The sequence below is a fragment of the Pantoea sp. Morm genome (assembly GCF_016643525.1).
Lineage (GTDB): Bacteria > Pseudomonadota > Gammaproteobacteria > Enterobacterales > Enterobacteriaceae > Pantoea > Pantoea dispersa.
This window is the reverse complement of record NZ_VOQX01000006.1, coordinates 1-57,671: the sequence shown is the minus strand read 5'-3', so window position 1 is coordinate 57,671 and position 57,671 is coordinate 1. Positions and strand designations below refer to the sequence as shown.

Annotated in this window: 55 protein-coding genes and 7 tRNA genes (1 of these 62 running past the window's edge); 28 read left to right on the top strand and 34 right to left on the bottom strand. The window is 57.0% G+C overall.

The genetic code is table 11. From position 1 onward, the window contains the following. The 17 genes from tolB to sdhC all read right to left on the bottom strand — a co-directional run. Nucleotides 1–282 carry the 5' end (the start) of a Tol-Pal system beta propeller repeat protein TolB gene (tolB, locus tag FT726_RS03720; protein WP_021508528.1) on the bottom strand. Its footprint begins 1,014 nt before the window's first position, so the window shows 282 of its 1,296 coding nt (coding positions 1–282); it begins with the start codon at nt 280–282; the stop codon falls past the left edge of the window. A gap of 116 nt (nt 283–398) precedes the next feature. Next, complete coding sequence (tolA, locus tag FT726_RS03715; RefSeq protein WP_346302408.1) at nt 399–1,658, bottom strand: cell envelope integrity protein TolA; 1,260 nt, start codon at nt 1,656–1,658, stop codon at nt 399–401. Between the two features lie 25 nt (nt 1,659–1,683). Continuing rightward, nucleotides 1,684–2,112: a colicin uptake protein TolR gene (tolR, locus tag FT726_RS03710; protein ID WP_021508530.1), complete on the bottom strand. Its 429-nt coding sequence runs from the start codon at nt 2,110–2,112 to the stop codon at nt 1,684–1,686. A gap of 13 nt (nt 2,113–2,125) precedes the next feature. Continuing rightward, nucleotides 2,126–2,812 carry a Tol-Pal system protein TolQ gene (gene tolQ / locus FT726_RS03705; protein WP_346302407.1) on the bottom strand — a complete coding sequence of 229 codons (687 nt, stop codon included), beginning with the start codon at nt 2,810–2,812 and terminating at the stop codon, nt 2,126–2,128. Beyond that, nucleotides 2,809–3,231 carry a tol-pal system-associated acyl-CoA thioesterase gene (gene ybgC, locus FT726_RS03700; protein ID WP_168714917.1) on the bottom strand — a complete coding sequence of 141 codons (423 nt, stop codon included), beginning with the start codon at nt 3,229–3,231 and terminating at the stop codon, nt 2,809–2,811. Before ybgC ends, tolQ begins: the two co-directional genes overlap by 4 nt. A 177-nt stretch (nt 3,232–3,408) precedes the next feature. Continuing rightward, complete coding sequence (ybgE, locus tag FT726_RS03695) at nt 3,409–3,702, bottom strand: cyd operon protein YbgE (RefSeq protein ID WP_288422774.1); 294 nt, start codon at nt 3,700–3,702, stop codon at nt 3,409–3,411. Further along, nucleotides 3,702–3,815, bottom strand: a complete 114-nt coding sequence (gene cydX, locus FT726_RS03690; RefSeq protein ID WP_010615998.1) for a cytochrome bd-I oxidase subunit CydX — start codon at nt 3,813–3,815, stop codon at nt 3,702–3,704. The genes ybgE and cydX overlap by 1 nt, the downstream gene beginning before the upstream one ends. A 15-nt stretch (nt 3,816–3,830) precedes the next feature. Beyond that, entirely contained in the window at nt 3,831–4,970 is a 1,140-nt protein-coding gene (gene cydB / locus FT726_RS03685) for a cytochrome d ubiquinol oxidase subunit II (protein WP_021508533.1), read from the bottom strand. Nucleotides 4,971–4,981: 11 nt separating this feature from the next. Beyond that, nucleotides 4,982–6,553: a cytochrome ubiquinol oxidase subunit I gene (gene cydA, locus FT726_RS03680; protein ID WP_288422778.1), complete on the bottom strand. Its 1,572-nt coding sequence runs from the start codon at nt 6,551–6,553 to the stop codon at nt 4,982–4,984. A 676-nt stretch (nt 6,554–7,229) separates the two neighbouring features. Continuing rightward, nucleotides 7,230–8,105: a succinate--CoA ligase subunit alpha gene (gene sucD / locus FT726_RS03675; RefSeq protein ID WP_021508535.1), complete on the bottom strand. Its 876-nt coding sequence runs from the start codon at nt 8,103–8,105 to the stop codon at nt 7,230–7,232. Further along, nucleotides 8,105–9,271: an ADP-forming succinate--CoA ligase subunit beta gene (sucC, locus tag FT726_RS03670; protein ID WP_006118458.1), complete on the bottom strand. Its 1,167-nt coding sequence runs from the start codon at nt 9,269–9,271 to the stop codon at nt 8,105–8,107. The genes sucD and sucC overlap by 1 nt, the downstream gene beginning before the upstream one ends. A gap of 70 nt (nt 9,272–9,341) precedes the next feature. After that, complete coding sequence (gene odhB, locus FT726_RS03665; protein WP_021508536.1) at nt 9,342–10,556, bottom strand: 2-oxoglutarate dehydrogenase complex dihydrolipoyllysine-residue succinyltransferase; 1,215 nt, start codon at nt 10,554–10,556, stop codon at nt 9,342–9,344. 15 nt (nt 10,557–10,571) lie between these two features. After that, on the bottom strand, nt 10,572–13,379 hold the full coding sequence (gene sucA, locus FT726_RS03660; RefSeq protein ID WP_021508537.1) for a 2-oxoglutarate dehydrogenase E1 component: 2,808 nt from the start codon (nt 13,377–13,379) through the stop codon (nt 10,572–10,574). A gap of 206 nt (nt 13,380–13,585) precedes the next feature. Further along, nucleotides 13,586–14,302 carry a succinate dehydrogenase iron-sulfur subunit gene (locus FT726_RS03655; RefSeq protein ID WP_021508538.1) on the bottom strand — a complete coding sequence of 239 codons (717 nt, stop codon included), beginning with the start codon at nt 14,300–14,302 and terminating at the stop codon, nt 13,586–13,588. A gap of 14 nt (nt 14,303–14,316) precedes the next feature. Then, entirely contained in the window at nt 14,317–16,083 is a 1,767-nt protein-coding gene (sdhA, locus tag FT726_RS03650) for a succinate dehydrogenase flavoprotein subunit (RefSeq protein WP_346302406.1), read from the bottom strand. Next, nucleotides 16,084–16,431, bottom strand: a complete 348-nt coding sequence (sdhD, locus tag FT726_RS03645; RefSeq protein WP_021508540.1) for a succinate dehydrogenase membrane anchor subunit — start codon at nt 16,429–16,431, stop codon at nt 16,084–16,086. Then, nucleotides 16,425–16,814 (bottom strand): succinate dehydrogenase cytochrome b556 subunit, encoded by a 390-nt coding sequence (gene sdhC / locus FT726_RS03640; protein ID WP_021508541.1) that lies wholly within the window; start codon nt 16,812–16,814, stop codon nt 16,425–16,427. The genes sdhD and sdhC overlap by 7 nt, the downstream gene beginning before the upstream one ends. A 755-nt stretch (nt 16,815–17,569) precedes the next feature. Between sdhC and FT726_RS03635 the strand changes: the two genes are divergently transcribed. Next, a complete protein-coding gene (locus FT726_RS03635; protein WP_021508542.1) occupies nt 17,570–18,853 on the top strand; it encodes a citrate synthase in 1,284 nt (427 codons plus the stop codon). A gap of 350 nt (nt 18,854–19,203) precedes the next feature. Here FT726_RS03635 and nei read toward each other — a convergent pair whose 3' ends face one another. The 11 genes from nei to FT726_RS03580 form a co-directional block, all read right to left on the bottom strand. Beyond that, a complete protein-coding gene (gene nei / locus FT726_RS03630; RefSeq protein WP_282996276.1) occupies nt 19,204–19,992 on the bottom strand; it encodes an endonuclease VIII in 789 nt (262 codons plus the stop codon). Nucleotides 19,993–20,004: 12 nt separating this feature from the next. After that, nucleotides 20,005–20,652, bottom strand: coding sequence for a pyroglutamyl-peptidase I (pcp, locus tag FT726_RS03625; protein ID WP_288422786.1), 648 nt, complete (start codon nt 20,650–20,652; stop codon nt 20,005–20,007). 7 nt (nt 20,653–20,659) lie between these two features. After that, nucleotides 20,660–21,676, bottom strand: a complete 1,017-nt coding sequence (locus FT726_RS03620) for a DUF979 domain-containing protein (RefSeq protein ID WP_346302405.1) — start codon at nt 21,674–21,676, stop codon at nt 20,660–20,662. Further along, nucleotides 21,676–22,404 (bottom strand): DUF969 domain-containing protein, encoded by a 729-nt coding sequence (locus tag FT726_RS03615; RefSeq protein WP_021508546.1) that lies wholly within the window; start codon nt 22,402–22,404, stop codon nt 21,676–21,678. Before FT726_RS03615 ends, FT726_RS03620 begins: the two co-directional genes overlap by 1 nt. A gap of 57 nt (nt 22,405–22,461) precedes the next feature. Then, on the bottom strand, nt 22,462–23,199 hold the full coding sequence (gene pxpA / locus FT726_RS03610) for a 5-oxoprolinase subunit PxpA (RefSeq protein ID WP_058775285.1): 738 nt from the start codon (nt 23,197–23,199) through the stop codon (nt 22,462–22,464). Further along, nucleotides 23,183–24,121, bottom strand: a complete 939-nt coding sequence (gene pxpC, locus FT726_RS03605; protein ID WP_288422790.1) for a 5-oxoprolinase subunit PxpC — start codon at nt 24,119–24,121, stop codon at nt 23,183–23,185. The genes pxpA and pxpC overlap by 17 nt, the downstream gene beginning before the upstream one ends. Then, nucleotides 24,115–24,771: a 5-oxoprolinase subunit PxpB gene (pxpB, locus tag FT726_RS03600; protein ID WP_021508549.1), complete on the bottom strand. Its 657-nt coding sequence runs from the start codon at nt 24,769–24,771 to the stop codon at nt 24,115–24,117. The genes pxpC and pxpB overlap by 7 nt, the downstream gene beginning before the upstream one ends. Before the next feature lie 161 nt (nt 24,772–24,932). Beyond that, nucleotides 24,933–25,676 carry a type 2 GTP cyclohydrolase I gene (locus FT726_RS03595; RefSeq protein WP_282996274.1) on the bottom strand — a complete coding sequence of 248 codons (744 nt, stop codon included), beginning with the start codon at nt 25,674–25,676 and terminating at the stop codon, nt 24,933–24,935. Nucleotides 25,677–25,694: 18 nt separating this feature from the next. Continuing rightward, nucleotides 25,695–27,122: a deoxyribodipyrimidine photo-lyase gene (gene phrB / locus FT726_RS03590; protein ID WP_346302404.1), complete on the bottom strand. Its 1,428-nt coding sequence runs from the start codon at nt 27,120–27,122 to the stop codon at nt 25,695–25,697. Between the two features lie 12 nt (nt 27,123–27,134). Beyond that, the gene (locus FT726_RS03585) at nt 27,135–28,091 is read right to left on the bottom strand and encodes a 2-thiouracil desulfurase family protein (protein WP_288422796.1); all 957 of its coding nucleotides are present in this window, start codon (nt 28,089–28,091) and stop codon (nt 27,135–27,137) included. Nucleotides 28,092–28,242: 151 nt separating this feature from the next. Beyond that, nucleotides 28,243–28,443, bottom strand: coding sequence for a YbfA family protein (locus FT726_RS03580; RefSeq protein WP_288422798.1), 201 nt, complete (start codon nt 28,441–28,443; stop codon nt 28,243–28,245). 246 nt (nt 28,444–28,689) lie between these two features. Here FT726_RS03580 and kdpE point away from each other — a divergent pair, with 246 nt between their 5' ends. Next, the gene (gene kdpE, locus FT726_RS03575; RefSeq protein ID WP_021508554.1) at nt 28,690–29,364 is read left to right on the top strand and encodes a two-component system response regulator KdpE; all 675 of its coding nucleotides are present in this window, start codon (nt 28,690–28,692) and stop codon (nt 29,362–29,364) included. 42 nt (nt 29,365–29,406) lie between these two features. Here the strand turns inward: kdpE and pgm are convergent, their stop codons facing one another. Both pgm and seqA read right to left on the bottom strand, forming a co-directional pair. After that, nucleotides 29,407–31,047, bottom strand: a complete 1,641-nt coding sequence (pgm, locus tag FT726_RS03570; RefSeq protein WP_288422800.1) for a phosphoglucomutase (alpha-D-glucose-1,6-bisphosphate-dependent) — start codon at nt 31,045–31,047, stop codon at nt 29,407–29,409. Nucleotides 31,048–31,072: 25 nt separating this feature from the next. After that, on the bottom strand, nt 31,073–31,612 hold the full coding sequence (seqA, locus tag FT726_RS03565) for a replication initiation negative regulator SeqA (protein WP_010616121.1): 540 nt from the start codon (nt 31,610–31,612) through the stop codon (nt 31,073–31,075). Between the two features lie 248 nt (nt 31,613–31,860). Between seqA and ybfF the strand changes: the two genes are divergently transcribed. The 4 genes from ybfF to fur all read left to right on the top strand — a co-directional run bounded on the left by ybfF (nt 31,861) and on the right by fur (nt 34,540). Next, nucleotides 31,861–32,625 (top strand): esterase, encoded by a 765-nt coding sequence (ybfF, locus tag FT726_RS03560; protein WP_021508556.1) that lies wholly within the window; start codon nt 31,861–31,863, stop codon nt 32,623–32,625. 169 nt (nt 32,626–32,794) lie between these two features. Beyond that, on the top strand, nt 32,795–33,070 hold the full coding sequence (gene ybfE, locus FT726_RS03555) for a LexA regulated protein (RefSeq protein ID WP_010616122.1): 276 nt from the start codon (nt 32,795–32,797) through the stop codon (nt 33,068–33,070). Nucleotides 33,071–33,207: 137 nt separating this feature from the next. Next, nucleotides 33,208–33,738: a flavodoxin FldA gene (gene fldA, locus FT726_RS03550; RefSeq protein WP_021508557.1), complete on the top strand. Its 531-nt coding sequence runs from the start codon at nt 33,208–33,210 to the stop codon at nt 33,736–33,738. Between the two features lie 352 nt (nt 33,739–34,090). After that, on the top strand, nt 34,091–34,540 hold the full coding sequence (gene fur / locus FT726_RS03545; RefSeq protein WP_021508558.1) for a ferric iron uptake transcriptional regulator: 450 nt from the start codon (nt 34,091–34,093) through the stop codon (nt 34,538–34,540). Nucleotides 34,541–34,601: 61 nt separating this feature from the next. On the opposite strand, the gene FT726_RS03540 is transcribed toward fur, so the two are convergent. From FT726_RS03540 to nagE, 3 genes are all read right to left on the bottom strand, one after another. After that, nucleotides 34,602–34,997: a hypothetical protein gene (locus tag FT726_RS03540; RefSeq protein WP_021508559.1), complete on the bottom strand. Its 396-nt coding sequence runs from the start codon at nt 34,995–34,997 to the stop codon at nt 34,602–34,604. Nucleotides 34,998–35,233: 236 nt separating this feature from the next. Then, on the bottom strand, nt 35,234–36,901 hold the full coding sequence (gene glnS / locus FT726_RS03535; protein WP_346302403.1) for a glutamine--tRNA ligase: 1,668 nt from the start codon (nt 36,899–36,901) through the stop codon (nt 35,234–35,236). 151 nt (nt 36,902–37,052) lie between these two features. Beyond that, nucleotides 37,053–39,086, bottom strand: a complete 2,034-nt coding sequence (gene nagE, locus FT726_RS03530; protein WP_031279883.1) for an N-acetylglucosamine-specific PTS transporter subunit IIBC — start codon at nt 39,084–39,086, stop codon at nt 37,053–37,055. Nucleotides 39,087–39,429: 343 nt separating this feature from the next. Here nagE and nagB point away from each other — a divergent pair, with 343 nt between their 5' ends. The 12 genes from nagB (at nt 39,430) to FT726_RS03470 (ending at nt 46,347) form a co-directional block, all read left to right on the top strand. Next, nucleotides 39,430–40,230, top strand: a complete 801-nt coding sequence (gene nagB, locus FT726_RS03525; protein ID WP_031279884.1) for a glucosamine-6-phosphate deaminase — start codon at nt 39,430–39,432, stop codon at nt 40,228–40,230. Nucleotides 40,231–40,288: 58 nt separating this feature from the next. After that, nucleotides 40,289–41,437 carry an N-acetylglucosamine-6-phosphate deacetylase gene (gene nagA, locus FT726_RS03520; RefSeq protein ID WP_278427566.1) on the top strand — a complete coding sequence of 383 codons (1,149 nt, stop codon included), beginning with the start codon at nt 40,289–40,291 and terminating at the stop codon, nt 41,435–41,437. Nucleotides 41,438–41,444: 7 nt separating this feature from the next. Continuing rightward, a complete protein-coding gene (locus FT726_RS03515; RefSeq protein ID WP_058757890.1) occupies nt 41,445–42,665 on the top strand; it encodes an N-acetylglucosamine repressor in 1,221 nt (406 codons plus the stop codon). Between the two features lie 41 nt (nt 42,666–42,706). Continuing rightward, the gene (locus tag FT726_RS03510) at nt 42,707–43,459 is read left to right on the top strand and encodes an HAD-IIA family hydrolase (RefSeq protein WP_021508565.1); all 753 of its coding nucleotides are present in this window, start codon (nt 42,707–42,709) and stop codon (nt 43,457–43,459) included. A 339-nt stretch (nt 43,460–43,798) separates the two neighbouring features. After that, nucleotides 43,799–45,466, top strand: coding sequence for an asparagine synthase B (gene asnB, locus FT726_RS03505; protein WP_059012579.1), 1,668 nt, complete (start codon nt 43,799–43,801; stop codon nt 45,464–45,466). Nucleotides 45,467–45,682: 216 nt separating this feature from the next. Further along, nucleotides 45,683–45,759 (top strand) — tRNA-Met (locus FT726_RS03500). A 7-nt stretch (nt 45,760–45,766) separates the two neighbouring features. Further along, nucleotides 45,767–45,851, top strand: a tRNA-Leu gene (locus tag FT726_RS03495). A gap of 21 nt (nt 45,852–45,872) precedes the next feature. Next, nucleotides 45,873–45,947, top strand: a tRNA-Gln gene (locus FT726_RS03490). A gap of 34 nt (nt 45,948–45,981) precedes the next feature. Continuing rightward, a tRNA-Gln gene (locus tag FT726_RS03485) sits at nt 45,982–46,056 on the top strand. Between the two features lie 29 nt (nt 46,057–46,085). Beyond that, nucleotides 46,086–46,162 (top strand) — tRNA-Met (locus FT726_RS03480). Nucleotides 46,163–46,169: 7 nt separating this feature from the next. Beyond that, nucleotides 46,170–46,244, top strand: a tRNA-Gln gene (locus FT726_RS03475). Between the two features lie 28 nt (nt 46,245–46,272). Next, nucleotides 46,273–46,347, top strand: a tRNA-Gln gene (locus tag FT726_RS03470). 106 nt (nt 46,348–46,453) lie between these two features. On the opposite strand, the gene ubiF is transcribed toward FT726_RS03470, so the two are convergent. Further along, the gene (gene ubiF, locus FT726_RS03465) at nt 46,454–47,626 is read right to left on the bottom strand and encodes a 3-demethoxyubiquinol 3-hydroxylase (RefSeq protein ID WP_288422807.1); all 1,173 of its coding nucleotides are present in this window, start codon (nt 47,624–47,626) and stop codon (nt 46,454–46,456) included. 330 nt (nt 47,627–47,956) lie between these two features. Here ubiF and miaB point away from each other — a divergent pair, with 330 nt between their 5' ends. The 10 genes from miaB to FT726_RS03415 form a co-directional block, all read left to right on the top strand. Next, nucleotides 47,957–49,381 (top strand): tRNA (N6-isopentenyl adenosine(37)-C2)-methylthiotransferase MiaB, encoded by a 1,425-nt coding sequence (gene miaB, locus FT726_RS03460; RefSeq protein WP_021508568.1) that lies wholly within the window; start codon nt 47,957–47,959, stop codon nt 49,379–49,381. 205 nt (nt 49,382–49,586) lie between these two features. Next, nucleotides 49,587–50,660, top strand: coding sequence for a PhoH family protein (locus tag FT726_RS03455; RefSeq protein ID WP_058757893.1), 1,074 nt, complete (start codon nt 49,587–49,589; stop codon nt 50,658–50,660). After that, the gene (gene ybeY / locus FT726_RS03450; protein ID WP_010616134.1) at nt 50,657–51,130 is read left to right on the top strand and encodes an rRNA maturation RNase YbeY; all 474 of its coding nucleotides are present in this window, start codon (nt 50,657–50,659) and stop codon (nt 51,128–51,130) included. Before FT726_RS03455 ends, ybeY begins: the two co-directional genes overlap by 4 nt. Before the next feature lie 82 nt (nt 51,131–51,212). Next, on the top strand, nt 51,213–52,094 hold the full coding sequence (corC, locus tag FT726_RS03445; protein ID WP_021508571.1) for a CNNM family magnesium/cobalt transport protein CorC: 882 nt from the start codon (nt 51,213–51,215) through the stop codon (nt 52,092–52,094). A gap of 4 nt (nt 52,095–52,098) precedes the next feature. After that, nucleotides 52,099–53,625: an apolipoprotein N-acyltransferase gene (gene lnt, locus FT726_RS03440; protein WP_346302402.1), complete on the top strand. Its 1,527-nt coding sequence runs from the start codon at nt 52,099–52,101 to the stop codon at nt 53,623–53,625. A gap of 436 nt (nt 53,626–54,061) precedes the next feature. Next, on the top strand, nt 54,062–54,955 hold the full coding sequence (locus tag FT726_RS03435; protein ID WP_021508573.1) for a glutamate/aspartate ABC transporter substrate-binding protein: 894 nt from the start codon (nt 54,062–54,064) through the stop codon (nt 54,953–54,955). A 161-nt stretch (nt 54,956–55,116) separates the two neighbouring features. Continuing rightward, on the top strand, nt 55,117–55,857 hold the full coding sequence (locus tag FT726_RS03430; protein WP_021508574.1) for an amino acid ABC transporter permease: 741 nt from the start codon (nt 55,117–55,119) through the stop codon (nt 55,855–55,857). Further along, nucleotides 55,857–56,534: a glutamate/aspartate ABC transporter permease GltK gene (gene gltK / locus FT726_RS03425; protein WP_021508575.1), complete on the top strand. Its 678-nt coding sequence runs from the start codon at nt 55,857–55,859 to the stop codon at nt 56,532–56,534. Before FT726_RS03430 ends, gltK begins: the two co-directional genes overlap by 1 nt. Beyond that, entirely contained in the window at nt 56,535–57,260 is a 726-nt protein-coding gene (locus FT726_RS03420; protein ID WP_058757895.1) for an amino acid ABC transporter ATP-binding protein, read from the top strand. A 201-nt stretch (nt 57,261–57,461) separates the two neighbouring features. Then, nucleotides 57,462–57,671 (top strand): hypothetical protein (locus FT726_RS03415; RefSeq protein WP_346302401.1); only part of this gene is annotated, 210 nt, incomplete at its 3' end.

Genomic DNA, 57,671 nt, shown 5'->3' with positions numbered 1-57,671 from the left:
TGCGCTCCACGCGGCAGGCTGAACTTCCTGTGCGCTGGTCGGCTGCTGTGGCAGACGAGAACGATCCAGCGGGTTGAATTTACCGCTGTTACGTAAGTCTGCTGCGACGATGCCACCAATATCTTCGGGTGCAGCGCCCGGACCGGCCCACTGGAACGGCACCACACCAATTGGGCGTGCGGTATTCACGCCCTGCGTAATTTCAATGCGTACTTCCGCGTGCAGCATCGCTGCCCACAGCAGTACAAAAAAACCTAAGGTTACACGAAGTGCCTGCTTCATCTTATCTCCCTTATCTGAACCTGAGTTCATGATAATTCGCACAGTTCCTGAAAAAACACGAGTACTCATAGAGTACGGCAAGCTAACCTTAGTTCAACCTGCCGTACGTTACTGCATTATTCTGGTTTGAAACGCATCGGTGCGTTCTTAAACACTTCATATACGGCCTGCGAAGGCGGCTTCGGAATGCGTGCCTGCTTCGCTGCGGTAATCGCCGCCTGACACAGCGCCGGATCGCCGCCTTCAGCTTTCACGTCAATCAGCAAACCATCCGGTGCCAGTTTAATCCGCAGATCGCAGCTTTTACCGCGATACAGATCGGCATCGTAGAAGCGGCTCTGAATCGCACTGGTGATCTGACCCAGATACGCATTCACCTCAGCACCTGAGGCACCCGCCTTCTTCTGATTGCCCTGACCTGCCGCCGCGCCACCACCGGAAGCGGCGCCGCTTTTCGGCGCATTCTTACCGGAAGAGAGACCGCCTAACAGATCATCCACATCGCTCTCGTTCTTCGCCGCTTCGGCAGCCGCTTTCTTCTTCGCATCAGCCGCAGCTTTAGCTTTCGCCGCCGCATCCGCTTTGGCTTTGGCTGCTGCCTCAGCTTTCGCTTTGGCTTCGGCGGCAGCTTTCTCTTTCGCGGCTTCCGCAGCTTTCTCTTTGGCTTCCTGTGCAGCTTTGGCTTTTGCATCTGCCGCGGCCTGAGCTTTGGCTTCTGCCTCCGCTTTGGCTTTCGCTTCAGCTGCGGCTTTCGCCTGCTGCGCGGCTTTCTCTTTCGCCGCTTCGGCTGCGGCGGCTTTGGCCTGCTCTTCCGCTTTCTTCTTCGCGTCGGCTGCGGCCTGCTTCGCCTGCTCCTCCGCTTTGGCTTTCGCGTCTGCTGCGGCCTTCGCCTGAGCATCGGCCTGCGCTTTGGCATCGGCTTTGGCTTTCGCTGCGGCCGCTTCTGCGGCTTTCTGCTGCTCCTGCGCCTGCTGCGCTGCTGCTTCAGCCGCCTTCTGCTGCTCTGCCTGCTGCTTCGCCTGCTCTTTGGCTTCCTGCTGCGCCTGCAGACGCTCTTTTTCCAGCTCTTTCAGCCGCTGCTGTTCAGCGGCCTGTTTCTGCTGCAACTCTTCCGCCTGCTGCTGTGCCTGCTTCTGGCGCTGCTGCTCGGCGCGCTGACTGTCACTCTGCTGATTCTGCTGACGGTTATACTGCTCAACCACCGCGCCAGGATCGACCATCACCGCGTCGATATCACTGCCGCCACCGCCGCCGCTGGCTTCGATATGTTCGTTAAACGAGCTCCAAATCAGCAGGGCGATCAGCACGATGTGCAGAATCACCGAAATGATTATCGCGCGTTTTAACTTCTCGTTCTGCTCGGTTGCCTTCGACACTCTCGGTTCCCAAAAACGGTTCGCGTTAAATCGGCTGCGTCATCAAACCGACGGATTTCACGCCAGCCTGATGCAACAGGTTCAGCGCCTTGATGATTTCGTCGTAAGGCACATCTTTCGCCCCACCAATCAGGAAGACCGTCTTCGGATTGGCTTCAATACGGCGCTGCGCTTCGCTCACCACCTGCTCCGGCGGCAGCTGCGTCATACGATCGTGATCCACCACCAGGCTGTACTGCCCTACCCCGGCCACTTCCACGATCACCGGCGGATTATCGTCGCTGGAAACGGTTTTCGAATCGGTTGCGTCCGGCAGGTCCACTTCCACGCTCTGCGTAATAATCGGCGCGGTTGCCATAAAGATGAGCAGCAACACCAGCAGCACGTCCAGCAGCGGAACAATGTTGATTTCCGACTTAAGATCGCGACGCCCGCGACCACGGGTTCTGGCCATCGTTAACCTCGACTTACTTGCTGTTGTCGGTAGAGAAAGCCTGACGATGCAGGATGGCCGTGAACTCTTCCATAAAGTTGTCGTAGCCCTGCTCCAGCTTGTTCACGCGCTGGTTCAGACGGTTATACGCCATAACGGCAGGAATGGCCGCGAACAGACCGATTGCGGTGGCGATCAGCGCTTCGGCGATACCGGGCGCAACCATTTGCAGCGTGGCCTGTTTCACCGCACCCAGTGCGATAAAGGCATGCATGATCCCCCACACCGTACCAAACAGACCGATATACGGGCTGATGGAACCGACGGTGCCAAGGAATGGGATATGATTTTCCAGCGCTTCCAGTTCACGGTTCATCGAGATGCGCATGGCGCGACCGGCCCCTTCGACCACCGCTTCCGGCGCATGGTTGTTGGCGCGGTGCAGGCGGGCAAACTCTTTGAAGCCAGAGTAGAAAATCTGTTCGGACCCGCTCAGCTCGTCACGGCGAGCCTGGCTCTCCTGATAGAGACGCGACAGCTCGATACCGGACCAGAACTTGTCCTCGAACGCCTCGGCCTCACGCCCCGCCGCGTTAAGAATGCGGGTGCGCTGAATGATGATTGCCCAGGAGGCAATAGAAAAGCCGATCAAAATCAACATGATAAGTTTGACCAGAAGGCTTGCCTTCAGGAACAAATCAAGAACGTTCATGTCAGTCACTGCTTGAACTCCGCGACAATAGACTTGGGAAGCGCAATCGGCTTCATTAGATGTGGGTTGATGCAGGCAATCAGGACGTCTGCTTCATTGAGCACTTTGCCTTCAGCATTCACGATACGCTGCGAGAACGTCATGGTTGCGCGCGTCATTGCTGTCACTTCGCTCTGGATCTCCAGAAGGTCGTCGAGACGTGCCGCGGCAATAAAGTCCACCGTCATGCGCCGTACCACAAAAGCCACCTGCTCTTCCAACAGGGCCTGTTGATTGAAATGGTGCTGGCGCAACATCTCGGTACGTGCTCGTTCATAAAAAGCAAGATAGCTGGCGTGGTAAACCACACCACCGGCGTCAGTGTCTTCGTAATAGACCCGAACCGGCCAGCGAAACAGCGTTGTACTCACTCTACATCCCGGTCTCATTTTAAACGTTGCTACTATACGCAAGTGAGATCGGCTTGGGAATGGTCCGCCAGAGCCAGGAGAAAATAATTATCAGACGTTAACAACTGGAAGGATTTTTGGGAGATTTCCTGACCAACCGCTGACAAAAACTCACGTCAGCAGCGGTAAAACAGCCCTTGCGGGCTGAGACAGAACTTAATGGTAGAACCAGTAAATTCCCAGCGCCAGCACGATCAGCACCGGCAGCGGGGCAAACAGTGCCTGCCAGCGGGCACGCTGTAGCCGGAAACCGGTGCCGTGAATCACGCCGCTGCACACCGCCCAGATTAACAATAATCCGTGCCAGATAGCGAGCTCACTGGTGCGTGCGGCAAAGCGCGCCGGCTGCCAGATGACGCATCCGGCCAGCCACAGCGCCAGAATCAGTGAAAGGGCCCGCAGCGGGCCCTTATCCATCAGACGATACAGCGTCTGTATCAGGCTGCGCATCAGAGCTTGTCGTCCTGCGCGCCGCCCTCTTCCACATGCTCGATCGCCAGTGCCGTGACCACGCCAAACGCACAGGCCAGCAAGGTGCCAAGAATCCAGGCAAAATACCACATGCTTAATCTCCTCAATCAGTACAGGGAGTGCGTATTGCGCTCAATGTGTTCTTTGGTGATGCGGCCATACATCTTGTAGTAACACCAGCTGGTGTAAGCCAGAATAATCGGCACAAAGATGATGGCTGCCACGGTCATGATCTGTAGCGTCAGCAGGCTGGAGGTCGCGTCCCACATGGTCAGGCTGGTGCCCGGCACGGTGCTGGATGGCATGATGAACGGGAACAGCGCAATGCCCGCCGTCATAATGACGCACGCCAGCGTTAGCGAAGAGAAGATAAACGCCCATGCGCCCTTCTCCATGCGCGAACACAAGATCGTCAGCAGCGGCAGCAGCGCGCCGAGCAGCGGGAACAACCACAGCACCGGCATCTGTTCAAAATTGACCAGCCAGGCACCAGCTTCACGCACCACGTCTTTACCCAGCGGGTTAGACGCCGCGTGATGATCGATTGCGCTTTTCAGCACATAGCCATCAATGCCGTACTTCACCCACACGCCGGCCAGTACAAAGCCCACCAGCATCACCAGCGCGCTGATTTGCGCCGCGGTGCGGGAACGCAGGTGTAGTTCGCCGCTGGTGCGCATCTGCAGGTAAGTCGCGCCCTGGGCCAGAATCATCGCGACGCTGATCACCCCAGCCAGCAGGCCAAACGGATTAAGCAGCTGGAAGAAATTACCGGTGTAGAACAGGCGCAGGTACTCATCAGCATGGAACGGCACGCCCTGCAGCAGGTTACCGAACGCCACGCCAATCACCAGCGGCGGCACAAAGCTGCCAATGAAGATGCCCCAGTCCCAGGCACCGCGCCAGCGCATATCTTCAATCTTCGACCGGTAATCAAAGCCGACCGGACGGAAGAACAGCGAGGCCAGCACCAGAATCATCGCCACGTAGAAACCGGAGAACGCGGCGGCATAGACCATTGGCCAGGCGGCGAACAGCGCCCCGCCGGCAGTGATCAGCCAGACCTGGTTACCGTCCCAGTGCGGCGCGATGCTGTTAATCATGATGCGACGCTCGGTATCGGTGCGGCCGAGGATGCGGGTCAGCATTCCCACGCCCATATCGAAGCCGTCGGTGACGGCAAAACCGATCAGCAGAATGCCAATCAGCAGCCACCAGACAAAACGCAACACTTCATAGTCAAACATGGTCGCTCTCCTTATCCGCGCGCCGGTTGAGTCACAGCCTGCACTGTTTCATGGTGATAGCGGCCGGTTTTCAGGCTGCTTGGACCAAGGCGGGCAAATTTGAACATCAGATACATCTCCGCCACCAGGAACACGGTATACAGGCCGCAGATCAGGATCATCGAGAACAGCAGATCGCCGACGGTCAGCGACGAGTTAGCCACTGCGGTTGGCAGCACCTCACCAATCGCCCACGGCTGACGGCCATATTCAGCGACAAACCAGCCAGCTTCGACGGCAATCCACGGCAGTGGAATACCGTACAGCGCCGCTTTCAGCAGCCAGCGATTCTTACCGATGCGGTTACGAATCACGCTCCAGAACGACAGCGCAATGATGCCCAGCAGCAGCACGCCACACAGCACCATGATGCGGAAGGCGAAATAGAGCGGTGCCACGCGCGGAATGGAATCCTGCGTTGCCTGCTGGATTTGCGCTTCCGTGGCGTTCGCCACGTCCGGGGTATAACGCTTGAGCAGCAGACCGTAGCCGAGATCCTGTTTATGCGTCTCAAACTCACTGCGCACCGCCGGATCTTTACTGCCGGCACGCAGCTCGTTCAGCAGCGCATTGGCTTTCATACCGTTACGGATGCGCACTTCATGCTGCGCCAGCAGATCTTTCAGGCCGGTGACCGGCGTATCGACAGAACGGGTGGCGATCAGGCCAAGCAGATACGGGATCTGGATGGCGTACTTGTTCTCTTGCGTCGCCTGATCCGGCACGCCAAACAGCGTAAAGGCCGCTGGCGCCGGCTGGGTTTCCCATTCAGCTTCGATAGCGGCCAGCTTGGTTTTCTGCACGTCGCCCATTTCATAGCCGGATTCGTCACCCAGCACGATGACCGATAGCACGGCAGCCATACCGAAGCTGGCAGCGATCGCAAAGGAGCGTTTAGCAAACGCGATGTCGCGCCCTTTCAGCAGATACCAGGCGCTGATGCCCAGAATGAACATCGCACCGGTGGTGTAACCCGCGGCCACGGTATGCACAAATTTCACCTGCGCCACCGGGTTCAGCACCAGCTCGGAGAAGCTCACCATCTCCATACGCATGGTTTCGAAATTGAATTCGGAGGCGATCGGGTTCTGCATCCAGCCGTTCGCCACCAGGATCCACAGCGCGGACATGTTCGAGCCAAGTGCCACCAGCCAGGTCACCGCCAGGTGCTGCACTTTACCGAGGCGATCCCAGCCGAAGAAGAACAGGCCGACAAAGGTGGATTCAAGGAAGAACGCCATCAGGCCTTCGATGGCCAGCGGCGCACCGAAGATATCGCCGACGTAGTGGGAGTAATAAGACCAGTTGGTACCGAACTGAAATTCCATGGTCAGGCCGGTGGCCACACCCAGCGCAAAGTTGATACCAAACAACTTGCCCCAGAATTTGGTCATATCTTTATAAATCTGTTTTCCCGACAGGACATAGACCGTTTCCATGATCGCCAGTAAAAACGCCATACCGAGCGTTAAGGGCACGAACAGGAAATGGTACATCGCCGTCAGGGCAAACTGTAAACGCGACAGCTCGACAATATCTAACATGATGACTCCTTGCTCCTCGCATGAACTCATCCTGCGAATAACAACCACAAACAGCGGGCAGTGCGATGCAGAATAAGGTCAGGAACGACTGATTATTGATTCCAGTTTTGTTACCGACAGCACAATGCGTACTGCGGCCCGAAGTGAGCGAGTAACAGTGGTGAAAATTCCCCGAAAAACCGATCGCTTCAGCCTGTTTCGAGCAGGAGTAAGATGAGGAGGCGACAGAATTGATATGACAACGCCTGGCACAAACTCCTGAAAAATGATGAAAAAGACTGAATTGATGCAGCGCAATTTATACCGGTTGGGTTGCTTTTAGCCAGCGGTAAAGTTTGCTATATATCGCCTTTTATTGATCTGGATTAAGACAATAATTTTCCAGATATGTAGTGTTAGAGTTGTTGTTAATTAGTTGTCATAAATCGATAGCGCAATTAAGAAAACAATTACCTTTCCCGTAATTATTTAACCTCTTTGCCAGCCAGACGCCTGGACGCTGACGGGAAAAAGCACGCCTCTTTGCCCTTCTTTACTCAACGACAAAGTAAGCATAGCCGCAGAATATGTTGCCGTTACGTTTTTACTGCAAATGTGTGAGGACGGCTAGTGGCCGTGCATTACAGCCATAAAAAAAGCCACCCGCAGGTGGCTTTTTTCTTTCAGCAGCAAAATGTTATTTCGCTGGCAGTACCGCTTTTACCGCGTCGCCGATATCGGCCAGGCTGCGAACGGTTTTCACACCGGCCGCTTCCAGCGCAGCAAATTTCTCATCGGCGGTGCCTTTACCACCGGCAATGATGGCGCCGGCGTGGCCCATACGCTTGCCTTTCGGCGCCGTTACGCCGGCGATGTAGCCGACGACAGGCTTGGTCACGTGCTCTTTGATGAACGCCGCGGCCTCTTCTTCAGCGCTGCCGCCGATCTCACCGATCATCACGATCGCTTCGGTCTGCGGATCGTCCTGGAACATTTTCAGGATGTCGATGAAGTTAGAGCCAGGGATCGGGTCACCGCCGATGCCCACACAGGTGGACTGGCCGTAGCCGATGTCAGTGGTCTGCTTAACCGCTTCATAGGTCAGCGTACCGGAACGCGACACGATACCGACGCGGCCTGGCTGGTGAATGTGGCCCGGCATGATACCGATCTTACATTCGCCAGGCGTGATCACACCCGGGCAGTTCGGGCCGATCATGCGCACGCCTGCTTCGTCCAGCTTCACTTTCACCGTCAGCATATCCAGCGTCGGGATACCTTCGGTGATGGTGATGATCAGTTTGATGCCCGCGTCGATCGCTTCCAGGATACCGTCTTTGCAGAACGGTGCCGGCACGTAGATTACGGTAGCGGTGGCGCCCGTGGCTTCTACCGCTTCGCGCACGGTGTTAAACACCGGCAGACCGAGATGGGTGGTGCCGCCTTTACCTGGCGTCACACCGCCAACCAGCTGCGTACCATAGGCCAGCGCCTGCTCAGAGTGGAACGTTCCCTGGCCACCGGTGAAACCCTGGCAAATGACTTTGGTGTTTTTGTCGATCAGAATGGACATTATTTACCCTCCGCAGCAGCGACAACACGCTGTGCTGCGTCTGTCAGGCTGGTTGCTGCAATGATGTTAAGACCGCTGTCCGCCAGTTTCTTCGCGCCCAGCTCGGCGTTGTTACCTTCCAGACGTACCACGACCGGTACGTTGACACCCACTTCAGCCACAGCACCGATGATGCCGTCTGCGATCAGGTCGCAGCGCACGATGCCGCCGAAGATGTTAACGAATACCGCTTTTACAGCATCGTCAGACAGGATGATTTTGAAGGCTTCGGTAACGCGCTCTTTGGTTGCGCCGCCGCCAACATCAAGGAAGTTTGCAGGCTGACCACCGTGGTGTTTCACGATGTCCATGGTGCCCATCGCCAGACCAGCGCCGTTGACCATACAGCCAATGTTGCCTTCCAGCGCTACGTAGTTCAGTTCCCACTGCGTCGCGTGGGCTTCACGGGGATCTTCCTGGCTTGGGTCGCGCATTTCACGCAGCTCTGGCTGACGGAACAGGGCATTGCCATCGGCACCCAGTTTGCCATCCAGACAGATCAGGTCGCCCTGTTTGGTGATTACCAGCGGGTTGATCTCAACCATCGCCAGGTCGCGCTCCAGGAACATGGTCGCCAGACCCATGAAGATTTTGGTGAACTGGCTGACCTGCTTGCCGGTCAGGCCCAGTTTGAATGCCAGCTCGCGGCCCTGGTATGGCTGCGGGCCGGTCAGCGGATCCAGCGCCATTTTATGGATCAGGTGCGGGGTTTCTTCCGCCACTTTCTCGATTTCCACGCCGCCTTCGGTTGACGCCATGAAGATCACGCGACGGGTAGCACGGTCAACCACCGCACCCAGATACAGCTCCTGATCGATGTCGGTCGCCGCTTCAACCAGGATCTGGTTTACCGGCTGGCCATTGGCGTCAGTCTGGTAGGTCACCAGACGTTTGCCCAGCCAGTTTTCAGCGAAAGCACGAATGTCTTCTTTACTGTTAACCACCTTCACACCGCCCGCTTTACCGCGGCCACCGGCATGAACCTGACATTTCACCACCCACGGACCTGCGCCAATTTTCGAGGCGGCTTCTTCGGCTTCACGTGGCGTGGTGCAGGCGTAGCCAGTCGGTGCTGGCATACCATACCGTGCAAACAGCTGCTTCGCCTGGTATTCGTGTAAGTTCATGATGTTCTATCCATTCAGATCTAAACAGGGTTAATTTGGGCGCGCCTCGTGCCAGCGCGCCCGGCGAAAATCAGACATCCAGCAGCAGACGCGCCGGATCTTCCAGCAGCTCTTTCACCGCGACCAGATAGCCGACAGATTCACGACCATCGATCAGACGGTGATCGTAGGAGAGCGCCAGATACATCATTGGCAGCACCACCACCTGACCATTTACCGCCATTGGGCGATCTTTGATGGCGTGCATCCCCAGAATCGCGCTCTGCGGCGGGTTGATGATCGGCGTAGACATCAGCGAACCGAACACACCACCGTTGGTGATGGTGAAGTTACCACCGGTCAGTTCTTCCACCGTCAGCTTGCCGTCACGGCCTTTCACCGCCAGCTCTTTAATTTTCTTCTCGATGTCGGCCATGCTCAGCGCATCAACATCTTTCAGCACTGGCGTCACCAGACCACGCGGCGTTGAGACCGCGATGCTGACATCGAAATAGTTGTGGTACACCACATCATCGCCGTCGATCGAGGCGTTGACTTCCGGGAAGCGTTTCAGCGCTTCGACCACCGCTTTGATGTAGAAGGACATAAAGCCCAGACGCACGCCGTGACGCTTCTCGAAGGCATCGCCGTACTGCTTGCGCAGATCCATGATCGGCTTCATGTTGACTTCGTTGAAGGTGGTCAGCATTGCGGTGCTGTTTTTCGCTTCCAGCAGACGCTCGGCCACGCGCTTGCGCAGACGGGTCATTGGCACGCGCTTCTCGCTGCGGTTGGCAACTGCCTGCGGAGCCGCATCGGCTGCCGGTGCCGCTTTCGCGCCGTCGGCTTTCTTCGCCAGATGTTTTTCCACATCTTCGCGCGTCAGACGGCCGCCAACACCGGTGCCTTTAATCTGGCTGGCGTCGAGGTTGTTTTCCGCAATCAGGCGGCGCACGGCCGGGCTGAGCGCGTCATTGCTCTCTTCTTCCAGAGATGCAGTCTGACGCTGTGCAGGCGTAGACTCCTTGCTTTCCACTTTCGCCGTGGTCTCTTTCCCGCCGCTGTTGCCTTCCTTCAGACGGCCCAGAATCTGGCGCGACGTTACGGTGGCGCCTTCGTCTTCCAGCACCGCTTCCAGCACACCGTCAGCGGCGGCAGGCACTTCCAGTACCACTTTGTCAGTTTCGATCTCGACCAGCACTTCGTCGCGGGTCACAGAGTCGCCGGGTTTTTTATGCCAGGTTGCTACCGTGGCGTCCGCTACGGATTCAGGCAAATCGGGAACGAGAATTTCTACGCTACTCATTTTCTTTCCTTTTAATTAACCAAGGTTCAGCGCGTCATTGACCAGGTCTTGCTGCTGTTGTTGATGTACGGACATATAGCCCACGGCCGGTGAAGCAGAAGCCGGACGGCCTGCGTAACGCAGTGACGCACCAAATGGAACCACTTCGCGGAAATGATGCTGACTGCAATACCATGCGCCCTGGTTCAGTGGCTCTTCCTGACACCAGACGAAATCCTGAACATGGGCGTAATTCTTCAGCGCTTCCTGCACCGCTTTGTGCGGGAACGGATAGAGCTGTTCGATACGCACGATGGCGACATCGGTCTGCTCGTTCTTACGACGCTGTTCCAGCAGATCGTAATAAACTTTACCGGAGCACAGCACCACGCGTTTCACCTGCTGCGGATCGAGGTCGTCGATCTCACCAATCGCCGGCTGGAAGCTACCGTTGGCCAGCTCATCAAGGCTGGATACCGCCAGCGGATGACGCAGCAGCGACTTCGGTGACATCACGATCAGCGGACGGCGCATACCGCGCAGCGCCTGACGACGCAGCATGTGGTAGACCTGCGCTGGCGTTGATGGCACGCAGACCTGCATGTTCTGCTCAGCACACAGCTGCAGATAGCGCTCGAGGCGCGCGGAGGAGTGCTCCGGACCCTGCCCTTCATAGCCGTGTGGCAGCAGCATCACCAGACCACACATGCGGCCCCATTTCTGCTCGCCGGAGCTGATGAACTGATCGATCACCACCTGAGCGCCGTTGGCGAAGTCACCAAACTGCGCTTCCCAGATGGTCAGCACGCGCGGCTCGGCGGTGGCGTAACCGTATTCGAACGCCAGTACCGCTTCTTCCGACAGCACCGAATCCCACACCTTGAACTGACCCTGACCGTTATGGATGTGGTGTAGCGGAGTGTAAGTCGAGCCGTTCTGCTGGTTGTGAATCACCGCGTGACGGTGGAAGAAGGTGCCGCGGCCGGAGTCTTCACCCGACAGGCGCACCGGAATGCCTTCATCGACCAGCGTGGCGTAAGCGAGGTTTTCCGCGCCGCCCCAGTCGAACAGCTTGTTGCCTTCCGCCATCTCTTTGCGATCGTTGTAAATTTTGGCAACGCGCGACTGCACTTCCACCGCTTCCGGAATGCTGCTGATGCGGCGCGCCAGCTCCTGCAGACGTTTCATGTCCACGGTTTCCGGGTAGCTCTCATCCCACTCGTGGTTGAGGTACGGAGACCAGGTGAACGAGTGCAGGCTCATCGGACGCCATTCCGGCACCACGCACTCGCCTTCATCCAGCGCATCGCGGTACAGGTTTACCAGCTCGGTGGCATCTTCCTGCGTGGCCACGCCTTCGCTTTCCAGCTGATCGGCGTAGATTTTGCGCGGCGTCGGATGCTTTTTGATTTTCTGATACATCAGCGGCTGGGTGGCGCTTGGCTCGTCGGCTTCGTTATGGCCGTGACGGCGGTAGCACACCAGGTCGATGAACACATCGCGTTTGAAGGTATTGCGATAATCCAGCGCCAGACGGGTAACAAACGCCACCGCCTCCGGATCGTCCGCGTTGACGTGGAAGATCGGTGCCAGCACCATTTTGCCGATGTCGGTGCAGTAAGGGGTAGAACGCGCATCTTTCGGATTCGAGGTGGTGAAGCCCACCTGGTTGTTAATCACGATGCGTACGGTGCCGCCCACTTCGTAACCGCGCGCCTGCGACATGTTCAGGGTTTCCTGCACCACGCCCTGGCCAATAACCGCGGCGTCACCGTGAATGGTGATCGGCAGTACTTTGTTGCTGCCCGGCTCCGCCAGACGATCCAGACGCGCACGCACCGAGCCCATGACGACCGGGCTTACAATTTCCAGATGCGACGGGTTGAACGCCAGCGCCAGGTGCACCAGGCCGCCTTCGGTTTCCACGTCTGACGAGAAGCCCATGTGGTACTTCACGTCACCGGTACCGAGGTGCTCTTTGTGCTTGCCGGAGAACTCGTCGAACAGATCCTGCGGTTTTTTACCCAGCACGTTGATCAGCACGTTGAGACGACCGCGGTGTGCCATGCCCAGCACCACTTCACGCGTGCCGCTCTTGCCGGCGTGGCGAATCATTTCGCGCAGCATCGGTACCAGCGCATCACCGCCTTCCAGCGAGAAGCGTTTGGCACCCGGGAATTTCGCGCCGAGGTATTTTTCCAGGCCCTCTGCCGCCGTCAGCTCTTTCAGGAAACCTTTTTTCTCGTCCGCGCTGAATGACGCATGGCCTACTACCGATTCCAGACGCTGCTGAATCCAGCGCTTCTCTTCGGTGTTGTTGATGTGCATGTACTCTGCACCAATCGAACCACAGTAGGTCTGCTGCAGTGCGGCATAAAGATCGGCCAGCTTCATGGTCTCTTTGCCAATGGCGAAAGAGCCTACGTTAAAGCTTTCCTGAAAATCGGCGTCGGTCAGATCGTGGAAGGCCGGATCGAGATCCGCCACGCGTTCCTGCTTCCACAGGCCGAGCGGATCGAGGTTAGCGTGCTGATGGCCGCGGAAGCGGAACGCATTAATCAGCTGCAGCACTTTAACCTGTTTGGAATTAGCGGCCGGATCGGTGACTGTGGAGGTGTAGCGGGTGGCGTCTTTCGCCAGGCGGCGGAAGTATTCACGCGTCGTGGAGTGAAACTGCTCAGGTTTCACGCCGGTGCCCGGCAGCTGCTGGAACATCGAGCGCCACACTTCATCAACAGAGTCAGGATCGGTCAGGAAATCCTCATAGAGTTGCTCTATGTAGGACTGGTTCGCGCCGGCCAGCCAGGAGGAGTCCAGCCAGGGTTTCATCGCGCTGTTCTGCATTGTGATCCCTTAAGCATTAATCTGCTTTTTTGAGGTTTCATTTGTTGCCGCTTACGCGGCTTGCCGTAGTGAGTTCAGCGATACGAACCTGTGCGCAACCGGCGCCTGGCCCGTAAGGGAACCTTTATAAGCGTGGTCAGTACCGCGCTTATAGAGGCTTCCGTAAACGATCGGGAACCTGGGTTCCCGATCGTGACTTCCGTTTGTTACGCCCCGCGCTGCAGCAGCATCGACTTAATATGGCCGATGGCGCGCGTTGGGTTTAAGCCTTTCGGGCACACGCTCACACAGTTCATGATGCTGTGACAGCGGAAAACACTGAAAGCATCATTCAGATTGTCGAGGCGCGCATCGGTTTCGGTATCGCGGCTGTCAATCAGGAAGCGGTACGCCGCCAGCAGGCCGGCCGGACCGATGAACTTGTCCGGATTCCACCAGAATGACGGGCACGACGTGGAGCAGCAGGCACAGAGAATACACTCGTACAGGCCGTCCAGGTGCTCGCGCTGCGCAGGCGTTTGCAGATGCTCGCGCGCTGGCGGATTTTCCCCATTATTCAACAGGAAAGGCTTAATCTTCTCATACTGAGCATAGAATTGTCCCATGTCCACCACGAGGTCGCGGATTACCGGCAAACCGGGCAGCGGACGGATAACAATCTTCTTGCTGCCATTGCCCAGAGCGGAGACCGGCGTGATACACGCCAGGCCATTTTTACCGTTCATGTTGAGGCCATCGGAGCCGCACACGCCTTCACGGCAGGAACGACGGAAGGCCAGCGTAGGATCCTTCTCTTTCAGACGGATCAGCGCGTCCAGCAACATCATGTCGCGACCATCTTCCGCTTCGAGGGTGTAATCCTGCATGCGCGGTTTGTCATCGACTTCCGGGTTGTAACGATAGATAGAAAATTCGAGTCTCATGATGATCTCCGCAATTAGTAAGTACGCGCTTTCGGCGGGAAGGCCGCACGCAGTTTCGGTTGCATGTTCACCTCACGGCGCGTCATGCTTTCCGTTTGCGGAACATAGAGGCTGTGGCACAGCCAGTTGGCATCATCACGCTCCGGGTAGTCGAAGCGGCTGTGAGCGCCACGGCTTTCGGTGCGGAAGTTGGCCGCTACCGCGGTGGCGTAAGCGGTTTCCATCAGGTTATCCAGCTCAAGGCATTCGATACGCTGGGTGTTGAAGTCCGGTGAACGGTCATCGAGACGCGCATTTTTCAGGCGCTCACGAATCTCTTTCAGCTCGGCCAGGCCTTCACGCATCGCATCCCCTTCACGGAATACCGAGAAGTTGTTCTGCATGCAGCGCTGCAGCGCCTTGCGGATTTCAACCGGGTCTTCACCGGTGGTGTTGTTTTCCCAGCGGTTGAAGCGGGCCATCGCCGCGTCGATTTCATCTTCGGTGGCGTCGCGCAGTTCGCCCTGCTCAGCGATGCACTCCATCAGGTGAACACCGGCCGCGCGGCCAAATACCACCAGGTCGAGCAGCGAATTGCCGCCAAGACGGTTTGCGCCGTGTACCGATACGCAGGCAATTTCGCCTACCGCGAACAGGCCCGGAATCACTTCATCTTCGCCCTGCTCGTTAACGCGCAGCGCCTGACCGGTCACGCGGGTCGGCACGCCGCCCATCATGTAGTGGCAGGTCGGGATAACCGGAATCGGTTCTTTAATCGGGTCAACGTGAGCAAAGGTGCGCGACAGTTCGAGGATACCCGGCAGACGGGATTCCAGCACTTCAGCGCCCAGATGGTCGAGTTTCAGTTTGATGTGCGGACCCCATGGGCCGTCGCAGCCGCGACCTTCACGGATTTCCACCATCATTGAACGCGCCACCACATCACGGCCCGCCAGATCTTTGGCGTTCGGCGCGTAGCGCTCCATGAAACGCTCGCCATGCTTGTTCAGCAGATAGCCACCTTCACCACGGCAGCCCTCGGTCACCAGCACACCCGCCCCGGCGATGCCGGTTGGGTGGAACTGCCACATCTCCATATCCTGCATTGGCACGCCGGCACGCAGCGCCATGCCGACGCCGTCGCCGGTGTTGATGTGGGCGTTGGTGGTGGACTGATAGATACGGCCAGCACCGCCGGTTGCGAGGATAGTGGCTTTGGCTTTGAAGTAGACCGTTTCACCGGTTTCAATGCAGATGGCGGTACAGCCGACGATCGCGCCGTCAGCGTTTTTCACCAGATCCAGTGCATACCACTCGGAGAAGATGGTGGTTTTGTTTTTCAGGTTCTGCTGATACAGCGTATGCAGCAGGGCGTGGCCGGTACGGTCGGCAGCAGCAGCGGTACGCGCCGCCTGCTCACCACCGAAGTTTTTCGACTGACCACCAAACGGACGCTGATAAACGCGGCCGTCATCAAGACGGGAGAATGGCAGGCCCATGTGCTCCAGCTCCAGAATCGCTTCCGGACCGCTTTTACACATATATTCGATCGCGTCCTGGTCACCGATGTAATCGGAGCCTTTGACGGTATCGTACATGTGCCATTCCCAGTTATCTTCGTGGGAGTTACCCAGTGCCACGGTAATCCCGCCCTGCGCCGATACGGTGTGGGAACGGGTTGGGAACACTTTGGATAACAGAGCACAGCTCTGGCCCGACTGGGAGATTTGCAGCGCGGCGCGCATACCCGCACCACCTGCGCCGATCACCACGGCATCAAATTCTCTGACTGGCAAACTCATTTACACACCCCACACCACAACAGTTCCATAAATTGCATACGACAACAGCGCGACCACAATCACCAGTTGCAACACCAGACGCGTTGCCAGCGGTTTCACGTAGTCGGTCAGGACCTGCCACATGCCAATCCAGCCATGGACCAGAATCGAGAACAGCGTCAGCAACGTGAACACTTTGGTAAAGGAGGAAGCGAAAAAGCCGCGCCAGACGTCATACGTCAACGTGCCGGTCATCACGACAAAACCGAGGATGTAGAGAATGTAGAGCGTAATTAAGATTGCAGCAGCACGCAGTAACAGCCAGTCATGGATACCGTTGCGTCCTAATGCAGAAGCATTGCTTACCATACGAGGACTCCAGCCAGAATTGAGAGCACGACAGTGATAACAAAAACCGCTTGCGCGGTACGGGTTCCCACCTGCAGGGTTTCTGCCGTAAAACCGAAGTCGGCCAGCATGTGACGAATGCCGCTTGCTGCGTGATATGCCAGCGCGGTCAGAATGCCCCACATGATGAATTTGGCGAAGAAGCTATCCATGATGGATGCCGCTTGCTGGAAACCTTCCGGAGAAGAGAGGGAGAGACCCAGTAACCAGAGCAGAATTCCGAGAGCGACAAAGGTAATCACGCCGGAGACGCGGTGGAGAATGGACGATATTGCAGTAACGGGAAACCGGATCGTCGAGAGATCCAAGTTAACAGGTCTTTGTTTTTTCACGGTTTTGCCCACACAGCTCTTTTTTATTTTGCTTCCTCCGGTCCTGAGTTACAGAAGAGCACAGTGCGTGTTCGGACTGCAACCGCCACCAAAATAGCAACATCCAGTGTTAAATGAAGCGGGTAAAACGCTGGGTGGCTCCTGGTGTCAGGGTATTCCGGAGACCTGGCGGCAGTATAGGAGGATCACATTCTGATTACAATTCCCCTACAATCTCTTTGGTCACATTTAAGCTGAACAGTGATCCGCCTCACGTATTTCACAATTTATACATTTTTAATTATCTGATTTGACAATAGATCAACATTTCAGTTACAAACGAACGCACTAAAACCCTATGATGCATAAAAGTTATGGGGATACACTTTCCCCTAAGCTCAAGTTATGTAACATTGCCTTTACGAGCAACACAAACCGTCAGGTTATTGGTTACCAAGAAGTTATGTCGTGACAGGATCTTTAACATCCACGATGTGCAGCGCGTCATGCCCGGACACCACCGATTGGCTTTACACATTTCGCTCCGTAACCTTGCAGCATGAACGTTACCGCTGAGTGATGCTGTGAAGATTCTGTTTTAGCCTAAGTCGTGCGGGTTGCAACAAGGCAGTAAGCGTGCAAATGATGGGCGATTACGAAAGTAATTGACCGCACTGCGCGCGCGCAGCCAGTGTAGCGGCGGCCCGAAAATACGGCGGGTAAACGCAACATGATGACTGTTCTGGTGTCTAAGATCCTTACCTACTAAGGCGCTATGGAGACGAAAAATGACAGATAAAAAAGTGACGCTAACCCTACAAGATAACAACTCCGTGGAACTGGATGTGATGCAAGGCACGCTGGGACAGGATGTTGTTGATGTCCGCGCCCTTGGCTCAAAAGGCCTGTTCACCTTCGACCCCGGTTTTACCTCTACGGCGTCCTGCGAATCAAAAATTACCTTTATTGATGGTGATGAAGGGATTTTGTTACATCGCGGTTTCCCTATCGATCAGCTGGCTACCCACTCCAACTATCTGGAAGTGTGCTACATCCTGCTGAACGGCGAAGCCCCAACTCAGGCGCAGTACGACGAGTTCCGTACCACCGTAACCCGTCACACCATGATTCACGAGCAGATTACCCGCCTGTTCCACGGCTTCCGTCGTGATTCACACCCGATGGCAGTGATGTGCGGCGTGACCGGCGCGCTGGCTGCCTTCTATCACGATTCATTAGACGTGAATATTGAACGTCACCGTGAAATCGCCGCCTTCCGCCTGCTGTCAAAAATGCCGACCATGGCCGCGATGTGTTACAAATACTCCATCGGCCAGCCGTTTGTGTATCCGCGTAACGACCTCTCCTATGCCGGTAACTTCCTGCATATGATGTTTGCTACACCGTGTGAAGAGTACAAAGTGAACCCGGTGCTGGAACGCGCCATGGACCGTATTCTGATCCTGCACGCTGACCACGAACAGAACGCATCAACCTCTACCGTGCGTACCGCCGGTTCTTCCGGTGCCAACCCGTTTGCCTGTATCGCCGCCGGTATCGCCTCGCTGTGGGGACCTGCGCACGGTGGTGCCAACGAAGCCACGCTGCGTATGCTGGAAGAGATCAGCACTGTGGATCACATCCCGGAATTCGTGCGTCGCGCCAAAGATAAGAACGATTCGTTCCGTCTGATGGGCTTCGGTCACCGTGTGTATAAGAACTATGACCCGCGCGCGACCGTGATGCGTGAAACCTGTCATGAAGTGCTGAACGAGCTGGGCATGAAGGACGACCTGCTGGAAGTGGCGATGGAGCTGGAGCACATCGCGCTGAACGACCCGTACTTCATCGAGCGCAAACTCTATCCGAACGTCGATTTCTATTCCGGCATCATCCTGAAAGCGATGGGCATTCCGTCATCAATGTTTACCGTGATCTTCGCGATGGCGCGTACCGTTGGCTGGATTGCGCACTGGAAAGAGATGCACGACGAAGGCATGAAGATTGCCCGCCCACGTCAGCTCTACACCGGTTACACCGAGCGCGAATTCAGCTCGGCGCTGAAAAAATAACAATCAGGGCGGGTTATCCCGCCCTTTTCTTTTTTAGTATACGGCGAAAGTTTGGGGCGCATCGTGCAGAGCCCTGCCTGGCTGAGCCCCGTTTCAGGCGTCCTCGCGCCGCTGACGCGGTACCTTCACATCCTTCGTCAGTCTGACGGACCGCCGTAGACGGGACATCCTGTCCCGGCTACGGCTTTCGCCCGCATCCATGCGGTCTCATCCTGACTTCCTCATGCTGTTCAGCGCTGCGGATTGCCTGTCACGGGGTTCAGCCAGTCAGTGCATTAGCTCTGGTGCAGTTTGCCGGAAGACGATGCGGGGATGGCCTGTCCCGCGCCTCTTCTATTGATGACCAAAACTCAATGCTGACAGCCCGGACACCAGTAAAACGGTCGTGAGGACAGTACGCCCTTCTCAATGACGGTACCGCAGCGCCGGCACTTTTTGCCCTGGCGGTGAAACACCTCGAAACGAAACGCTGCCTCTTCGTGATACTTCTTCATGCTGCCACGCATCTGATAAGACAAACGCGGCACCGCCAGCATGGCGTGGCTCAGCGCATCCAGCTGCTGATCGCTCAAATCCTGTGCACGATGCTGCGCCAGCAAACTGGCGTGCCACAAAATCTCGACGCGCAGATAGTTGCCGAGCCCGGCGAGAAATGCCTGATCCAGCAGCAAACCGCTGAACTGGCGGCGACGAAAACGCGGCGACAGCAGCCGCTCGCGCACCTCTTCCACCGTCAGCGTAGCGTCCAGCACGTCCGGTCCGACGCGTTGCAAAAACGGATGCGCGCCAAGCGTATCTGCGTTCAGCAGCTCAATATCCGAAGCGCTATACAGCAAAATTGCCCGGTCGGCATTACCCAGCCGCACGCGCAGCTGGCGCGAAGTATTGGGCTCAGTCCCGCTCGGCACCACACGCCACACGCCGTACAGCTGATTATGGCTGTACAGCGTCAGTCCGTTGGAGAAGTGTGTCAGCAGTGCCTTGCCGCGCGTTTCAAAGGCGTCGATGGTTTCCCCCATCAGCGCCGGTTCGTAGGTCTTCAGCGCCGGAAAAGCAAACCACACCTCGGTCAAAGGCTTGCCCACCATTGCCGCTGCAAGTTGATCCGCCGCGCGGCGGATCTCCGGTCCCTCTGGCATAACCGCTCCTGATTAATGGGTTGCGCCGCCCACTTCGCGAATGTCTTTCTCTGTGCTGAGAATCACCTGCAGCGACGTTTCCAGCGCCTGAATCACACTGGCGGTCGACATACTTGGTGCCCCAGGCTGCTGCGCCGCCTGCTGCGGCATATAAGGAATATGCACGAAACCGCCGCGTGCTGCGCTGCCTGTGGTCTGCAGCCAGTGCAGCAGGTGATACATGACGTTATTACAGGTAAACGTCCCGGCGGTTTGCGACACCGAAGCCGGAATCCCCACTTCGCGCAGTGCCGCGACCATCGCTTTGATCGGCAGCGTGGAAAAATAGGCCGCCGGTCCCCCCGCGACAATCGGCTGATCGACCGGCTGCTGCTGGTCGTTATCCGGAATGCGCGCATCGTTCACATTAATCGCCACGCGCTCTACGCTGATATCGCTGCGCCCGCCAGCCTGGCCGACGCACAGCACGCGGTGCGGCTGCAGCTCTTCCAGCGCAGCGGTCAGCACCTGGCCGCAGCGGGCGAATACCACCGGCAGCTGGCGCACCACAATCCGCGCGCCGCCGAACTCCCGACCATCAAAGCTGCGCACCGCTTCCCACGACGGATTAATGCGCTCGCCGCCAAACGGCTCGAACGCCGTCATTAACACCGTTTTCATCGCAACCTCACAGGAACATCAGGAAATAAAGCAGGAAAATATTTACCAGTAACAGTAGCACACCGGTTGGCACCTGAGCCTTGATCACCGCGTTACGGTCCGGCAGCTCCAGTAAACGTGCCGGAACAATATTGAAGTTGGCAGCCATCGGCGTCATCAGCGTGCCGCAGTAGCCGCAGAACATGCCGATCGCCGCCATCACCGCCGGATTGCCGCCGTGCTGCAGCACCAGAATCGGAATACCGATGCCGGCGGTGACAATCGGGAACGCCGCAAACGCATTGCCCATCACCATGGTCAGCAACGCCATGCCCAGCGCATATACCGCGACCGCAATCAGCCGGTTATCCACCGCCAGATAGTGTTCGGTCAGATGCGAAATCGCCGTGCCGACGCCAGCGCTGGTAAACAGCAGGCCAAGCGTGGCGAGAATCTGCGGCAAAATAAACGCCCAGCCCACCGCATCCAGCAAACGCCGCGTCTCCTGCATCGACTGCAGCGGCTTCTCATGGGTAAACTTCAGCGCGATCAGCCAGCCCAGCACGCAGCCAATCATCATCGAAAACAGCGTGACCAGCGTCGAATGATTGCCCGGGCCAAATACCTTCTCCTGCAGACCGGGAATATGATTGAACGCCAGCACGCCAATCACCGTCACCAGCGGGATCGCCAGCGCCGGCAGAAACAGCTTGTTGCCGAGACGCTGCGCGCTCTGCTGCTTCTGTTCATCGCTGCGCTGATGGTAGCGACCGAGGCGCACGCCGCCGAACCCGGCAATCAGCGCCATGACCACCACCGCCGCGCCCACGGCAATATGCAACCAGCGACGTCCCAGCTCCGCATCACCGGCCCACTGCCCCATCAGTTGATAAGCACCGTCGCCAATCTGGAAAATCAGACCGTACAGCGCCCAGAATAAACCGGTGGTAAAACGGCGCGGGTTGGCGCTATCGCGCCATGACAGCAGCGCGACAATCAGCAGGATCGCCCCGGCCAGCCACATCAGAAACTGTTGCTGAAACATCACTCGCCTCCTTTTGCGCGCAGCGCCTGCTGGTTGAGCGCGCCCAGCTCACGCGACAGCTGACGGTCGAGCCGCACCAGTCGCGCAGCATGAATCAGGAACGCACACAGCGCCGTCGGAATGCCCCACAGCGCGATGTGCAACGGTTCGGTGCTGATGCCCGCCGACTCCTGCATAAAATTGTGCATAAAAATGATCGCGCCGAAGGCCACGAAAATGTCTTCACCGAAGAACAGCCCGACGTTATCGGTGGCCGCCGACATGGCGCGCAGCCGCTGACGAATCTCCGGTGATACGCTGCCGTAACGGTTTTCAGTGGCACCTTCGGCCATCGGCGCCAGCAGCGGACGCACCATCTGCGGATGCCCGCCCAGGCTGGTCAGTCCCAGCGCCGCAGTCAGTTCACGCACAAACAGATAGACGATCAGTAAACGGCCGGCGGTGGCAGTTTTGATCCGGGCGATCCACGTCTGCGCACGCTCTTTCAAACCGTGGCGCTCCAGCAATCCGATGACCGCCAGCGGTAACAGCAGGATCAGCGGCAGATTACGGGTATTGAGAAAGCCGGAACCGAGCTTCTCCAGAATATCGCCGAGCGGCATATGCGCCGCCAGCCCGGTGACAAAACCGGCAACAATCACCACCAGCACCGGGTTGAAGCGCAGCACAAAGCCGAGCACAATCGCGGCAATGCCGAGTAACGGCCAGAGATTGACCACGTTATCCATGTTTTCCCCTCGTCAGAAATAAAAAGCCCGGCAACAGGCCGGGCTAACAGTCAATGATCAGGCGCTGGTGACAGCAATCTGATTTGTCGCAAAAGCGGCGCGCAGCGTGCGGGCAAATTCCAGCGCATGGGCGCCATCGCCGTGCAGACAGACCGTCTGCGCGTTCACCGCCACCCATTCGCCGCTGACGCTGCGCACCTGACGCTGCTGCACCATGGTGAGCGTCTGCGTCAGCGCCTGCTCAGCCTCTTCGATTAACGCCCCCGGCTGGCTGCGCGGCACCAGCGCGCCACTGGCCAGATAGCCGCGGTCAGCAAACACTTCTTCGCGCGTGCGCAGACCATGATGCGCGGCGGCGGCAATTGAGGCGCTGCCCGCCAGGCCAACCAGAATCAGCGCCGGATCGACGGCTTTCACCGCGCGCGCAATCGCATCCGCCAGCGCTGCATCCGCCGCCGCCTGGTTATACAGCATGCCGTGCGGCTTCACGTGCACCAGCTTCGCGCCTTCACTTTCGGCAAGGCTTTTCAGGGCACCAATCTGGTAGATCACCTGCGCGTAGACGGTTTCCGGTGGCAGCTGCATGGCGGTCCGGCCAAAATTTTCCCGGTCGGGAAAGCTCGGATGCGCACCAATCGCCACGCCGTTGGCGCTGGCCCAGCGCACCGACTGCAGCATGGTTTCGGCATCGCCGGCATGGAAACCGCAGGCGATGTTGGCCGAGCTCACCAGTTCCAGCAGGGCCCGATCGCTGGCACTGCCTTCACCGAGGTCGGCGTTAAGATCGATCTTCATGAGCAAGCCCCCAGGCTATCTGATCAAGCGAACGTTGCTGCTGCTGTTTGGCCAGCAGCGCCTCCTCCAGCGTGCAGCGGATGAAGTGAATCGGTTCTCCCAGACGAATCTGCGCCAGCTGATAGAGATCGGCTTCGATGACGCAGGCAATACGCGGATAGCCGCCGGTGGTTTGCGCATCGGCCATCAGCACAATCGGCTGGCCGTTCGGCGGCACCTGCACCACACCCGGCACCAGGCCGTGCGACAGCAGTTCACGTGCGACACTGCGCTGCAGCGGACTGCCCTGCAGCCGGTAGCCCATGCGGTTACTTTGCGGGCTGAGCTGCCACGGGTTACGCCAGAATGCGTCCTGCGCGTCGTGGGTAAATTCGTTGTACTCCGGCCCCGGCAGTGCGCGGATGCGGTTGCCCCACAGCAGCTGCCGTACGCCAGCCTGATGGCTGAAGCGGCGCGTCGGCTTGCCCAGCGGCAGCTGATCGCCATCCTGCAGTTTACGTCCCTGCCAGCCACCAAAGGCCGCTTTGAGATCGGTGCTGTACGAGCCCAGCATGGCGTCGATGGCAAAACCGCCATTCACCGCCAGATAGCTGCGCATACCGCGCGTAGGCATGGACAGACTCAGCACCTGGCCTTTTTTCACCGGCAGACGCCAGCCGGTCCACACCGGCTGGCCATCCAGTTCGGCGCTGCAGCTGGCACCGGTCAGCGCAAACCAGCCGTCGCGACGAAACTCCGCTTTAAACTGGCCGAGCACAATCTCCAGCACCGCGCTGTTTTCCGCATTGCCGACCAGCATATTGGCCGTGCGCATTGAAGGCTCATCCAGTGCACCGCTCAGGCTGATGCCGTATTGCCGCCAGCCGTGGCGGCCGCGATCCTGCACCGAGGTCATTAATCCGGCACGCAAAATGTTTAACATACGCCCTCCCGTTGTGGCACGAAGCGGACGCTGTCGCCGGGACGCAGTAGCGTCGGCGGCTGCTGTTGTGGATCGAACAGGCTAAGCGGCGTGTGACCAATCAACTGCCAGCCACCGGGCGCAGCCAGCGGATAGATACCGGTCTGGCTGCCGCCAATGCCCACCGAACCGCCAGGCACCACCAGCCGGGGCTCGGCGCGACGCGGCGTGTGCAGCCGCTCATCCAGCCCACCGAGATAAGGGAAACCCGGCTGAAAGCCAATGAAATAGACCACGTAATCCGCGCTGCTGTGCAGCTCCACCACCTGTTGCGAGGTCAGATCCGCCGCACGGGCGACCTCCGCCAGATCCGGACCGCCCGCGCCGCCATACACCACCGGAATCTCAACCTGACGCGGCTCGGCCAGCAGCACCTCGCTCTCTTCCCACCAGCGCTGCAAACGCTCGATAGCATCCAGCGCTTTCAGCTGCGGATCGCGCAGCAGCAGCGTCAGGTTATTCATGCCCGGAATCACTTCCGCGATCTGCTCATTCTGCTGCAGCCGCTGGCACAATCCCCAGATGCGCTGCTGGCTGACGAGCGAAACCGGCGGTTCCAGCTCCAGTACCACCGCCCGCTCACCCAGCAGATAACAACGTGCTCGTTGCAAAACCCACCTCCCGGTCATTAATAAAACGCGCCGTGACCGCAGTGACGGCGCGCCTGAGGGCATTCGCTTATGCGAAAAGTCAATAAGTTATGCGAAAGTGAAGGAGATGTGTCAACTGATTTGCGCCCGGCACGTGTTTTCCGGGCGCATAAGCGAAGCGGTCAGGCGGGGTTGTCGATATCGATAAAGGTCACATCCAGACCATGCTGGCTGGCTAGCCACTCACCGAGCGCTTTAATGCCGCCGCGTTCGGTGGCGTGATGGCCGGCAGCAAAGAAATGCAGCCCCTGTTCACGGGCGCTGTGAATGGTCTGCTCAGAGACTTCACCGCTGATAAAGGCGTCGACGCCAAAGGCGGCGGCCGCATCGATAAAGCCCTGGCCGCCACCGCTGCACCATGCCACCCGGCGAATCAGCGCCGGAGCATTATCACCGCAGTGCAGCGGCTGGCGTCCAAGGCGCGCCGCGATTTTTTCCGCCAGCGCCGGACCGCTTAGCGGCTCAGCCAGCTCGCCCCAGGGCACCAGCGGCTGGATTTCACCTTTGACGTCGATATCAAACAGCGTGGCCAGCTGGGCGTTGTTGCCCAACTGTGGGTGAGCATCGAGCGGCAGGTGCCAGCCGTACAGGTTGATGTCATTGGCCAGCAGCGTGCGCAGACGCTGGCGTTTCATCCCTTTAATCACCGGCGCTTCGCTCTTCCAGAAGTAGCCATGATGCACCAGTATCGCATCGGCCTGGCGTTTTACCGCCTCATCCAGCAGCGCCTGACAGGCCGTCACGCCGGTGATTACACGGCGCACCTGCTCACGCCCCTCAACCTGCAAACCGTTGGGCGCATAGTCGCTGAAGGCACTGGTGTTGAGTTGCTGATTGACGATGTGTTCTAACTCGAAATTGTTCATAACGGCTCCGTGACCGCCTCAGGCTGCGCTGCGCGCGCGCTCGAAGGCGTCTAGTGTCTTTTTACGTGCCGCCTTATGTTCCACGATTGGCGCCGGATAATCGAGTTTCTTGTTATTTTTCTCCGCCCAGGCGTGCGGCTGATGGATGGCGCTGTCCGGTACGTCTTGCAGCTCCGGCAGCCACCGGCGGATAAACTCGCCCTGCTTATCAAAGCGCTCGCCCTGGGTCGTTGGGTTGAAGATGCGGAAGTAAGGCGCGGCGTCGGTGCCGGTCGACGCGGCCCACTGCCAGCCACCGTTATTGGCCGCCAGATCGCCGTCAATCAGCTGCTGCATGAAATAGCGTTCACCCTCGCGCCAGTCAATCAGCAGATCTTTCACCAGGAAGCTGGCGGTGATCATGCGTAACCGATTGTGCATCCAGCCCAGCGTTTTGAGCTGGCGCATCGCTGCGTCAACAATCGGATAACCGGTTTTGCCCTGCTGCCAGGCGGTAAGGTGTTGCTCATTCTGTTGCCAGCTGACGTTGCGCGTCCAGTCGACAAACGGCTGATGCTTACACAGCGCCGGAAAGGCCACCATCAGGTGACGATAAAATTCGCGCCAGACCAGTTCATTGAGCCACACCAGCGCGCTGCCGTTGTTCAGCGCCTGCGGATGCTCCTTCAGAATGCGATGCAGGCACTGACGCGGCGACAGCACACCAATCGCCAGATATGGCGACAGGCGGCTGGTGCCGTCAATCGCCGGTATGTCGCGCTGCTGGTCATATTTTTCCACCCGCTGCTGGGCAAACTGGCGCAGCTGCTTCAGCGCCGCCTCTTCTCCGGCAGGAAACCAGGTTTCGTCGAATTCTTCCACAGGATAATCGAATGCCGCTATTTTTTTGCCGGCGGCCACGGGTGCCCCGGCGCGCGCTTTCGGTGCGTGATGGCACTCTGGCAGCCCCTGTTGCAGACGCCGGATAAACGCTTTGCTGAACGGCGTGAACACTTTGAACATGCTGTTGCTGCCGGTCTGTACGCTGCCCGGCGGTAACAGCAGGCTGTCATCGAACCCCTGGCACACCACGCCCTGCTGATCGAGCTGCTTCTCAACCGCAGCGTCGCGCTGGCGCTCATTGATTTCATACTGATAGTTGTAAAACAGCGCATCCACCTTGTGCTGCTGGCAGAAGGTCGCCAGATAGTCGACCGACGCAGCGAAGTCATCGCACTGATGAAAGTGCAGCTTGATACCGCGTTCTGCCAGCGACTGCTGCAGCAGGCACAGGTTTTGATGGATAAAAGCCGCCTGTTTGGGGGCCATGCTGTGTTGCTGCCACTGGCCGGGCGTGGCGATGAACAGCGCCAGCACCTCGGCCTGACTGTCGCGGCAGGCCGCGGCCAGTGCGCTGTTATCATTCATGCGCAAATCGTTACGCAGCCAGACTAAGTGAGTGCTCATAACGCTCCGTGTTTACTGGCCGTAGCGCAGACGCAGCGCTTCCGGGTAGGGATCGAAATAACGCTGCTGCGCCAGCCACGGGTGCGGGAACTCTGCCATGTAATGTTTCAGCATGGTGATGGGGGCCAGCAACGGCTGCACACCGCGACGGTAGCGGTCGATCAGCTGCGCCAGCTCCTGACGCTGCGGTGAACTCAGCTTCGGCCGAAAATAGCCCTGTACGTGCATCAGCACATTGGTGTGATTACGGCGCGACGCCTGGTGCGACATCAGGTGCATCAGACGGTTACGGTATTCAAAGGCGTACGCATCCAGTGACTCCCACTGTTCCATCGCCGCGACAAACCGCCCCATCTCGCGGTACTCATCCTGCGCATGCGACAGCAGCAGTAGTTTGTAGCGACTGTGGAAGGCAATCAGCTTGTGGCGCGTCAGCCCACTGCGCCACATATCGTTAAACTCATGCAGCGCATAGACGCGCCCCATAAAGTTTTCGCGGATCGCGTCATCGTGCAGGCGTCCATCCTCTTCCAGCGGCAGCCACGGTAGCTCTTTCTGCAGGAACGAGGTGAACACGCCGGTGCCGGCTTTGCGATTGTTGTTAGTGTCAGGCTCGTAGACGCGCACGCGCTCCAGTCCGCAGCTCGGCGATTTGGCACACAGGATGTAGCCGCACAGATGGTGCAGCGATTTGACGCGCTCCGCAGACCAGCGGGCCATGTCGTCGGTCAGCTCTTCCCCGCCGTCTTTACTGAAACACAGGTGGATCTGATCGTCGCTCTGTTTGACCAGCCGCAGCGCCGGGCGCGGCGTCGGCAGACCGATGGCCATTTCCGGGCAGACAGGTTCGAAGCGCACAAATGGCGCGAGCTCGTCAGTTGCAAAGGCAAAACGCTTGTGGCCGCCATCGAATCGGACGCTATCCCCGAGCAGGCAGGCACTGATACCTACAGGAATTTTCTCGCTCATACTTGTACAACCTCCAAAATCTTGTAGAGGTTTAAGTGTAGCTGAAATGCCGCGAGATAACAGCGGGACAATGCGTTTGTCGCACCACTTTAAGATAAAAAAACCCGGTGCCTCGAGCGAGGTCACCGGGTTATCACCGCGAAGCCGGGCGTTACCAGTAGATACCGCCTGCCGCTTCCGATTGCGCCAGCCAGACTGGTTTGGTGCTGGTTTTGCACCACATGCGGTGCAGATAACTGTAGAAGCGCGCGCGATCCTGGCGTAACAGCATCACTGGCAGCGCCAGTACGCCAATCAATACCACCAGCACACGGCGCAGCACAATTTTGGCGAGTGGATATGCCTGATACATCAATGCCTCCTCGTGGTAAATTTTGCTATGAAATGTGATCTGCCTCAGATATTACGCCTGGTTGTGTAATTTTACTACTCATCCGACCACTATTTTGATCTTTTTTCAGCCATTTCCTGGCCGGGATGAAAGGAAGTTACATTTTTGTAAAATTTTGGATCACAGCGAGTTACTGAGATCGTGACGGACGCCGTCGCGGTTTATTGTTAAAGTAATGCGTTAACCTTATTTGCCGCAGGAGTCAGCGTGACGACCATCTTGATTGTCGAAGATGAAAAGGAGATTCGCCGTTTCGTGCGCCTGGCGCTGGAGAGCGAAGGCCTGAAGATTGTGGAAGCGGAGCAGTTGCAGCGCGGCCTGATTGAAGCGGCTACGCGCAAACCGGATTTGGTGATTCTCGATCTCGGTTTACCGGACGGCGATGGCAATGCCTTCATCCGCGAAGTGCGGCAGTGGAGCAGCATGCCGGTAATTGTGCTGTCAGCACGCAGTGACGAGCAGGATAAAATAGAGGCGCTGGATGCCGGCGCTGACGACTATCTCACTAAGCCGTTTGGCATCGGCGAACTGCTGGCGCGCGTGCGCGTGGCGCTGCGTCGTCATCAGCGCAGCCAGCCGGAGCCGCTGGTGCAGTTTGGCGAAGTGAGCGTTGATCTCGCCGCGCGGCGCGTGCTGCGCAGCGGCGAAGAGGTGCATCTGACACCGACCGAATTTCGCCTGCTCAGCCTGCTGCTGAATAACGCTGGCAAAGTGCTGACCCAGCGCCAGTTGCTTAACCAGGTGTGGGGGCCCAACGCCGTGGAACACAGCCATTATCTGCGCATCTATATGGGACACCTGCGGCAAAAGCTGGAAGCCAATCCCACCCAGCCGACGCACCTGCTGACAGAAACCGGCATCGGCTATCGCTTCATGCCATAAAAAAAGGCCGCAAACGCGGCCTTCTTCATGCAGGATGCCCTGTCAGGCGTTTTTCAGCACTTCGCTGACAATTTCTACCGCTTCTTTCTCGATCTGCTGGCGATGCTCAGCGCCGAGGAAGCTTTCACAATAGATTTTGTAGGCGTCTTCCGTGCCGGACGGACGTGCCGCGAACCAGCCGTTTTCAGTCATCACTTTCAGACCACCAATCGAGGCGCCGTTGCCCGGTGCCGCGGTCAGACGTGCGGTGATCGGGTCGCCCGCCAGCGTATCGGCGCTGACCATTTCAGGTGACAGCTTCGACAGTGCCGCTTTCTGCGCAGAAGTGGCAGGTGCCTGCAGACGGTTGTAGCTTGGCGCACCAAAACGCGCGGCCAGCTCATCATAGTGCTGCTGCGGGTTCTTACCGGTAACCGCAGTGATTTCCGCCGCCAGCAGACACAGGATGATGCCGTCTTTGTCTGTTGACCAGGCGGAGCCGTCGAAACGCAGGAACGAGGCGCCGGCGCTCTCTTCGCCGCCAAAGCCAAAGCTGCCGTCGAACAGACCATCCACGAACCATTTGAAGCCGACCGGTACTTCCACCAGCTTGCGACCAATGTCGTTCACCACGCGGTCAATCATCGCGCTGGAAACCAGCGTTTTACCGACGGCCACCTCTTTGCCCCACTGCGGACGGTGCTGGAACAGGTAGTTGATCGCTACCGCCAGATAGTGGTTCGGGTTCATCAGACCGGCGGGCGTGACGATGCCGTGACGGTCGTAATCCGGATCGTTACCGAAGGCCAGATCGAACTTGTCTTTATACGCCAGCAGACCGGCCATCGCGCACTCGGACGAACAGTCCATGCGCACCACGCCATCTTTATCCAGATGCATGAAGCGGAACGTCTGGTCGATGGCATCATTGACGATGGTCAGATCCAGCTGGTAGTGCTCAGCAATGCGCTGCCAGTAGGCCATGCCGGAACCGCCGAGCGGATCGACACCGATTTTCAGGCCGGCTTTCTGGATCGCCGGGAAGTCAATCACCTGCGCCAGACCTTCAACGTATGGCTGGATCAGATCCTGCTCAACGATGTGGCCACTGGCCCACGCCTGAGCCAGCGCCAGACGCTTAACCTCTTTCAGCTCACCTTTGATCAGCTGATTCGCACGATCTTCCACCACTTTGGTGACGTTGGTGTCAGCCGGTCCACCGTTCGGCGGATTGTACTTGATGCCGCCGTCTTCCGGCGGGTTGTGCGACGGGGTAATCACGATACCGTCCGCCTGCGCGCCGCCGCGCTTGTTGTGCTCCAGAATGGCGTTGGAGATCGCCGGCGTCGGCGTATAGCCGTTGTCCTGCTGCACAATCACATCAACGCCGTTGGCGGCCAGCACTTCCAGCACTGACAGGATTGCCGGCTCAGACAGCGCATGGGTGTCTTTACCTACGTAGCACGGGCCGGTGATGCCGTTCTTTTTACGCTCTTCAGCGATCGCCTGCGCAATCGCCAGAATGTGTACTTCATTGAAGCTATGACGTCCCGCGCTGCCGCGGTGGCCGGAGGTGCCAAATTTCACCGCATGGTCCGGGTTCGCCGCATCCGGCTTCAGGACGTAGTACTGCGAGGTTAATTGTGCAACGTTAATCAAATCGCTCTGCTGGGCAGGTTGCCCGGCACGGGGGTGATTGGCCATTGGCGCTTCTCCCTGACGCTTCGGTTTAAATGGTGCCGCAAACTTTCTCTGCCAGTTCCTGCGGGAACTGCATGGCAAGCATGATGTGTTCCACCATGCTGCATTTACGACCTGTATTGGTATTGGTGATCACCCAGTACGGCGTGCCGGGGACGTGCTTCGGCTTAGTATGGGTGCCATTTTGCAGCAGCGTGTGCTCGTCACCCGCAAAGTAGACGCGGGTGCGGCCCTGCAGCGAGGCAGTGGCATCAGCAAAGGCTGCCGGATCAAGACGATAAAGCGTTGACAGGATCAGCATGAAGCGATTAACCGCTTTCTTCTGCTCCGCATACTCGTCAGACAGCAGCAGCTCACGCACGGCGCGCACGCGATCCTGAGGTCGCGCTTCGCTGCGTGCAGCCGGTGCTTCTTTTACCGCCGCATTCGCCGCTGGCGCAGCGGATGCGCTCTGGCCGGCAGTGAATTTCAGCATACGGCGCAAAATGTCCGAGGCGCTTTCACCAATGTGCTGCGTGTGGCTGGCAATATAACGGTAGAGTTCTTCGTCAACTTCAATCGTTTTCATCTTTTTCCGTGCGATTCTGGCAAATGGCAGAACCACGCTACTTTGCAAAGGCCTTAACAAAATCCGGTCGTGCAAAATGTGAGCGGGCTCTAACATAAGGATTATAAAGTTAAATCCGCGACAGCCGGTAGCGCTGGCATCGTTTACGGGCAAAAGTCGGAATATGCCCTAATGCCTGACCGCCTGGCGCCGGGACAGGTGAATCCATGATACCCTAAGCCCAGGTCTCAACCGAAAGAACTTTAGCCATGATTTTGAACGCCCGTCTGCAAACTGAACAATCTGCCCCTGATGCCCAGCCCATTCTGTTAATTCATGGCCTGTTTGGTAGCCTGGATAACCTCGGCGTACTGGCGCGCGGCGTGCGCGATGCACGGCCCACGCTGCAGGTGGATGTCCGTAACCACGGCCTGTCTCCGCGCAGCGAAGAGATGCACTACGCTGCGCTGGCGCAGGATATGGTCGATACGCTGGACGCGCACCACATCGAACGGGTCGATGTTATCGGCCACTCAATGGGCGGCAAAATTGCCATGGCGCTGAGCGCCGTTGCGCCCGAACGGATTGGCAAAATGGTGCTGATTGATATCGCGCCGGTGGATTACCAGACGCGACGCCACGATGAGATCTTCGCGGCGATCCGCGCGGTCAGCGCAGCTGGCGTCACGCGCCGCAGCGCTGCGGCCGACGTGATGCGTGAGCACGTGCGCGAAGAAGGCGTGATTCAGTTCATTCTGAAATCTTTCCATGAAGGCGAATGGCGCTTTAACGTGCCGGTGTTGTGGGACAATTATCCGGTGCTCTCCGGCTGGCAGGAGGTGCCCGCGTGGCCTCATCCGGCGCTGTTTATTCGCGGCGGTGATTCACCCTATCTGGACAATCAGCACCGTGATGCGCTGCTGCGCCAGTTCCCGCAGGCGCAGGCGCACATTATCAGCGGTGCCGGCCACTGGGTGCATGCCGAAAAACCCGATGCCGTGCTGCGCGCGGTGCGCCGCTTTTTTAACCTGTAAAAGCAAAAGCTTGCTACGGGCGGTTTAGGGTTGGCGTCGCGCCGGGCGCTGGAGTATGATGTCGCGCTAAAAATTTGCCGCGGATGCTTTTTTCGCCGCGGTCGGGCCGATAAATGTTTAAATCGCGCAGCGCCTTTCCGCCGTTCGCGCCCACGCAGTTTCACAAACCATGGCAAAAGAACAGACAGATCGTACCACGCTCGATCTCTTCGCAGACGAGCGGCGTCCCGGTCGCCCTAAAACCAGTCCGCTGTCGCGTGATGAGCAGCTGCGCATTAATAAGCGCAACCAGCTGAAGCGCGACCGGGTGCGCGGCCTGCGCCGCGTTGAGCTGAAAATGTCCAGCGAAGCGGTCGACGCGCTTAATACGCTGGCCGAGCAGCAGAACATCAGCCGCAGTGAACTGATTGAACAAATGCTGCTGGCGCAGCTTAAACTGGCGTAACGTGCGCAGACCGCACGCTGGAACACAAACTCAGCGCTTTACACATTCCGCGCTTTTCGCCGGTCTGCTATCATTCGCATAACTGTGTCGTCTTCTGACTTACTTTCACAATCAGGATTTAAGAGGTTACTCACTCCATGGCAATCGTAGGCATTTTCTTCGGCAGCGATACCGGCAACACTGAAAACATTGCAAAAATGATCCAGAAACAACTGGGTAAAGATGTCGCCGAAGTGCATGACATTGCTAAGAGCACCAAAGAAGATCTCGAAGCATTCGATATTCTGCTGCTGGGTATTCCGACCTGGTACTACGGTGAAGCCCAGTGCGACTGGGATGACTTCTTCCCGACGCTGGAAGAGATTGATTTCAACGGTAAGCTGGTAGCGCTGTTTGGCTGCGGCGATCAGGAAGATTATGCCGAGTACTTCTGTGACGCGATGGGCACCATTCGCGACATCATTGAGCCAAACGGCGCAGTGATTGTGGGCCACTGGCCAACCGAAGGTTACCACTTCGAAGCCTCTAAAGGTCTGGCAGACGACAAACACTTCCTCGGCCTCGCCATCGATGAAGATCGTCAGCCTGAACTGACTAACGAGCGCGTCGACAAATGGGTTAAGCAGATCTTTGATGAGCTGCAGCTGCAGGCGATCATCGAAGCCTGATGCTTTCCTGTCCGATGTGGGCGCTGGCTCACATCGGGCAATGGAATTACCTATAAAAATAATAGCTACGGTTTTTTAACTTTTTCCCTCAATTCTGTAGAATACCCGCAACGGTCATCTGCTTATTCCTCGGGCATCAGACTGAGACTGCGCGAAAAGGAACATCGATCTGCACGATCCCGCTGAGGCTCACGACATTTCTCCTTACAGCATCCGGGGAATTGTCCGCCGCAGCCGGTTTTCATTTCGCAGGCTGAGCTCTATAATGAGACGCAAATGAGAATGCGCGTTGACCACACATTCAAGGCCTTTGCGCCGTAAGTGACTAGCAAAGTAACAGGACAATATCCGCATGACTGACAACAACTCCGCATTGAAAAAGGCTGGCCTGAAAGTCACGCTGCCCAGACTGAAGATTCTGGAAGTGCTTCAGGGACCCGGACCCGAGTCCCATCATGTCAGTGCGGAAGATTTGTACAAACGCCTGATCGACATGGGCGAAGAGATTGGTCTGGCGACGGTATACCGTGTTCTGAACCAGTTTGACGACGCCGGCATCGTGACGCGTCATAACTTCGAAGGCGGGAAATCCGTGTTCGAACTGACCCAGCAGCATCACCACGATCACCTGATTTGCCTCGACTGCGGCAAAGTGATCGAGTTTAGCGATGAATCTATCGAAACGCGTCAGCGTGAGATTGCAACACGCCACGGTATCAAACTCAGCAACCACAGCCTGTATCTGTACGGCCACTGTGCGCTGGGAGACTGCCGCGAAGACGAGACGCTCCACGATCAGTAATTGAATATGCTATGCAGTATAAAAAAACCGGTGCCAGGCACCGGTTTTTTTATGGCTGCGTTCAGGCGACCAGCGTTTCCTGCAAATAGCGCCAGCGCGGAACCGGCGTGCTGCAGTCCAGCACCGCCAGCGAAATGCGGGTCTGGTTGTTGCCGTTAAGCATTTGCAGTTCGTGATACTGAATGGTCACTTCCTGCTGCTGCTGGGAAATGATGGCATGCTCACTGGTGGCGATTCGCATCCCTTCCCGCTGCCCGTGCAGTTTGCGAAACAGGGTTTCAGTGTCATTAAGATCGAGCTGTTTGCCTTGCGGCGTCACCATTTTGAAGTCGGGATGAAAGTGCGACAGCAGCAGATCCATACTGTCATCGCTGCCTTCGGCCTGATTAAAAATACGTTCGATAAGCTGATGTAAAACCACCACGCTATGTTTGGCTTCCAGAGCGAGACTTGTCATTTTTCTTCCTTCGCTAACCCGCACAGCAACATTTAAGAGCGCATAGCCTACCTGAAAATAACGATTTCACACGGGTAAATTAGTTAATTTTATTAAAGTCAGATTAGTCGTAATCGCGCGTAATTACTGTTTTTTGTCTGGTTCAGCATAATCGATTCCCGTTTGCAGATAACGGGCAATAAAAAAGGGCGATTGCTCGCCCTTTGCTGATCATATCGTGCTATCAAGCAGTAAAATTATTCGCCGATTTTTGCCCAGGTATCACGCAGACCCACAGTGCGGTTGAACACCAGTTTCGACGGCTGCGAGTACACGCTGTCAGCGCAGAAGTAACCTTCGCGCTCAAACTGATACGGCGCCAGCGCGCTGGCGGCACGCAGACCCGGCTCAACGAAGCCCTGTTTGATCTCCAGCGAGTTCGGGTTAATGGTGGTGAGGAAATCCTCGGCCGCGCCCGGATTTGGCACGCTGAACAGACGATCGTACAGGCGGAATTCGGCAGGCAGCGCGTGAATCGCCGACACCCAATGGATAACGCCTTTCACCTTGCGGCCATCGGCCGGATCTTTGCTCAGGGTGTCGACATCGCAGGTAGCGTAGATGCAGGTGATGTTGCCGGCTTCATCTTTCGCCACGCGCTCGGCACGAATGACGTAAGCGTTGCGCAGACGAACTTCTTTACCCAGCACCAGACGCTTGTACTGCTTGTTGGCCTCTTCACGGAAGTCGGCACGATCGATCCACACCTCACGGCTGAACGGCACCTCACGCGTGCCCATCTCCGGTTTGTTCGGATGGTTCGGCATGCTGATGATTTCTTCATGCCCGGCCGGCAGGTTCTCGATCACCACTTTCAGCGGATCCAGCACCGCCATAGCGCGCGGCGCGTTCTCGTTGAGGTCGTCACGAATGCACGACTCCAGCGACGCCATCTCAACAATGTTGTCCTGCTTGGTCACACCGATACGGCGGCAGAATTCGCGGATTGACGCCGCGCTATAGCCACGACGGCGCAGACCGGATACGGTCAGCATGCGCGGATCGTCCCAGCCTTCAACAATCTTCTCGCTCACCAGCTGCGTCAGCTTACGCTTCGACATCACCGCATATTCCAGATTCAGGCGCGAAAACTCGTACTGACGCGGATGCACCGGAATGGTGATGTTATCCAGCACCCAGTCGTAGAGACGACGGTTGTCCTGGAACTCCAGCGTACACAGGGAATGGGTGATGCCTTCCAGCGCATCGGAGATGCAGTGGGTAAAGTCGTACATCGGATAGATGCACCACTTGTTGCCAGTCTGGTGGTGTTCGGCATATTTAATGCGGTACAGCACCGGATCGCGCATCACAATAAAGCTGGATGCCATGTCGATTTTGGCACGCAGACAGGCTTTGCCCTCTTCGAAGCCGCCATCACGCATCTTCTGGAACAGCGCCAGGTTCTCTTCCACGCTGCGATCGCGATACGGGCTGTTTTTGCCCGGCGCGGTTAGCGTGCCGCGATATTCACGGATCTGCTCTGGCGACAGCTCATCAACGTAGGCCAGGCCTTTGTTGATCAGCTCAACCGCGTAGTTGAACAGTTGGTCAAAGTAGTCAGAGGAGTAACGAATGTTGCCGCTCCACTCAAAGCCCAGCCATTGCACATCATTCTTGATCGATTCAACGAACTCCATATCCTCTTTGACCGGATTGGTGTCGTCGAAACGCAGGTTGCACTGCCCCTGATAATCTTGTGCGATACCAAAGTTCAGGCAGATCGATTTTGCATGGCCAATATGCAGGTAACCATTGGGCTCAGGCGGGAAACGGGTATGCACACTGTTGTGCTTACCGCTCGCCAAATCTTCGTCGATGATCTGACGAATAAAGTTCGTTGGGCGGGCTTCAGCCTCACTCATCTCAAAATCCTCAAAACAATAGCGGGTGATTTGTACCACGAAGTAACGGAGTATGATCCACAAAGCGCTGAAGGGAAACAACCGTTTGTTGGTCGTTTTAAAACAAAAAAGGCAGGAATTGCTTCCTGCCTTCAGTGACGATCAAAACGTGTTAATTTTTCACTTCATACAGCGGCGTAACGCCTGCCACCACGGTACCGCCTGCCAGCAGATTCAGACCAGCGAAATCATCGCTGTTGCTGACCACCACCGGGCTGATCATCGAACGCGCATTGGCGTTGAGGAAGTCCAGATCCATTTCGAGGATCGGCTGACCCGCTGTGACGGTTGCGCCCTCTTCCACCAGACGGGTAAACCCTTTACCTTCCAGCGCGACGGTGTCGAGCCCCATGTGCACGACAATCTCGACGCCATTTTCGGCTTCAAGGCAGAATGCATGGTTGGTGTTGAAGATTTTCACCACGGTACCCGCCACCGGCGCGACGACAGTTTTATCGCTCGGTTTGATCGCCAGGCCATCGCCTACCGCTTTGCTGGCGAAAGCTTCATCCGGCACGTTTTCCAGCGCTACCACTTCGCCACTGACCGGTGCCAGCAGCGTTGCAATCACCTTTTTCTCGCTGTTGCGCACGGCCTGGGGCTGAGCAGCAGCAGGCGCAGCGGTTGTTGCCGCTGCTGGCGCAGCTGCGCCGGCCACCGGGCCTTTACTCAGTACGGTTTTCATCGCGGTCGCAATGCTTTCGGCTTGCGTACCAACAATGATCTGCACGCTCTGCTTGTTAAGGCGGATCACGCCAGAAGCACCGAGGCGTTTAGCTACACTCTCATTCACCTGCGCAGAGTCTTTCACATTCAGACGCAGACGGGTGATGCAGGCGTCGATGTTGGTCAGGTTGTCAGAACCGCCTATCGCACCGATATAGCGACGCGCCAGTGATTCGGTTTCGCTCTCACCGTTGCTGCTGTGATCAACGTTGACGTCGTAGCCGTCTGTCTCATCACCGGCAGCCAGCTCGCGGCCCGGCGTCAGCAGGTTGAATTTCTGAATGGTGAAGCGGAACACCACATAGTAGATGACGAAGAACACCAGACCCTGCGGGATCAGCATCCACCAGTGCACAGCCAGCGGGTTACGCGTCGACAGCACCATGTCCACCAGACCGGCACTGAAACCGAAACCGGCAATCCAGTGCATGCTGGCAGCGATGAAGACCGAAATACCGGTCAGCACGGCGTGGATTACATACAGCACTGGCGCCACGAACATGAAGGAGAATTCCAGCGGCTCGGTGATGCCGGTGAAGAAAGCGGCGAATGCCGCTGCCAGCATGATACCACCGACTTTAGCGCGGTTTTCCGGACGTGAGCAGTGATAGATTGCCAGCGCCGCACCCGGCAGACCGAACATCATGATCGGGAAGAAGCCCGCCTGATAGCGACCGGTGATACCCGGGATGCCGGTACCGTTGGCGATAGACTGCGCGCCGCCAAGGAATTTCGGAATGTCGTTGATGCCCGCCACATCGAACCAGAACACCGAGTTCAGCGCGTGGTGCAGGCCAACCGGAATCAGCAGACGGTTAAAGAAGGCGTACACGCCCGCACCGACCGAGCCCAGTTTCTGAATGTGCTCACCAAAGCTCACCAGACCGCCGAAAATGATCGGCCAGACGTACATCAGGATAAAGGCGACCACAATCATCAGGAAGGAAACCAGGATAGGAACCAGACGGCGACCGCTGAAGAACGACAGCGCCTTAGGCAGCTCAACGTGGCTAAAGCGGTTATAGACTTCCGCCGAGAGAATGCCCACCAGGATGCCGACAAACTGGTTATTGATTTTACCGAAGGCGGCAGGAACCTGCTCCACCGGCATTTTCTGAATCATGGCCACCGCGGCGGGTGAACACAGGGTAGTAACCACGAGGAAACCTACAAAGCCGGTTAATGCCGCTGCACCGTCTTTATCTTTTGACATGCCGTAAGCCACACCAATGGCGAACAGCACGGACATGTTGTCGATGATGGCAGAACCCGATTTGATCAGCAGTGCTGCCAGCGCATTGCCTGCGCCCCAGCTGTCAGGATCGATCCAGTAACCTACCCCCATCAGGATTGCCGCTGCCGGCAGGGTCGCTACCGGCACCATAAGCGCGCGGCCGACCTTTTGCAGATATCCTAAAATACTCACCTTATTCTCCCCCTATGAGACTGGCGTTTTGCCGTGATGCGGGTTGATTTTATTATCCCGGCACCCGGTACCTTGATGACACACTTCACCACGTGGCGCAGTGTAAAGATAAATTAATTCGCCTCGCAAATTAAAACCAGTGTAACTGTGACTTTAATCACCAAAATGGACGTTTTTCACTGCGAAATGCTAGCCACCACCACAAACTTATTTTATGATGAAAAATATCAGGTCGCACTTTTCCAACGCCGCGAGCGCGCAAACGGGTTACCCTATAAGCAGCCAGCTGCAGCAGTAAACGCGACCCTAACTTTCCAATCTTAACTGAGGTGAAGACATGAGACTGATCCCTTTGGCCACACCGACCCAGGTGGGTAAATGGGCTGCACGCCATATCGTTAATCGCATCAATGCCTTTAAACCCAGCGCAGACCGTCCCTTTGTGCTGGGACTGCCAACCGGCGGTACGCCGCTGGAAGCCTACAAGCACCTGATCGAGATGCATAAAGCGGGCCAGGTTAGTTTCAAACACGTGATCACCTTCAATATGGATGAGTATGTCGGTCTGCCGAAAGAGCATCCGGAAAGCTATCACAGCTTTATGTACCGTAACTTTTTCGATCACGTTGATATTCAACCAGAAAATATCAATCTTCTGAATGGCAATGCCGAAGATATTGACGCAGAATGTCGCCAATACGAAGAGAAGATCCGCGCACTGGGTAAAATCCACCTGTTTATGGGCGGCGTCGGCAACGATGGCCACATTGCGTTCAACGAACCGGCTTCTTCGCTCTCTTCCCGCACCCGCATTAAAACCCTGACGCACGACACCCGTGTGGCGAACTCGCGTTTCTTCGACGGCGATGTTGATCAGGTGCCTAAATATGCCCTGACCGTGGGCGTCGGCACGCTGCTGGATGCGGAAGAAGTGATGATTCTGGTGACCGGCCACGTCAAAGCCCAGGCGCTGCAGGCGGCGGTAGAAGGTAACGTCAACCACATGTGGACCATCAGCTGCCTGCAGCTGCACCCGAAAGCGGTGGTGGTGTGTGATGAGCCAGCCACCATGGAACTGAAAGTGAAAACCGTGAAATATTTCCGCGAAATGGAAGCGGAAAATATGAAGGGTGTGTAACAACACGTTGTAGAAAGCCTGCTGTTAAGCGCAGCAGGTTCAGCCGGGAGAAGAGATGATGTACGCATTAGTTAACGGCCGGATTTTTACCGGTCATGAAGTTCTGGACAATCACGCCGTGGTGATTGCCAATGGCCTGATTGAGCGTGTCTGCCCGCGCGATGCGCTGGACGCCGCGATTCCACAACAGGATGTGGCTGGTGCGTTCATCGCTCCCGGATTTATCGACCTGCAGCTCAACGGCTGCGGCGGCGTGCAGTTCAACGACGACATCAATGCCCTGAGCGTGGAAACGCTGGAGATCATGCAGCGTGCCAATGAAAAATCCGGCTGCACCAGCTATTTACCGACGCTGATTACCAGCAGTGATGAACTGATGAAGCGCGCAATTGAAACCATGCGTGCTTACCTGGCGAAGCATCAGAATCAGGCGCTGGGCCTGCATCTGGAAGGTCCGTGGCTGAATAAAGAGAAGAAAGGTACTCACAATCCGCAGCTGATTCGTTTGCCGGATGCGGAACTGGTGGATTTCCTGTGCGCCAACGCTGACGTCATCACCAAAGTTACGCTGGCGCCGGAAAATGCGGGCAGCGCGGTGATTCGCCAGCTGCGTGACGCCGGGATTATTGTGTCATCTGGTCACTCCAATGCCACCTATGCCGAAGCCAAAGCGGGCATCAGCGCGGGCGTCACCTTTGCCACCCACCTGTATAACGCCATGAGCGCCTTTAGCGGTCGTGAGCCAGGTCTTATCGGTGCGCTGTTTGATTCGGCTGATGTATACTGCGGCATTATTGCAGACGGTTTACATGTCAATTACGCTAACGTGCGCAATGCAAAACGAATCAAAGGCGACAAACTGGTGCTGGTGACCGATGCCACCGCGCCGGCCGGTGCGTCGATTGATCAATTCATTTTTGCAGGTAAAACAATATACTATCGCGACGGCCTGTGCGTAGATGAGAACGGTACCCTGAGCGGATCTGCGCTGACCATGATTGAAGCGGTGCAGAATAGCGTGGAACATTGTGGTATCGCGCTGGACGAAGCGCTGCGCATGGCGACCCTGTATCCGGCAAGGGCAATGGGTGTGGAAAGGCAGTTTGGTACGGTGGAAGCAGGAAAAGTCGCCAACCTCACTGTCTTTACCCGCGATTATCAAATCACTAAGACGTTCGTCAACGGAGACAACGTCCTCAGCGAGTAAGTACTGAATGACCACTGGCGGCCAGACTCAAATAGGAAATGTCGATCTTGTCAAACAACTTAACAGTGCAGCTGTTTACCGGCTGATTGATCAACAGGGGCCGATTTCGCGTATTCAGATTGCCGAACTCAGCCAGCTTGCGCCCGCCAGCGTCACCAAAATTACCCGTCAGCTTATCGAACGCGGCCTCATCAAAGAGGTGGAGCAACAGGCCTCCACCGGTGGGCGCCGCGCCATCTCCATCATCACCGAAACCCGCCATTTTCATACCATCGGCGTGCGCCTGGGGCGCAACGATGCCACGCTGACGCTGTTTGATCTCAGCGGAAAATCGCTGGCGCAGGAAGATTATCCGCTGCCGGAGCGCACCCAGGAGACGCTGGAGAACGCGCTGTTCAACGCCATCAGTGCCTTTATGAGCACGCACCAGCGTAAAATTCATGAGCTGATCGCTATCGCGGTGATCCTGCCGGGGCTGGTCGACCCGATTAACGGCATCATTCGCTACATGCCGCACATTGCCGTCAGCCACTGGCCGCTGGTGGCGAGCCTGAAAAAACGCTTTAACGTCACCAGTTTTGTCGGGCACGATATCCGCAGCCTGGCGCTGGCTGAGCACTATTTCGGTGCAAGCCGCGACTGTGCAGACTCCATTCTGGTGCGTTTACACCGCGGAACCGGCGCCGGCATCATCGCGAACGGCCACATTTTCCTCGGCAGCAATGGCAACGTGGGTGAGATTGGTCATATTCAGGTCGATCCGCTCGGCGAACGCTGCCACTGTGGCAACTTTGGCTGCCTCGAAACCATTGCCGCCAATGGCGCGATTGAGAACCGCGTGCGCCACCTGCTCAATCAGGGTTATCCCAGCAGCCTGACGCTGGATGATTGCCAGATGCCGCAAATCTGCCGCGCCGCCAATCAGGGCGACGCGCTGGCCTGCGAAGTGATCGAGTACGTTGGCCGCTATCTCGGCAAAGCGATCGCTATCGCCATTAACCTGTTTAACCCGCAAAAAGTGGTGCTGGCCGGCGAAATTACCGATGCCGATAAAGTGCTGTTCCCGGCGATTGAGGGCTGCATTAACACCCAGGCGTTGAACGCGTTTCGCAAAAATCTGCCCGTGGTGCGGTCTGAGCTGGACCATCGTTCGGCAATTGGCGCTTTCGCGCTGGCAAAACGCGCTATGCTGAATGGCATTCTGCTGCAGCACCTGCTGGAAGAATAATAGAAAGCCTGCCGGCTGGCAGGCCCGACCGGAAGCCATCTATGACCATCAAAAGCGTAATCTGTGACATCGACGGCGTGTTGATGCACGACAATACCGCCGTGAAAGGCGCAAACGAATTCCTGCAGCGCATTCTGGAAAAAGAGATGCCGCTGGTGGTACTGACCAACTATCCATCACAAACTGCGCAGGATCTGGCCAACCGCTTTGCCAACGCCGGCGTCGACATCCCGGATTCGGTGTTTTACACCTCCGCCATGGCCACCGCGGATTTCCTGCGTCGTCAGGAGGGCAAAAAAGCCTACGTGATTGGTGAAGGCGCGCTGATTCATGAACTGTATAAAGCCGGTTTTACCATCACTGACGTCAACCCGGATTTCGTCATCGTCGGCGAGACGCGATCGTTTAACTGGGAGATGATGCATAAAGCCGCCTTCTTTGTGGCCAACGGTGCACGTTTTATCGCGACCAATCCTGATACCCACGCACGCGGCTTTGTGCCGGCCTGTGGCGCGCTCTGTGCCGGTATCGAAACCATTTCCGGCCGCAAACCGTTTTATGTCGGTAAGCCCAGCCCTTACATCATGCGCGCCGCACTGAATAAAATGCATGCGCATTCAGAAGAGACGGTGATTGTGGGCGATAACCTGCGCACCGATATTCTGGCTGGCTTCCAGGCCGGTCTGGAAACCATTCTGGTGCTGTCCGGCGTCTCTACGCTGAGCGATATCGACGCCATGCCGTTCCGTCCGGACTGGATCTACCCTTCCGTGGCTGATATCGACCTGTTCTGATTCGCGTCATGCTGTCTGCTTATGGCCCTGCTCGCCGTTACGGTGTGCAGGGCTTTTTTATGTGTCTGGCATAGCGCTGTGATTCAGCCGCTGACGCGGCCTCATCGGTTGCGCACAAAACCATCACTTCTGACAATTCATTAGACACCATCTAATTTAATAGTTAAATTTTTGAATAAAATTCAACATTACTTCACACCAACAATCTTTTTATCAGTATTTGGTGATTTCGCTTGCGTTACCACTATCAATTAGCGCATTTTCTTATACATCACGCAGCGCAGTCTGCCGGACAAACAAGTCAATAACATCGCCACAGGGTGAGATCAGGAGTCAGTTATGTGTTCGATTTTTGGTGTGCTGGATCTGAAGACCGATCCTGTTGAACTGCGCAAGAAAGCGCTGGAATGTTCGCGTCTGATGCGTCACCGCGGCCCGGACTGGTCAGGTGTCTTCGCTGATGACAAAGCCATTCTGGTGCACGAGCGCCTGTCCATCGTTGACGTGAACAACGGCGCCCAGCCGCTGTACAACGCGGATCACACCCACGTACTGGCTGTTAACGGCGAAATTTATAACCACCAGGCGCTGCGCGCGGAACTGAGCGATCGCTACGCGTTCCAGACGGGTTCAGACTGCGAAGTCATCCTCGCGCTGTATCAGGAAAAAGGCCTCGACTTCCTCGACGACCTGCAGGGCATGTTCGCCTTCATTCTGTGGGACAGCGTCAAACAGCAGTATCTGATTGGCCGCGATCACATCGGTATTATTCCGCTCTATATGGGCAACGATGAGCACGGCAACCTGTATGTTGCTTCTGAAATGAAAGCGCTGGTGCCGGTGTGCCGCAGCATCAAAGAATTCCCGCCGGGAAGCTACCTCTCCAGCACCGATGGCGAAATCCGTCGTTACTGGCAGCGTGACTGGATGGATTTTGCCGCCGTGGCGCAAAACACCACCGATGCCGCTGGCCTGAAGCACGCGCTGGAAGAGTCAGTGAAGAGTCACCTGATGTCAGACGTACCGTACGGCGTGCTGCTGTCCGGCGGCCTCGACTCTTCCATCATCTCTGCGGTGACCAAGCGCTTTGCCGCCAAACGTGTGGAAGATCAGGACAAGAGCGATGCATGGTGGCCGCAGCTGCACTCGTTTGCCGTCGGTCTGGAAGGATCGCCGGATCTGAAAGCGGCGCAGGCGGTGGCCGATCACCTCGGTACCGTGCACCATGAAATTCACTTCACCGTGCAGGAAGGTCTGGATGCGATCCGCGATGTGATTTACCACATCGAAACCTACGATGTGACCACCATTCGCGCGTCGACGCCAATGTATCTGATGTCGCGTAAAATCAAAGCGATGGGCATCAAAATGGTGCTGTCCGGTGAAGGCGCGGACGAAGTGTTTGGTGGTTACCTCTACTTCCATAAAGCACCGAACGCCCAGGAGTTCCACGAAGAAAACGTGCGTAAGCTGCTGGCACTGCACATGTTTGACTGCGCGCGCGCTAACAAAGCGATGTCGGCGTGGGGCGTGGAAGCACGTGTGCCGTTCCTTGATAAAAAATTCCTTGATGTCGCGATGCGCATCAACCCGGAAGACAAAATGTGCGGCAGCAACGGCAAAATGGAAAAACACATTCTGCGTGAGTGTTTCTCCTCTTACCTGCCGGAGAGCGTGGCGTGGCGTCAGAAAGAGCAGTTCTCTGATGGCGTAGGCTACAGCTGGATTGACACGCTGAAAGAAGTGGCGGCGAAGCAGATTAGCGAGCAGCAGCTGGCGACCGCACATTTCCGCTTCCCGCACAACACGCCAACCTCGAAAGAAGCGTATCTGTACCGCGAGATCTTTGAGGAGCTGTTCCCACTGCCAAGCGCGGCAGAGTGCGTGCCGGGCGGTCCATCCGTGGCCTGTTCGTCGGCGAAAGCCATTGAGTGGGATGAAGCGTTTAAATCGATGGACGATCCGTCTGGCCGTGCGGTAGGCGTGCATCAGTCAGCGTACAAATAAGCATTTTCTTTATGCGTATAAGGGGCCCATTGTGGCCCCTTTTTCTTGCATCTGACGCGGATACGATCGAAAATTGCCGAATAAATCATCAGCCTGGTTACAAGCCAGACAAACAGGCGCGTTAAGGCAAAAAACGGCAAAAAATTTGTTGACGCTACAAAGCTCAATACGCATAATGCGCCCCGCAACGCCGATGAAGGTAACGCGAAAAAAGATGGCTACGTAGCTCAGTTGGTTAGAGCACATCACTCATAATGATGGGGTCACAGGTTCGATTCCCGTCGTAGCCACCATCTTTTTGCGGGAGTGGCGAAATTGGTAGACGCACCAGATTTAGGTTCTGGCGCCGCAAGGTGTGCGAGTTCAAGTCTCGCCTCCCGCACCATTTCAGTCTTCGGCAGCCGGATGGGGTATCGCCAAGCGGTAAGGCACCGGTTTTTGATACCGGCATTCCCTGGTTCGAATCCAGGTACCCCAGCCAATCCGATGCACTCTCGTGGATACGAGTCGACGAATGGGATATCGCCAAGCGGTAAGGCACCGGTTTTTGATACCGGCATTCCCTGGTTCGAATCCAGGTATCCCAGCCATCATCGGGCGCAGTAAAGCAGTACAATCTGGCTACGTAGCTCAGTCGGTTAGAGCACATCACTCATAATGATGGGGTCACAGGTTCGATTCCCGTCGTAGCCACCAAACAAATTGGGGTGTCGCCAAGCGGTAAGGCAGTGGATTCTGATTCCACCATTCCGGGGTTCGAATCCCTGCACCCCAGCCATACAAAGACAATTTGACCAAACACCTATTGGGGTGTCGCCAAGCGGTAAGGCACCGGATTCTGATTCCGGCATTCCGGGGTTCGAATCCCTGCACCCCAGCCAAATTGCACAACAGGCCCGCTTTTGCGGGCTTTGTTGTTTTTGTCGTTCCTCAATTTCACGCCTTATACAACAGATGGCGCCGCCACGATTGCGGCGCCCGGTGTGTTTACAACCCCAGCGCGTAACGCAGCACCTGACGCTTGAGCACGCCAGCATTCTCTGCCGCAATCAGTCCAAGGTTACGCACCACACGCAGCGGCGGCAGCGCGTTGCTAAAGGCGAAGTAGAACAGATCCATACCGCCCTGCATCAGCAAATTATCTTTGTAGCGCTGACGGTGATAACGCTGCAGAACCGGCAGCGATGACCAGCGCTGCGCCTGACTGCGCGCGTCCACCAGCGTATCAATCAACGCATCCACATCGCGGTAGCCGAGATTAACCCCTTGCCCGGCCAGCGGATTGATGGTGTGTGCAGCATCACCGACCAGCGCCAGGCCCGGCAGCACGTAGCGTGTGGCATGGCGGCGCACCAGCGGAAACGACGCCGCGTTCTTCACCTCGAAGCGGCCGACACGCGCCGGGAAGTTGGCCTGTACTTCTTTGGCCAGCTGGCTGAGCGGCAGATTTTGCAGCTGACGGATCCGCGCCGGCGCGTCGTACCACACCAGCGAAGCGTGGCGATCGAACAGCGGCAGAAACGCGCGCGGTCCGTCCGGCGTAAATTGCTGCCAGGTGGCATCGCCGGCCTCGTGTTCACACTCAACGCTGATTAGCATGCAGGATTGCGCATAGTTCCAGCCGCGCACGCCGATACCCGCCAGCTGGCGCACGCGCGAATTAGCACCATCGGCCCCCACCACCAGCTGGCTATCCAGCGTGCTCCCGTCATCCAGCTGCAGCTGCCAGCCGCCGCTATGCGCCTGCAGCGCCTGCAGTGAGGCTGGACACAGCAGCGTTACGCCATCCTGCTGCATCTGCTCCCACAGCGCGCGCTGCAGCACGCTGTTTTCCACCATATAGCCCAGCTCGGGAATGCCCAGTGCAGCCGCGTCAAAGGTGACGTGTGCGCTTTGCCACTCCCAGGTTTCCAGCTTGCGGTAGGGCGCGCTGCGCATCGCCTGGACACGCGGCCAGACATTGAGCTGGCGCAGCAGCGCCACCGATGACGCACCAATTGCGGAGATGCGTATATCCGGCGCCAGGCTGGCGTCAAACGCGGCCGGTTCAGCACGCTCAATCACCGCCACGCGAAACTGCTGTTGCGCCAGACCACAGGCCAGCGCGGCACCGACCATGCCGCCGCCCACCACCACCACATCAAACTGTGAATCCTGCATTGACTCTTATCCTTCTGATTGCCGTGACGCCTTGCGGCAGCACTCTATGTGGCAAAGTGTACCGGAAATTTACCGCACCAGCAGAAAAGCCCTGCTAACCTTGTGCTTCAGCCGTGCATGTTTAACGCACCTGGCGTATGAAATATAACCGGGCATCATGCCCTCAATGCAAGGATCTCCCCGGGAGCTTACATCAGTAAGTGACCGGGGGAGCCGCGCGCAGCCAACGCACCTGGCGTGCGAAGTATGACGGGCATGCTGGTCACACCCGCGCCAAAGCATTACAATACGCGCCCTGCACTTCTCTGCTCAGAATCAATGGCTAGTTCAATGACCAAAAAACTGCATATCAAAACCTGGGGCTGTCAGATGAACGAATATGATTCATCGAAGATGGCTGACCTACTGAACAGCACGCACGGCTATACCCTGACGGAGGAAGCCGAAGACGCAGACGTACTGCTGCTGAATACCTGCTCCATCCGTGAGAAGGCGCAGGAAAAAGTGTTTCACTTGCTGGGACGTTGGAAGAAGCTGAAGGCGAAGAATCCTGAGCTGATTATTGGCGTGGGCGGCTGTGTGGCTTCGCAGGAGGGCGATAAAATTCGCCAGCGCGCGCAGTGCGTGGACATCGTTTTTGGCCCGCAGACGCTGCATCGTCTGCCGGAGATGATTAATCAGGTGCGCGGCAGCAAAAGCCCGATTGTTGACGTCTCGTTCCCGGAAATCGAAAAGTTTGATCGCCTGCCGGAGCCGCGCGCTGAAGGTCCGACTGCTTTTGTCTCGATCATGGAAGGCTGCAATAAGTATTGCACTTTCTGCGTGGTGCCTTATACGCGCGGCGAGGAAGTGAGCCGTCCCTGCGATGACATCCTGCTGGAAGTTGCCCAGCTGGCGGCGCAGGGCGTGCGTGAAGTGAATCTGCTGGGGCAGAACGTCAACGCTTATCGCGGCGCGACCTTTGACGACCAGATTTGTACCTTTGCCGAGCTGCTGCGTCTGGTGGCCGCGATTGACGGAATTGACCGGATTCGTTTCACCACCAGCCATCCGATTGAGTTCACCGACGACATCATCGACGTTTATCGTGATACGCCGGAGCTGGTGAGCTTCCTGCACCTGCCAGTGCAGAGCGGTGCCGATCGTATTCTGACGCTGATGAAGCGAGCGCACACTGCGCTGGAGTACAAAGCGATTATCCGTAAGCTGGTGGCCGCGCGCCCGGATATCCAGATCAGTTCAGATTTCATCATTGGCTTCCCGGGCGAAACCCAGCAGGATTTCGAGCAGACCATGAAGCTCATCGGCGAAGTTAATTTCGACACCAGCTTCAGCTTTATCTATTCGGCGCGTCCGGGGACGCCAGCGGCCGATCTGCCGGACGACGTGCCGGAAGAGGAGAAGAAGCAGCGTCTGTACATTTTGCAGGATCGCATCAATCAGCAGGCGATGGCATGGAGCCGCCGCATGCTTGGTACCGTTCAGCGTATTCTGGTGGAAGGTACCTCACGTAAGAATGTGATGGAGCTGACCGGCCGTACCGAAAACAACCGCGTAGTCAACTTTGAAGGCGACGTGCGCATGATCGGTAAATTTGTTGATGTCGAAATCGTCGATGTTTATACCAATTCGCTGCGTGGCGTCGTGGTTCGCACCGAAGAGGAGATGGGCCTGCGCGTCGCGGAGAGTCCGGCATCGGTGATTGCGCGTACGCGTAAAGAGGATGAGATCGGCGTGGGCCTGTATCAACCTTGAGACCGCGATTACTGAGCGACAGCGCACAACGCGCTGTCGCCTGTTTCATCCCGCAGCCCTTGCTTTCCGCAGCTGCCGCCCAAATATCTCCCCTGAAGCTTGCGCCCGGGCGCGACCCCATAAATAATTCCGTAAAGATGCTGACGCCTGGCGTACGGTATCTGCTATTTCTTTCAACTGGCCCTGAGTGACCCAAAGGATTCATTTGAATATCGAAACTCGTGAAATCGCCCTTGAACCGGCAGACAATCGTCGACTGATGAGCCTGTGCGGTCCGTTTGATGACAACGTAAAACAGCTGGAGCGCCGTCTGGGCATTGAGATCAATCGCCGCGACAACCTGTTTAAGCTGGTCGGCCGCGCGCTGAGTGTCGAGGCGGCCGCCAATATTCTGCGTTCGCTGTATGTTGATACCGCGCCGGTGCGCGGCCAGATCCCGGACATTGAACCGGATCAGATCCATCTGGCGATCAAAGAGAGTCGCGTGCTGGAGCAGACGGCCGACAGCGTGCCGGAGTACGGTAAAGCGGTAAACATCAAGACCAAGCGCGGCGTGATTAAACCGCGTACGCCAAACCAGGCGCAGTACATCGCCAATATTCTCGATCACGACATCACCTTCGGCATTGGGCCGGCCGGGACCGGGAAAACCTATCTGGCGGTCGCCGCCGCGGTGGATGCGCTGGAGCGGCAGGAAATTCGCCGTATTCTGCTGACGCGTCCGGCGGTCGAAGCCGGCGAAAAGCTCGGCTTCCTGCCCGGCGATCTCAGTCAGAAAGTCGATCCTTACCTGCGTCCGCTGTATGACGCCCTGTTTGAAATGCTGGGCTTCGAGCGCGTCGAGAAGCTGATGGAGCGCAACGTGATTGAAGTCGCGCCGCTGGCCTACATGCGCGGCCGTACGCTGAATGACGCGTTCGTGATTCTCGATGAGAGCCAGAACACCACCATCGAACAGATGAAGATGTTCCTGACGCGTATCGGCTTCAACTCCAAAGCGGTGATTACCGGTGACGTGACGCAGATTGACCTGCCGCGCAGCACCAAATCCGGTCTGCGCCACGCCATTGAAGTGCTGGCCAACGTGGAAGAGATCAGCTTCAACTTTTTCCACAGCGAAGACGTGGTGCGTCATCCGGTGGTCGCACGCATTGTTAATGCTTATGAAGCCTGGGAAGAAGCGGACCAGAAACGCCGTGATAAACTGGCGGAAGAGCGTAAGCGTGAGGCGCAGGCGGCACAAACTGCCAGCCAGCCGACGCCGCAGGAGCCTTCATGAGCACGGTGATTTTAGATTTGCAGCTGGCATGTGCCGATGAAAACGGCCTGCCCGCAGAAGCGGCGTTTCAGCGCTGGCTGGAGGCGGCGGTCACGCCGTTTCAGCCTGAGAGCGAAGTCACGATACGGCTGGTCGATGAAGCGGAGAGTCATGAGCTTAATCTGACTTATCGCGGCAAAGATAAGCCAACTAATGTGCTGTCGTTTCCGTTCGAAGCACCGCCGGGCATTGAGCTGCCGCTGCTGGGCGACCTGATTATTTGTCGTCAGGTTGTTGAGCAGGAAGCGGCCGAACAGGGCAAAAGCCCTGAAGCGCACTGGGCACACATGGTGGTTCACGGCACGCTGCATCTGCTGGGTTATGACCATATTGAAGACGAGGAAGCTGAAGAGATGGAAGCGCTCGAGACCGAGATAATGCTTGCTCTTGGCTATCCCGATCCGTACATTTCGGAAAAAGAAGACGCCTGAACCGCCGGTTCAGGACATTGCGCTGCTGGCGAGGATGCCGGCAGTTCCTTTCCCTCATTCGAGAGAACTAAATAAAAACGCCATGAGCGACGACCATTCTCAAAACAACGACGCACCCAGTAGTAAAAAGGGTTTTTTCTCCCTGTTAATCAATCAGCTTTTCCACGGCGAACCCAAAAACCGTGACGAACTGCTGGGGCTGATCCGCGATTCTGAGCAAAAAGAGCTGATCGACCAGGACACCCGCGACATGCTGGAAGGGGTGCTGGATATTGCCGAACAGCGCGTGCGCGACATCATGATCCCGCGCTCGCAGATGATTACCCTGAAGCGCAACCAGAGCCTTGAAGAGTGCCTGGCGGTGATTATTGAATCTGCCCACTCGCGCTTCCCGGTGATCAGCGAAGATAAAGACCATGTTGAAGGCATTCTGATGGCGAAAGATCTGCTGCCGTTTATGAGCAGCAGCGCCGAGCCATTCAGCATGGAAAAAGTGCTGCGCCCGGTGGTGGTGGTGCCTGAGAGCAAGCGCGTCGATCGCATGCTCAAAGAGTTCCGCTCGCAGCGCTATCATATGGCGATCGTCATTGATGAGTTCGGTGGTGTCTCCGGACTGGTGACCATCGAAGATATCCTTGAGCTGATCGTCGGCGAAATTGAAGACGAATATGACGACGAAGAAGATCGCGATATCCGTCAGCTCAACCGCCACACCTATACGGTGCGTGCGCTGACGCCGATTGAGGATTTCAATGAGGTATTTGGTAGCGATTTCAGCGATGACGAAGTCGATACCATTGGCGGTCTGGTGATGCAGGGATTCGGCCATCTGCCGGCGCGCGGTGAAAGCATCGACATTGAGGGTTACCAATTCAAAGTTGCGATGGCTGACAGCCGCCGTATCATCCAGGTGCATGTGAAAATTCCGGAAGACTCTCCGCAACCGCAACTGGAAGACGAATAATTTTATGGCATTAGCCTCTCTCTACTCGCAGCAGCGGGTTCGCCTGCTGCTGGCGTTAATTCTGGGTGCCGCGGGCACCCTTTCCTTTTCCCCGTATGATTTCTGGCCCGCCGCCCTGCTCTCTCTGGCCGGTTTGCAGCTGCTGTTGCTGGATCGCCGCAGCGCCCATGCGGCAGGCATCGGTTTTGCCTGGGGCTTTGGCCTGTTCGGCAGCGGCATCAACTGGGTGTACGTCAGCATTGCGACGTTTGGCGGCATGCCCGGCCCGGTCAATGTGTTCCTCGTGGTGCTGCTCGCCGCCTATCTGGCGCTCTACCCGCTGCTGTTTGCCCTGCTGCTGAACCGCTTCTGGCCGCGGGCCACGCTGTGGCGCATGGCGCTGGCGGCACCGGCGCTGTGGCAGATCACCGAGTTTCTGCGCGGCTGGGTGCTGACCGGCTTTCCGTGGCTGCAGTTTGGCTACAGCCAGATCGATGGGCCGCTGAAAGGCCTGGCGCCGCTGGCTGGCGTGGAAACCATCACCTTCCTGCTAATGGTGATTGCCGGCCTGCTGGCCTCGGCCTGCTACCACCGCAGCGTGAAAAACCTGATTATCGCCGTCGCGCTGCTGCTGCTGCCGTGGCCACTGCGGATGCTGCAGTGGTATGAGCCGCTGCCGCAGCGCAGCGTCAATGTAGCGATGGTGCAGGGCAATATTCCGCAGTCAATGAAGTGGGATCCGCAGCAGCTGCTGACCACGCTGCGCGTCTATACCGCATACAGCAAGCCGTTTTTCGGCAAAGCGCCAATCATCATCTGGCCGGAGTCGGCAATTACCGATCTGGAGAGTAATCAGCAGCCGTTTCTGCATGCGCTGGATGACGAACTGCGCGCGCGCGGCAGCACGCTGATCACCGGCATTGTTGATTCGCGCGTGGAGAGCGATAACCGCTATCACGATTACAACTCGGTGATTGTGCTGGGCGGCGCGCAGCCTTACAGCTATCAGAGCCGCAACCGCTACCAGAAAAACCACCTGGTGCCGTTTGGCGAGTTTGTGCCGCTGGAAGGTCTGCTGCGTCCGCTGGCGCCGTTCTTCGACCTGCCGATGTCCTCGTTCAGCCGTGGCGCCTACCTGCAGCCGCAGCTGAAAGTGGCGGGTTACAACCTCACCAGCGCCATTTGCTATGAGATCGTGCTGGGCGAACAGGTGCGCGCTAACTTCCGTCCGGACACCAACTTCCTGCTGACGGTATCGAACGATGCCTGGTTCGGTCATTCGATTGGTCCGTGGCAGCATTTCCAGATGGCACGCATGCGCGCGCTGGAGCTGGGTCGCCCGCTGCTGCGCTCAACCAACAACGGTGTTACCGCAGTGGTGAATGCGCAGGGAGACGTGGAGAACATCATCCCGCAGTTCACCCGCGAAGTGCTGAGCGCAACAGTCACGCCTGCCAGCGGAGAAACGCCGTATGCACGCGTCGGTATCTGGCCGGTATGGCTGCTGACGCTGGCGGGCATCGTGCTGGCGATTTTACGCCGCCGCGCCTGATATCCCGCCCTCTCACCAGGCGAAGCGCTGGCTTCGCCTTTTTTCTGCGCAGTTTTCCGCTCCCTTTATCCTTAGTCACCGCCACTTTCTGCTGCCTTTTTGCCCGCTCTCCGCGTACTGGCACGATCATTGCTAATTATTTCAGTGGTTTTAGCAACATCGGTGATTTGTCAGCGTAATGCCACGTTTGCGCACTATTATCTGGCACCGAAGCGCACTTAATTGGCGCAGAGGCTGTTTTTTGCCTCTTATTGGTGCGGAGCGGCTCGCAAAAAACGAACTTTTTTGTTTCATTACGTTAACAATTCGCTATGTTAATCACTATCCTGCGCGCAGTTGCGCTAAGGGATAATTAAAAAAGCAGCAGGAAATACACACAACATCACAATCTGCGCAGTTTATGTTCTGCGCAACATTCACACGAAGGAGTAGGAACATGCAGATTCGCAAAGTGGCATTATCGCTTCTGCTGTTGGGCGCAGCAGCGGGCGCGGCCCAGGCGGAAGATCTCACCGGCACCCTGAAAAAAATCAATGATAGTGGCGTGATTGTCGTGGGGCACCGTGAGTCATCCGTTCCCTTTTCTTACTACGACAACCAGCAGAAAGTGGTGGGCTATTCGCAGGACTACTCCAACGCCATTGTTGCCGCCATCAAAGCGAAACTGAATAAGCCGGATCTGCAGGTCAAAATGCTGCCGATCACCTCACAAAACCGTATTCCGCTGCTGCAGAACGGCACCTACGATTTCGAGTGTGGCTCGACCACCAATAACGTAGAACGTCAGCAGCAGGCGGCGTTCTCTGACACCATCTTCATCATCGGTACGCGTCTGCTGGTGAAAAAAGGTGGCGACATTAAAGATTTCGCCGATCTGAAAGGCAAAACCGTGGTCGTCACCTCGGGCACCACCTCTGAGATTCTGCTGCGCAAGCTGAATGACGAGAAGAAAATGGATATGCGCATCATCAGCGCGAAAGATCACGGTGACTCGTTCCGCACGCTGGAAACCGGTCGCGCAGTGGCCTTCATGATGGATGACGCGCTGCTGGCCGGTGAACGTGCCAAGGCGAAGAAACCGGATAACTGGGAAATCACTGGTACGCCGCAGTCCAAAGAAGCTTATGGCTGCATGCTGCGTAAAGACGATGCGCCGTTTAAACAGCTGATGGATGACACCATCGCCAAAGCGCAGACATCGGGTGAAGCCACCAAATGGTTCGATACCTGGTTCAAACAGCCAATTCCGCCGAAGAACCTGAACCTGAACTTCGAGCTGTCTTCTGACATGCAGGCGCTGTTTAAAGCACCGAACGACAAAGCACTCTGAATTAACAATGAAAACAAGGGCGGCACTGCTGCCCTCTCGATTGCTGAACACGCGGTGCGGACAGACAGACTGTAACAGGCCGTTCCCCTGAAGCAGGACACAAGACACCGCTCAACAATCTTATGGGTAGCCTCGCTACCCTTTTTTTACCGGAGCTCGTTATGGGTATCGATTGGAACTGGGGCATCTTTTTACAGCAGGCTCCGTTCGGCAATACGACTTACCTCGGCTGGCTGTGGTCCGGATTTCAGGTGACCGTCGCGGTCTCCTGCTGCGCCTGGATTATCGCCTTCCTGGTAGGTTCCTTCTTTGGCATTCTGCGTACCGTGCCTAATCGCTGGCTGTCCACGATTGGCACCTGCTACGTGGAGCTGTTTCGTAATATCCCGCTGATAGTGCAGTTCTTCTTCTGGTATCTGGTGGCGCCAGAACTGGTCGGGGAGAAGCTCGGCATGTGGTTTAAGGCTGAACTGGACCCGAACATCCAGTTTTTCCTCTCTTCAACCATCTGTCTCGGTCTGTTCACCGCCGCACGCGTGTGTGAGCAGGTGCGCGCCGCGATTCAGTCGCTGCCGCGCGGCCAGAAAAACGCCGGTCTGGCGATGGGCCTGACACTGCCGCAGACCTACCGCTACGTGCTGCTGCCTAACGCCTACCGCGTGATTGTGCCGCCGATGACCTCGGAAATGCTTAACCTGGTGAAGAACTCCGCCATCGCCTCTACCATCGGTCTGGTCGACCTGGCGGCGCAGGCGGGCAAGCTGCTGGATTACTCGGCGCATGCCTATGAATCTTTCACCGCTATCACCCTGGCCTACGTCGGTATTAACCTGGTGATCATGCTGATTATGAGTCTGGTAGAACGCAAAATCCGCCTGCCCGGCAACCTGGGAGGCAAATAATGTACGATTTTGACTGGAGTTCGATTCCGCCCAGCCTGCCCTATCTGCTGAACGGCATGATCATTACGCTGAAAATCACGGCGGTGGCGGTGGTGTTTGGCATTATCTGGGGCACCATTCTGGCGGTGATGCGTTTGTCCGCGTTCGCCCCGATCCGCTGGTTCGCCAAACTGTACGTGAACCTGTTCCGCTCGGTACCGCTGGTGATGGTGCTGCTGTGGTTCTATCTGGTGGTTCCCAGCTTTCTGCAGCAGGTGCTTGGACTGTCGCCAAAAACCGATATCCGCCTGATCTCCGCCATGGTGGCGTTTGCGCTGTTTGAAGCCGCTTACTATTCGGAGATTATCCGCGCCGGTATCCAGAGCATCTCGCGCGGTCAGTCCAACGCGGCGCTGGCGCTGGGTATGACGCAGTGGCAGTCGATGAAGCTGATCATCCTGCCGCAGGCGTTCCGCGCCATGGTGCCGCTGCTGCTGACGCAGGGCATCGTGCTGTTCCAGGACACCTCGCTGGTGTATGTGTTGAGCCTGGCGGACTTCTTCCGCACCGCGTCCACTATCGGTGAACGTGACGGTACCCAGGTAGAAATGGTTCTGTTTGCCGGTCTGGTCTACTTCGTGATCAGCCTGAGCGCTTCGCTGTTGGTCAGTTATCTGAAAAGAAAAAGGACGGTTTAAATGATTAGCCTGAAAAATGTTTCTAAGTGGTATGGGCACTTTCAGGTGCTGACCGACTGCTCCACCGAAGTGAAGAAAGGTGAGGTAGTGGTGGTCTGCGGACCGTCCGGCTCGGGTAAATCGACGCTGATTAAAACGGTGAACGGGCTGGAGCCTGTGCAGCAGGGCAGCATTCAGGTGAACGGTACCGAGGTGAACAACAAAAAAACCAATCTCGCCCAACTGCGCAGCAAAGTGGGCATGGTGTTCCAGCACTTCGAACTGTTCCCGCATCTCAGCATCATTGATAACCTGGTGCTGGCGCAGGTGAAAGTGCTGAAGCGCGACAAAACTGCCGCGCGCGACAAGGGCCTTGCCCTGCTGAAGCGCGTGGGTCTGGCGGCGCATGCGGAGAAATTCCCTGGTCAGCTGTCTGGCGGTCAGCAGCAGCGCGTCGCCATCGCCCGTGCGCTGTGCATGGATCCTATCGCCATGCTGTTCGATGAACCGACTTCCGCACTGGATCCGGAGATGATCAACGAAGTGCTGGACGTCATGGTGGAATTAGCCAACGAAGGCATGACGATGATGGTGGTGACGCACGAGATGGGCTTTGCACGCAAAGTGGCGAATCGTGTCATCTTTATGGACGAAGGGAAGATCGTTGAAGATACCAACAAGGATGACTTCTTCAGCAATCCGCAGTCCGACCGCGCCAAAGACTTCCTCGCGAAGATCCTGCACTGATACTCACCATTCTGGCGGTCCACGGACCGCCAGCGTCAGGGCTTATCTTGCCCCTCCTGCCCTTCACCAAAATCGATATATTGCTGCTGTGATGCGCACCATTAAGCTTCATCATCGCGGTAACTAAATGCGCGCATACCGCCGCACCTGTTTTTTACGGCAGAAGGGATCCTGAACTAAGCCGGACGTCACGCGGCAGGGATGCCGCGTGTCGAGGCACGCAGGGATGCGGGTTTTGCCGATCCGGGCGTGTTCAGGTTCCCTTCTGGCAGTCCGCACGCCTTCAGCAACAATACTTTTTTTGCTTCAGAGCACGGTGATAATTCAGGGCTCAAACGGCTGACGCTGGAACTGATCGTGGCCGCACTCCGGGCAGCGCGTCAGGCTTTCCGGGGTGTAAATCGCCCGGGT

Coding starts and splice junctions, on each gene's coding strand:
- pxpC (WP_288422790.1), bottom strand. CDS start 24,121: ATGTTAAACATTTTGCGTGCCGGATTAATGACCTCGGTGCAGGATCGC.
- FT726_RS03515 (WP_058757890.1), top strand. CDS start 41,445: ATGACCACTGGCGGCCAGACTCAAATAGGAAATGTCGATCTTGTCAAA.
- pxpA (WP_058775285.1), bottom strand. CDS start 23,199: ATGAAGATCGATCTTAACGCCGACCTCGGTGAAGGCAGTGCCAGCGAT.
- FT726_RS03430 (WP_021508574.1), top strand. CDS start 55,117: ATGGGTATCGATTGGAACTGGGGCATCTTTTTACAGCAGGCTCCGTTC.
- FT726_RS03435 (WP_021508573.1), top strand. CDS start 54,062: ATGCAGATTCGCAAAGTGGCATTATCGCTTCTGCTGTTGGGCGCAGCA.
- FT726_RS03510 (WP_021508565.1), top strand. CDS start 42,707: ATGACCATCAAAAGCGTAATCTGTGACATCGACGGCGTGTTGATGCAC.
- FT726_RS03615 (WP_021508546.1), bottom strand. CDS start 22,404: ATGGATAACGTGGTCAATCTCTGGCCGTTACTCGGCATTGCCGCGATT.
- FT726_RS03585 (WP_288422796.1), bottom strand. CDS start 28,091: ATGAGCGAGAAAATTCCTGTAGGTATCAGTGCCTGCCTGCTCGGGGAT.
- glnS (WP_346302403.1), bottom strand. CDS start 36,901: ATGAGTGAGGCTGAAGCCCGCCCAACGAACTTTATTCGTCAGATCATC.
- pgm (WP_288422800.1), bottom strand. CDS start 31,047: ATGGCCAATCACCCCCGTGCCGGGCAACCTGCCCAGCAGAGCGATTTG.
- lnt (WP_346302402.1), top strand. CDS start 52,099: ATGGCATTAGCCTCTCTCTACTCGCAGCAGCGGGTTCGCCTGCTGCTG.
- FT726_RS03655 (WP_021508538.1), bottom strand. CDS start 14,302: ATGAGACTCGAATTTTCTATCTATCGTTACAACCCGGAAGTCGATGAC.
- miaB (WP_021508568.1), top strand. CDS start 47,957: ATGACCAAAAAACTGCATATCAAAACCTGGGGCTGTCAGATGAACGAA.
- cydX (WP_010615998.1), bottom strand. CDS start 3,815: ATGTGGTATTTTGCCTGGATTCTTGGCACCTTGCTGGCCTGTGCGTTT.
- ybfF (WP_021508556.1), top strand. CDS start 31,861: ATGATTTTGAACGCCCGTCTGCAAACTGAACAATCTGCCCCTGATGCC.
- pcp (WP_288422786.1), bottom strand. CDS start 20,652: ATGAAAACGGTGTTAATGACGGCGTTCGAGCCGTTTGGCGGCGAGCGC.
- FT726_RS03635 (WP_021508542.1), top strand. CDS start 17,570: ATGACAGATAAAAAAGTGACGCTAACCCTACAAGATAACAACTCCGTG.
- corC (WP_021508571.1), top strand. CDS start 51,213: ATGAGCGACGACCATTCTCAAAACAACGACGCACCCAGTAGTAAAAAG.
- ybgC (WP_168714917.1), bottom strand. CDS start 3,231: ATGAGACCGGGATGTAGAGTGAGTACAACGCTGTTTCGCTGGCCGGTT.
- sdhA (WP_346302406.1), bottom strand. CDS start 16,083: ATGAGTTTGCCAGTCAGAGAATTTGATGCCGTGGTGATCGGCGCAGGT.
- nagB (WP_031279884.1), top strand. CDS start 39,430: ATGAGACTGATCCCTTTGGCCACACCGACCCAGGTGGGTAAATGGGCT.
- fur (WP_021508558.1), top strand. CDS start 34,091: ATGACTGACAACAACTCCGCATTGAAAAAGGCTGGCCTGAAAGTCACG.
- FT726_RS03580 (WP_288422798.1), bottom strand. CDS start 28,443: ATGTATCAGGCATATCCACTCGCCAAAATTGTGCTGCGCCGTGTGCTG.
- odhB (WP_021508536.1), bottom strand. CDS start 10,556: ATGAGTAGCGTAGAAATTCTCGTTCCCGATTTGCCTGAATCCGTAGCG.
- sucC (WP_006118458.1), bottom strand. CDS start 9,271: ATGAACTTACACGAATACCAGGCGAAGCAGCTGTTTGCACGGTATGGT.
- ubiF (WP_288422807.1), bottom strand. CDS start 47,626: ATGCAGGATTCACAGTTTGATGTGGTGGTGGTGGGCGGCGGCATGGTC.
- nagA (WP_278427566.1), top strand. CDS start 40,289: ATGTACGCATTAGTTAACGGCCGGATTTTTACCGGTCATGAAGTTCTG.
- fldA (WP_021508557.1), top strand. CDS start 33,208: ATGGCAATCGTAGGCATTTTCTTCGGCAGCGATACCGGCAACACTGAA.
- nei (WP_282996276.1), bottom strand. CDS start 19,992: ATGCCAGAGGGACCGGAGATCCGCCGCGCGGCGGATCAACTTGCAGCG.
- FT726_RS03595 (WP_282996274.1), bottom strand. CDS start 25,676: ATGAACAATTTCGAGTTAGAACACATCGTCAATCAGCAACTCAACACC.
- ybfE (WP_010616122.1), top strand. CDS start 32,795: ATGGCAAAAGAACAGACAGATCGTACCACGCTCGATCTCTTCGCAGAC.
- seqA (WP_010616121.1), bottom strand. CDS start 31,612: ATGAAAACGATTGAAGTTGACGAAGAACTCTACCGTTATATTGCCAGC.
- sucD (WP_021508535.1), bottom strand. CDS start 8,105: ATGTCCATTCTGATCGACAAAAACACCAAAGTCATTTGCCAGGGTTTC.
- ybeY (WP_010616134.1), top strand. CDS start 50,657: ATGAGCACGGTGATTTTAGATTTGCAGCTGGCATGTGCCGATGAAAAC.
- FT726_RS03540 (WP_021508559.1), bottom strand. CDS start 34,997: ATGACAAGTCTCGCTCTGGAAGCCAAACATAGCGTGGTGGTTTTACAT.
- asnB (WP_059012579.1), top strand. CDS start 43,799: ATGTGTTCGATTTTTGGTGTGCTGGATCTGAAGACCGATCCTGTTGAA.
- sucA (WP_021508537.1), bottom strand. CDS start 13,379: ATGCAGAACAGCGCGATGAAACCCTGGCTGGACTCCTCCTGGCTGGCC.
- cydB (WP_021508533.1), bottom strand. CDS start 4,970: ATGTTTGACTATGAAGTGTTGCGTTTTGTCTGGTGGCTGCTGATTGGC.
- FT726_RS03620 (WP_346302405.1), bottom strand. CDS start 21,676: ATGTTTCAGCAACAGTTTCTGATGTGGCTGGCCGGGGCGATCCTGCTG.
- FT726_RS03420 (WP_058757895.1), top strand. CDS start 56,535: ATGATTAGCCTGAAAAATGTTTCTAAGTGGTATGGGCACTTTCAGGTG.
- phrB (WP_346302404.1), bottom strand. CDS start 27,122: ATGAGCACTCACTTAGTCTGGCTGCGTAACGATTTGCGCATGAATGAT.
- cydA (WP_288422778.1), bottom strand. CDS start 6,553: ATGTTAGATATTGTCGAGCTGTCGCGTTTACAGTTTGCCCTGACGGCG.
- tolR (WP_021508530.1), bottom strand. CDS start 2,112: ATGGCCAGAACCCGTGGTCGCGGGCGTCGCGATCTTAAGTCGGAAATC.
- sdhD (WP_021508540.1), bottom strand. CDS start 16,431: ATGGTAAGCAATGCTTCTGCATTAGGACGCAACGGTATCCATGACTGG.
- ybgE (WP_288422774.1), bottom strand. CDS start 3,702: ATGCGCAGCCTGATACAGACGCTGTATCGTCTGATGGATAAGGGCCCG.
- gltK (WP_021508575.1), top strand. CDS start 55,857: ATGTACGATTTTGACTGGAGTTCGATTCCGCCCAGCCTGCCCTATCTG.